General features: G+C 62.8%; 47 protein-coding genes and 3 pseudogenes (1 of these 50 running past the window's edge). 20 read left to right on the forward strand and 30 right to left on the reverse strand.

Annotation, left to right across the window (positions count from 1 at the left end):
- Positions 1 to 187: 187 nt before the first annotated feature.
- From DIE13_RS23160 to DIE13_RS23180, 5 genes and pseudogenes are all read right to left on the reverse strand, one after another.
- On the reverse strand, positions 188 to 1,357 hold the full coding sequence (locus DIE13_RS23160; RefSeq protein WP_124829459.1) for an FAD-dependent oxidoreductase: 1,170 nt from the start codon (positions 1,355 to 1,357) through the stop codon (positions 188 to 190).
- A 2-nt stretch (positions 1,358 to 1,359) separates the two neighbouring features.
- Positions 1,360 to 2,028: a cupin domain-containing protein gene (locus DIE13_RS23165; RefSeq protein ID WP_124829460.1), complete on the reverse strand. Its 669-nt coding sequence runs from the start codon at positions 2,026 to 2,028 to the stop codon at positions 1,360 to 1,362.
- A 68-nt stretch (positions 2,029 to 2,096) separates the two neighbouring features.
- Entirely contained in the window at positions 2,097 to 2,441 is a 345-nt protein-coding gene (locus DIE13_RS23170; protein WP_124829461.1) for a carboxymuconolactone decarboxylase family protein, read from the reverse strand.
- A gap of 76 nt (positions 2,442 to 2,517) precedes the next feature.
- Positions 2,518 to 2,787, reverse strand: a pseudogene (locus tag DIE13_RS23175) (hypothetical protein).
- Between the two features lie 126 nt (positions 2,788 to 2,913).
- Positions 2,914 to 3,687, reverse strand: a complete 774-nt coding sequence (locus DIE13_RS23180) for an SDR family NAD(P)-dependent oxidoreductase (protein WP_124829462.1) — start codon at positions 3,685 to 3,687, stop codon at positions 2,914 to 2,916.
- A 264-nt stretch (positions 3,688 to 3,951) separates the two neighbouring features.
- On the opposite strand from DIE13_RS23180, the gene gcvA reads away from it, so the two are divergent.
- Together gcvA and DIE13_RS23195 are read left to right on the forward strand one after the other, a co-directional pair.
- A complete protein-coding gene (gene gcvA / locus DIE13_RS23185) occupies positions 3,952 to 4,863 on the forward strand; it encodes a transcriptional regulator GcvA (protein ID WP_062911297.1) in 912 nt (303 codons plus the stop codon).
- A gap of 397 nt (positions 4,864 to 5,260) precedes the next feature.
- Complete coding sequence (locus tag DIE13_RS23195) at positions 5,261 to 5,497, forward strand: hypothetical protein (protein WP_260435133.1); 237 nt, start codon at positions 5,261 to 5,263, stop codon at positions 5,495 to 5,497.
- 164 nt (positions 5,498 to 5,661) lie between these two features.
- Here DIE13_RS23195 and DIE13_RS23200 read toward each other — a convergent pair whose 3' ends face one another.
- The 9 genes from DIE13_RS23200 to DIE13_RS23240 all read right to left on the reverse strand — a co-directional run bounded on the left by DIE13_RS23200 (position 5,662) and on the right by DIE13_RS23240 (position 14,119).
- Positions 5,662 to 6,663 carry an NADP-dependent oxidoreductase gene (locus DIE13_RS23200; RefSeq protein WP_124829464.1) on the reverse strand — a complete coding sequence of 334 codons (1,002 nt, stop codon included), beginning with the start codon at positions 6,661 to 6,663 and terminating at the stop codon, positions 5,662 to 5,664.
- Between the two features lie 55 nt (positions 6,664 to 6,718).
- Positions 6,719 to 7,702, reverse strand: a complete 984-nt coding sequence (locus tag DIE13_RS23205) for a zinc-binding alcohol dehydrogenase family protein (protein ID WP_124829465.1) — start codon at positions 7,700 to 7,702, stop codon at positions 6,719 to 6,721.
- A gap of 123 nt (positions 7,703 to 7,825) precedes the next feature.
- Positions 7,826 to 8,689: an alpha/beta fold hydrolase gene (locus DIE13_RS23210; RefSeq protein ID WP_124829466.1), complete on the reverse strand. Its 864-nt coding sequence runs from the start codon at positions 8,687 to 8,689 to the stop codon at positions 7,826 to 7,828.
- A 71-nt stretch (positions 8,690 to 8,760) separates the two neighbouring features.
- On the reverse strand, positions 8,761 to 9,342 hold the full coding sequence (locus DIE13_RS23215; protein WP_124597588.1) for a TetR/AcrR family transcriptional regulator: 582 nt from the start codon (positions 9,340 to 9,342) through the stop codon (positions 8,761 to 8,763).
- A 45-nt stretch (positions 9,343 to 9,387) separates the two neighbouring features.
- Complete coding sequence (locus DIE13_RS23220; RefSeq protein ID WP_124829467.1) at positions 9,388 to 10,638, reverse strand: NADH:flavin oxidoreductase/NADH oxidase family protein; 1,251 nt, start codon at positions 10,636 to 10,638, stop codon at positions 9,388 to 9,390.
- Between the two features lie 6 nt (positions 10,639 to 10,644).
- Positions 10,645 to 11,043 (reverse strand): helicase, encoded by a 399-nt coding sequence (locus DIE13_RS23225; protein WP_124829468.1) that lies wholly within the window; start codon positions 11,041 to 11,043, stop codon positions 10,645 to 10,647.
- 56 nt (positions 11,044 to 11,099) lie between these two features.
- A complete protein-coding gene (locus tag DIE13_RS23230) occupies positions 11,100 to 11,945 on the reverse strand; it encodes an alpha/beta fold hydrolase (protein ID WP_124829469.1) in 846 nt (281 codons plus the stop codon).
- 246 nt (positions 11,946 to 12,191) lie between these two features.
- A complete protein-coding gene (locus tag DIE13_RS23235) occupies positions 12,192 to 12,980 on the reverse strand; it encodes an SDR family oxidoreductase (RefSeq protein WP_124829470.1) in 789 nt (262 codons plus the stop codon).
- A 56-nt stretch (positions 12,981 to 13,036) separates the two neighbouring features.
- Complete coding sequence (locus DIE13_RS23240; RefSeq protein WP_124829471.1) at positions 13,037 to 14,119, reverse strand: alkene reductase; 1,083 nt, start codon at positions 14,117 to 14,119, stop codon at positions 13,037 to 13,039.
- Between the two features lie 132 nt (positions 14,120 to 14,251).
- On the opposite strand from DIE13_RS23240, the gene DIE13_RS23245 reads away from it, so the two are divergent.
- The gene (locus tag DIE13_RS23245; RefSeq protein ID WP_124829472.1) at positions 14,252 to 14,881 is read left to right on the forward strand and encodes a TetR/AcrR family transcriptional regulator; all 630 of its coding nucleotides are present in this window, start codon (positions 14,252 to 14,254) and stop codon (positions 14,879 to 14,881) included.
- Positions 14,882 to 14,966: 85 nt separating this feature from the next.
- On the opposite strand, the gene DIE13_RS32985 is transcribed toward DIE13_RS23245, so the two are convergent.
- The 3 genes from DIE13_RS32985 to DIE13_RS23255 all read right to left on the reverse strand — a co-directional run bounded on the left by DIE13_RS32985 (position 14,967) and on the right by DIE13_RS23255 (position 18,165).
- Positions 14,967 to 15,143 carry a hypothetical protein gene (locus tag DIE13_RS32985; protein WP_154817433.1) on the reverse strand — a complete coding sequence of 59 codons (177 nt, stop codon included), beginning with the start codon at positions 15,141 to 15,143 and terminating at the stop codon, positions 14,967 to 14,969.
- A gap of 161 nt (positions 15,144 to 15,304) precedes the next feature.
- Entirely contained in the window at positions 15,305 to 16,294 is a 990-nt protein-coding gene (locus DIE13_RS23250; protein WP_260435134.1) for an alpha/beta fold hydrolase, read from the reverse strand.
- A gap of 218 nt (positions 16,295 to 16,512) precedes the next feature.
- A complete protein-coding gene (locus tag DIE13_RS23255) occupies positions 16,513 to 18,165 on the reverse strand; it encodes a GMC family oxidoreductase (RefSeq protein WP_124829473.1) in 1,653 nt (550 codons plus the stop codon).
- Positions 18,166 to 18,902: 737 nt separating this feature from the next.
- Between DIE13_RS23255 and DIE13_RS23260 the strand changes: the two genes are divergently transcribed.
- Both DIE13_RS23260 and DIE13_RS23265 read left to right on the forward strand, forming a co-directional pair.
- On the forward strand, positions 18,903 to 19,616 hold the full coding sequence (locus tag DIE13_RS23260) for a winged helix-turn-helix transcriptional regulator (RefSeq protein ID WP_260435135.1): 714 nt from the start codon (positions 18,903 to 18,905) through the stop codon (positions 19,614 to 19,616).
- Positions 19,617 to 20,943: 1,327 nt separating this feature from the next.
- Entirely contained in the window at positions 20,944 to 21,666 is a 723-nt protein-coding gene (locus DIE13_RS23265) for an OmpW/AlkL family protein (RefSeq protein WP_409333485.1), read from the forward strand.
- A gap of 208 nt (positions 21,667 to 21,874) precedes the next feature.
- On the opposite strand, the gene DIE13_RS33865 is transcribed toward DIE13_RS23265, so the two are convergent.
- A complete protein-coding gene (locus DIE13_RS33865; RefSeq protein ID WP_409333484.1) occupies positions 21,875 to 22,438 on the reverse strand; it encodes a transposase in 564 nt (187 codons plus the stop codon).
- 431 nt (positions 22,439 to 22,869) lie between these two features.
- Between DIE13_RS33865 and DIE13_RS23280 the strand changes: the two genes are divergently transcribed.
- The 9 genes and pseudogenes from DIE13_RS23280 to DIE13_RS23320 all read left to right on the forward strand — a co-directional run bounded on the left by DIE13_RS23280 (position 22,870) and on the right by DIE13_RS23320 (position 37,224).
- Positions 22,870 to 23,772 (forward strand): ferritin-like domain-containing protein, encoded by a 903-nt coding sequence (locus tag DIE13_RS23280; RefSeq protein WP_124829555.1) that lies wholly within the window; start codon positions 22,870 to 22,872, stop codon positions 23,770 to 23,772.
- Positions 23,773 to 24,898: 1,126 nt separating this feature from the next.
- Positions 24,899 to 24,976: pseudogene (locus DIE13_RS33870) on the forward strand (ESPR domain-containing protein); the annotation flags it as partial.
- Positions 24,977 to 25,054: 78 nt separating this feature from the next.
- Positions 25,055 to 30,070: pseudogene (locus DIE13_RS23285) on the forward strand (YadA-like family protein); the annotation flags it as partial.
- A gap of 124 nt (positions 30,071 to 30,194) precedes the next feature.
- Positions 30,195 to 30,866 (forward strand): OmpA family protein, encoded by a 672-nt coding sequence (locus DIE13_RS23290; protein ID WP_124829476.1) that lies wholly within the window; start codon positions 30,195 to 30,197, stop codon positions 30,864 to 30,866.
- Positions 30,867 to 31,251: 385 nt separating this feature from the next.
- Positions 31,252 to 32,397: a DUF2827 domain-containing protein gene (locus DIE13_RS23300; protein ID WP_124829477.1), complete on the forward strand. Its 1,146-nt coding sequence runs from the start codon at positions 31,252 to 31,254 to the stop codon at positions 32,395 to 32,397.
- Positions 32,398 to 32,411: 14 nt separating this feature from the next.
- Positions 32,412 to 33,566 (forward strand): DUF2827 domain-containing protein, encoded by a 1,155-nt coding sequence (locus tag DIE13_RS23305; protein WP_124829478.1) that lies wholly within the window; start codon positions 32,412 to 32,414, stop codon positions 33,564 to 33,566.
- 25 nt (positions 33,567 to 33,591) lie between these two features.
- Complete coding sequence (locus DIE13_RS23310; RefSeq protein WP_124829479.1) at positions 33,592 to 34,059, forward strand: DUF4019 domain-containing protein; 468 nt, start codon at positions 33,592 to 33,594, stop codon at positions 34,057 to 34,059.
- 28 nt (positions 34,060 to 34,087) lie between these two features.
- Positions 34,088 to 35,224 (forward strand): DUF2827 family protein, encoded by a 1,137-nt coding sequence (locus tag DIE13_RS23315; RefSeq protein ID WP_124829480.1) that lies wholly within the window; start codon positions 34,088 to 34,090, stop codon positions 35,222 to 35,224.
- A 26-nt stretch (positions 35,225 to 35,250) separates the two neighbouring features.
- On the forward strand, positions 35,251 to 37,224 hold the full coding sequence (locus DIE13_RS23320; RefSeq protein ID WP_124829481.1) for an FkbM family methyltransferase: 1,974 nt from the start codon (positions 35,251 to 35,253) through the stop codon (positions 37,222 to 37,224).
- Positions 37,225 to 37,292: 68 nt separating this feature from the next.
- Here DIE13_RS23320 and DIE13_RS23325 read toward each other — a convergent pair whose 3' ends face one another.
- The 11 genes from DIE13_RS23325 to DIE13_RS23375 all read right to left on the reverse strand — a co-directional run bounded on the left by DIE13_RS23325 (position 37,293) and on the right by DIE13_RS23375 (position 50,317).
- Positions 37,293 to 37,709, reverse strand: a complete 417-nt coding sequence (locus DIE13_RS23325; protein ID WP_124829482.1) for a hypothetical protein — start codon at positions 37,707 to 37,709, stop codon at positions 37,293 to 37,295.
- A gap of 49 nt (positions 37,710 to 37,758) precedes the next feature.
- Positions 37,759 to 38,562 (reverse strand): EAL domain-containing protein, encoded by an 804-nt coding sequence (locus tag DIE13_RS23330; RefSeq protein ID WP_124829483.1) that lies wholly within the window; start codon positions 38,560 to 38,562, stop codon positions 37,759 to 37,761.
- 788 nt (positions 38,563 to 39,350) lie between these two features.
- Positions 39,351 to 40,493: a DUF2827 domain-containing protein gene (locus DIE13_RS23335; RefSeq protein WP_124829484.1), complete on the reverse strand. Its 1,143-nt coding sequence runs from the start codon at positions 40,491 to 40,493 to the stop codon at positions 39,351 to 39,353.
- A 313-nt stretch (positions 40,494 to 40,806) separates the two neighbouring features.
- Entirely contained in the window at positions 40,807 to 42,921 is a 2,115-nt protein-coding gene (locus tag DIE13_RS23340) for a phosphocholine-specific phospholipase C (protein ID WP_124829485.1), read from the reverse strand.
- Positions 42,922 to 42,963: 42 nt separating this feature from the next.
- Complete coding sequence (locus tag DIE13_RS23345; protein WP_096507707.1) at positions 42,964 to 43,167, reverse strand: hypothetical protein; 204 nt, start codon at positions 43,165 to 43,167, stop codon at positions 42,964 to 42,966.
- Between the two features lie 179 nt (positions 43,168 to 43,346).
- Positions 43,347 to 43,685 carry a DUF1493 family protein gene (locus DIE13_RS23350; RefSeq protein ID WP_124829486.1) on the reverse strand — a complete coding sequence of 113 codons (339 nt, stop codon included), beginning with the start codon at positions 43,683 to 43,685 and terminating at the stop codon, positions 43,347 to 43,349.
- Positions 43,685 to 44,143, reverse strand: coding sequence for an STM2901 family protein (locus DIE13_RS23355; protein ID WP_124829556.1), 459 nt, complete (start codon positions 44,141 to 44,143; stop codon positions 43,685 to 43,687). Before DIE13_RS23355 ends, DIE13_RS23350 begins: the two co-directional genes overlap by 1 nt.
- A gap of 511 nt (positions 44,144 to 44,654) precedes the next feature.
- On the reverse strand, positions 44,655 to 46,655 hold the full coding sequence (locus DIE13_RS23360; RefSeq protein ID WP_124829487.1) for an acetyl/propionyl/methylcrotonyl-CoA carboxylase subunit alpha: 2,001 nt from the start codon (positions 46,653 to 46,655) through the stop codon (positions 44,655 to 44,657).
- A 36-nt stretch (positions 46,656 to 46,691) separates the two neighbouring features.
- Positions 46,692 to 47,477: an enoyl-CoA hydratase/isomerase family protein gene (locus DIE13_RS23365; RefSeq protein ID WP_124829488.1), complete on the reverse strand. Its 786-nt coding sequence runs from the start codon at positions 47,475 to 47,477 to the stop codon at positions 46,692 to 46,694.
- A 19-nt stretch (positions 47,478 to 47,496) separates the two neighbouring features.
- Entirely contained in the window at positions 47,497 to 49,104 is a 1,608-nt protein-coding gene (locus DIE13_RS23370) for a carboxyl transferase domain-containing protein (RefSeq protein WP_124829489.1), read from the reverse strand.
- Between the two features lie 31 nt (positions 49,105 to 49,135).
- Positions 49,136 to 50,317 (reverse strand): isovaleryl-CoA dehydrogenase, encoded by a 1,182-nt coding sequence (locus DIE13_RS23375; protein ID WP_124829490.1) that lies wholly within the window; start codon positions 50,315 to 50,317, stop codon positions 49,136 to 49,138.
- Positions 50,318 to 50,488: 171 nt separating this feature from the next.
- Between DIE13_RS23375 and DIE13_RS23380 the strand changes: the two genes are divergently transcribed.
- The gene (locus tag DIE13_RS23380) at positions 50,489 to 51,235 is read left to right on the forward strand and encodes a TetR/AcrR family transcriptional regulator (protein WP_124829491.1); all 747 of its coding nucleotides are present in this window, start codon (positions 50,489 to 50,491) and stop codon (positions 51,233 to 51,235) included.
- Positions 51,236 to 51,302: 67 nt separating this feature from the next.
- On the opposite strand, the gene DIE13_RS23385 is transcribed toward DIE13_RS23380, so the two are convergent.
- Positions 51,303 to 51,791, reverse strand: coding sequence for a MarR family winged helix-turn-helix transcriptional regulator (locus DIE13_RS23385; protein WP_124829492.1), 489 nt, complete (start codon positions 51,789 to 51,791; stop codon positions 51,303 to 51,305).
- A gap of 198 nt (positions 51,792 to 51,989) precedes the next feature.
- Between DIE13_RS23385 and DIE13_RS23390 the strand changes: the two genes are divergently transcribed.
- The 5 genes from DIE13_RS23390 to DIE13_RS23410 all read left to right on the forward strand — a co-directional run.
- Positions 51,990 to 53,069 (forward strand): aromatic ring-hydroxylating dioxygenase subunit alpha, encoded by a 1,080-nt coding sequence (locus DIE13_RS23390; protein ID WP_124829493.1) that lies wholly within the window; start codon positions 51,990 to 51,992, stop codon positions 53,067 to 53,069.
- Complete coding sequence (locus DIE13_RS23395; protein WP_124829494.1) at positions 53,066 to 54,031, forward strand: PDR/VanB family oxidoreductase; 966 nt, start codon at positions 53,066 to 53,068, stop codon at positions 54,029 to 54,031. Before DIE13_RS23390 ends, DIE13_RS23395 begins: the two co-directional genes overlap by 4 nt.
- 48 nt (positions 54,032 to 54,079) lie before the next feature.
- A complete protein-coding gene (locus DIE13_RS23400) occupies positions 54,080 to 55,141 on the forward strand; it encodes an aromatic ring-hydroxylating dioxygenase subunit alpha (protein ID WP_124829495.1) in 1,062 nt (353 codons plus the stop codon).
- Positions 55,142 to 55,298: 157 nt separating this feature from the next.
- Positions 55,299 to 56,642: an MFS transporter gene (locus DIE13_RS23405; RefSeq protein WP_124829496.1), complete on the forward strand. Its 1,344-nt coding sequence runs from the start codon at positions 55,299 to 55,301 to the stop codon at positions 56,640 to 56,642.
- 105 nt (positions 56,643 to 56,747) lie between these two features.
- Positions 56,748 to 57,671, forward strand: the 5' portion of a protein-coding gene (locus DIE13_RS23410) for a porin (protein ID WP_124829497.1). The gene runs 174 nt beyond the window's last position; the window shows 924 of its 1,098 coding nt (coding positions 1-924); the start codon lies at positions 56,748 to 56,750; the stop codon falls past the right edge of the window.

Genomic DNA, 57,671 nt, shown 5'->3' on the forward strand with positions numbered 1-57,671 from the left:
CTGCAGGCCCAACTGACGGACCAACAGAACGCCGAAGACTAACATTGCCTTTGGCACTGAAAACCGGGACCGTTCAGGAAGCCATTCTCTCAAGTTTCAGTTGGTCCGAAAATTCCAGGGCAGGTCAGCTTCACCTCATTGGTCAGTTTTGCGAGACGTTCTTAAGCGCGTTTTCGGGTCAACCTCCTCAATGCGCAGCATCACCCGTGAGATCCAGATTGCCTGACGCGCCAATTGCTCGAACGCCCGATCTCGCTGCGTCGACTGCACCTGCGACGTAGCCGCCAAACCGCGGGGACCATTCGCTTGCGATGCCGGCTAGCCTGTTTCGCCAAACACCCGACTGGGCCGAATTTGGTGGAGCGACACCGTGTTCGGCGACGCCGCGAAGGTCGGCCGCCGTGGCCGTGTAACGGTCAGGAGCCCAGTCCTTGAGGATCTCCGTTACCGGGTGAGCCGCGCCTTCCCCGAACATTCGCTCCAGCTGTGCGCGACAAAGCATGCGTAGCTGTTCCTCGGATACTTTCGCTCGCACGCTCACCGGAACGCCGAGAAATCCGAACAAAGCTGCGTTCCCGCCTGGCATGGATGCATCGTGAGTTTCCGCGAGGGGGCCAACCCCGCTGCTCCCCTCCCCAGACAGTCCTAGTTCCCGCCAGAACGGCCGCTCGTAGACGGCTACGTACTTGGCGTGAGACGCCATCCACGTCGCCGTGCCGCTCCATGCTCGCGAAAGCGATTCCGGCAGCGCCGGCACGAACTCGATCGTCTCGCTCGCCAAACGCGGAGGCACCGCAAGCAGCACATACGAAGCTCGGTACGTTGCAGACTGGTCTTGCGAGTCCATCGCATCGAGTTCGACATGGCCCTCGGCGCAACGGATTCGCGTTACCCGCTGCCTGACTTCGATTCGATCAGACAGGATGGCGCTGCTCAACGCATCAATGAGCGCACTCATTCCACCGATGAGCCGCATGGACTCAGGCGACCTCGTGTAACCCCGTACGCGTGCGGGAGGCTCACTGCGCGAGCGCTCGACGATTACGTCGCCAGTTTCATACTGCGCGAACCGCTCCAGTCCCAGGTGACGGACAAGGTCGTCCAGTTCCGGCTGCAGTGCCGGCTGCAGTGCCGGCCAGAACCACGTCGGGCAGAGATCGAAGCGGTTCGTCCCGCTCGATACCGCGTTGTGCCGTACGGCATCGATCTCGCCAACCGAGGCAGACGCATTGCGGCCGCCAAGCGCGGGCCGCGCTTCCAGCACCACGTAATCGTCAATACCTCGTTGCTCGAGCAGCGAGGCGGCATACAATCCGCTGAGCCCGCCGCCGACGATTGCAACGCTAACCGCCTTCATTGTCAGGCTCCGCTCGTGACACCGGTCAGATGACCGGTCTTCAAATACACGGTCGCGCCGCGCGAACCGGAAGTGATCGCGGAACGCCCGCCTGCCGGAAGACGGATCCAGCTGCCGCGCGGATACGTACGACCTTCCGCACCCACGTCGCCAACCAGCACCAGCATTTCCGCTCCGAACCCGGTCTCCGTCATGATGATTTCACCGGGCGCCACGCGATGCATGCAAACCTCCTCCGTGCCGTCCGAATACAACCGGCAAATATCTCGACCGCCGAAGTGCGCCCAGCGTGCGGGATCACGGGTGTCGATACGAGCCTCTTCATGCTCGGTCGACACCATCTGGCGCAGTTTGACGAAGATGGTCGCGCCTACGTTGCTGAACGGGCAGCGGCTCGATCCCGGCGGATTGCGCAGGTACCAGCCGGCCGGATAATCGGCGTCTGCGTCCGAGAACGTGCCGGACAGGACAAGGATTTCTTCCCCGCCCGGATGCCGATGGCAGGGAAAACGCGATTCAGGTGCATATCGCACGATGCTGGTTGCGCGCGCGTTTTCGCCGCCCCGGCGATCCAGCATCACACGCTCGACGCCGCTTTGAGGCGATGCGATCCATCGATACTGGTCAGGCGCAACGATTGCCGTTCGCGAAAAATCCGCGTTGACGAGCATGGGAAGCTCCGAGAGTAAGAGACGGGCCGTGCACCGATCCGGCGGTGTCGCCACGGCGCGATTCACGCTTACGAGGTGGGAAGTTGCGCGTGTGCATCTAGCACGCGCGCCGAGTAGGTCAGCGCGGCGCCCGCATTCAGCGCGATAGCGACGCCCAACGCTTCGGAAATCTCCTCGAGCGTCGCGCCATGCTCGACGGCCTTCTTCGTGTGCACGGAAATGCAACCGTCGCAACGCGTCGTCACTGCGACAGCCAGTGCGATCAATTCATGAATCTTCGGTTCCAGCTTGCCGCTTTTCACTGCTGCATTTTCGATGGTGACCAACCCGCGCAGTACATCGGGAGTCTGTTTTGCGAAGTCACCGACGCGAGCAAGCAACGCAGTGCGATAGTCGTTCCAGTCTTGCATCATCACAATATCTCCAACGGGAAAGAAGTTGACTGCACGTGCACGACGGCGCCAACGAATTTAGGGGTTACGCGGTCTGTTAGATGCGAATTTCGGGAGCCGAATCCAGCAGCGGCTGAAGACGACCCACCACGTCCGCAGTAAATAGTTCGCTCTGCAGAGAGGCGTGTGCGTGCCCCTCACTATCGAAGCCGTGCAAAACCTGCACGTCCTCGGGTCAAACGAGCAGCTCTTTCGCCTTGGCACCGGCGATCGTATTGAGGAACGGCGCCTTGAACTGCTGGTAGACCGCGACTGCAGCCGGTCGACTTGATTCGGTGATCTTGAGGGTGATCTGAAGATAGACCATTGCGTTCTCCTGTTTAATCAAGCACTGCGACGTTCGTCGCGCGACCTGGGGCGTACACCGAGCACCCACGACGTCGCAAGAGACGGCGAGCCAGCGTGCCGGCCATACCGTCATACACACCGCGTATCAGTTGCGGCCAGCCATCACGCCGCCGTCAACGTCCCAGATCGCGCCGGTCACCCAGCTCGCCTTGTCGGAAAGCAGGAACGCGACGACTTCGGCGACGTCCTGCGGAGTGCCGACGCGACCGATCGGATGGAAGTTGTTGAAACCCTGCAGTGCACCGTGTACTTCGTCCTTCGGGATGAAGCCTTCGTAGATCGGCGTCTGCACCACTGCCGGCGAAACGGCGTTGACGCGGATGTGCTTCGGGGCCAGTTCCATCGCCAGATGCTGCGTCAGCGAGTGCAGGCCTGCCTTGGCCATCGAATAGGCGGACGACGGCGTGGCCGCGATGGCCTGTTTCGCCCACATCGAGCCGATGTTGACGATGGCGCCCGGACGGTCCTTCGCGACGAGATTCGCGACGACCTTCTGCGTGATGAAGAAGAAGGCCTTGTTCAGCTTCATGTACTGGTCGTAGTCCGCGTCCCGGTGTTCCAGAAACGGCTTCGGGAAGAACACGCCCGCTGCGTTGACCAGCAGATCGATGTCCGAGTGCTGCTCATCGAGGGTCTTGAGCAGCGTCGCCACGCTCTCTTCGCTGGACAGGTCTGCCGTCAGCGCCCAGACCTCACCGAGCGAAGCCAGCTCCTTGCGCGCTTCCTCGGTCTTCGCAGGACGGTTGCCCACGATTACCGCGCTACCGCCTTCGGCGAGAATCGCCCCCGCCGTCTGCAGCCCCATTCCGCTGGTACCACCGACGACCAGCAGCTTCTTGCCCTTGAATTGATTGCTCATTGCGAAAACCTCTGAATTTGCCGGGTCCCGGGTCCGGATCGAAGGGCTCTCGAGTGCTCGCAATCGATCGCGGATCCGGTCCACCGAAGGTCGATCAAAATTAAAGAAAATCTTTCCATGAGTCAGACAGCGATCTCGCAGACCCGAACGGGAGAAGATCAAATAACTTGCCTCAATCTCCGACTCAAACGTAATTTTTGGCCGATTTACTTTGGCGGGCAAACGAGATATTGTGTCCTCTAGTGAAACATTATCTTTATCGTCATGAAGTTCATCGTACACCTGAATGCGTTGCGCGCATTCGAGGCCAGCGCCCGCCATCAAAGCTTTTCCGCGGCAGCGACCGAACTGCACGTCACGCCGGCCGCGGTGGGCCAACTTGTGCGGACCCTGGAGGATTGGCTCGGGGCACCGCTGTTTCACCGGAGCGCCAGCGGGCGGATCCGGCTCGTTCCGACAGACGCCGCCGAGCGAGCCCTCCCGGACATCCGGGCAGGCTTCGACAGGCTCGCATTGGGGCTGGAACGGCTGAAGGAAGGTTCGATCAACGGCGTGCTGACGGTGGCTGTGAGCCCGGCGTTTGCTGCGAAGTGGCTATTGCCACGCATAGAACGGTTTCAGACGGCGTGCCCCGACACCGACGTACGGCTGGACACCAATCTCAAGCCCATCGACTTTGTTGCGCAAGGGGTCGACATAGGCGTGCGGTACGGGAGAGGCAACTGGCCGGGCCTAGCTTCGGAAAAGCTGATGGACGAGGAGGTCTACCCGGTGTGCACGCCCAAATTCCTGCGCGAGCACCAGGGATTGCGAAACCCGCGGGACCTCGCGGGCCTCACGTTGATCCACGATTTGTCGATGGACGGTCACACCGGTTTTCCGACTTGGGATACCTGGCTGCGCAAGGTTGGCGTTGTAGATGTCGCGACGAAGCGGGGTATGAAAATTAACAACTCCGCTGCGGTATTGCAGGCAGCCATAGAAGGGCATGGTGTCGCGTTGGCACGCAGCGTCATGGCTCACGACGACCTCGCAGCCGGGCGGTTAGTCAGGCTCTTCCCGGAGGTCGCGCTCATCTCCCCACTTGCCTACTACGTTGTGTATCGGAGCGACTGCTCCGCGCTACCCAAACTCACCACATTCCGCGATTGGCTACTTGAAGAGGCTGCAGCCTAGCCAGTGCTGTGTCGCCAGGGCGTAACGCTCGCGGACAGATCAGCTTTGTGGTGCTGGCGTCGACCGCGCTCGCTGCAACCAGACCAACGCGATGGCGGCCAGCGCTACTGGAGGAATGATCAACGAGGTGACGACAACCAGATCGCACCAACACATCGAATGTCGCATTTCCAATGCGGATTCAACCCGTCGATGCAACGAATTGATGAAATCTCTCAGCCGGTGTATCGACGGGTTGAATCCGCAAATCAAACCAGCTACCCGCAGCGTACATGCTGGCCTGACTGCAGTGCCACCGATGTATCTAGGAATGCTTGGATGACGCCCGGTCCGCGGCGCGCCCCGAGCCACGGGAATGCGCTGCACCGGCTATCCGTTACCCGATCCGGAACAGCGAATGCAGATCATCCTTGAGAAGATCGAACACTTGCGACGCTCGACAGGGAAGGATATCGAACTCGAAGAAGGTAGCGCAACGGGCCTTGCGGAACGCACTGACCTGGATCTGCGCCAACTTCATCGCATCGTGATCGATGCGTTCGCGATTGCGCTCGCGACCAGAAAAGGCATTGCCACGCTGGCGCTACCACCCCCGGCTAAGCGACACGCGATCGGGTTCACGCGTCATCGATAGATGGCTCGCCGAATCCTCGTTCAACGGGGTACGCATCGGGAAAATCACGCTCGCTCCCGTGTGTGCGGTCGACGACTGGCGCCAGCTCGCCCAGGGTCAGGCGTATCGAGAGTCTCGCATCATTGCCGAGCTCGGCACGCCTCAACAATCAACCCTTAGGTACCTTACTTGATCTTGACCACGACTTTTCCCTTGGCGCGTCCTTGCGCCAGGTACTCAAGCGCTTCATTTGCCTGTTCAAACGGAAATACCTTGTCAATCACAGGATGGATGCGTTCTGACTTGAGCAATTTGCCAATCTCGGCGAGTTGAGCGCCGTCAGGGCGGACGAAGAGAAACGAGTAGGTGACGTCCCGCTTTTTCGCAAGACGCATGATCTTACGGCTCATTAGGCCGAATACGAACCTCAGGACAAAGTTCAGCCCGCGAGCACGGGCGAACGCTGCGTCCAGCGGCCCGATAAGAGAGACGACCTTACCTCCAGTGCTCAGGATTCCGATTGATTTCTCGATCGCATCACCCCTGATCGTGCCAATCACCACATCGTAGCCGCGCAACACTTTCTCGAACTCTTGCTTCTTGTAGTCGACTACCTCGTCCGCGCCCAAGTTTGTAACCAATGGGATATTACCCGTGCTGGTGTTGGTCCCCACTTTAGCACCAAAATACTTGGCCAATTGGATCGCGAAAGTGCCAATACCGCCCGAGCCCGCAGGAATGAACACCTTCTGACCCACCTGAAGATTGGCACGTTCCTTCAGCGCTTGCCAGGAAGTGAGTGCGACCATTGGAACTGAGGCGGCCTGCACGAAGTCGAGATTATCCGGTTTTGGGGCTGCTGAACTCTCCGGTACAACAGCGAATTCGGCGATAGATCCTCTTCCAAGGTCGAACAGACTTGCAAAGATAGCGTCGCCTTTCTTGAAGCGGGTTACGCGGCTGCCAACATCGATCACAATGCCAGCCAGATCGCTACCAATAGTTGCGGGCAGTTGGAACTTCAATACGGGTTTGAACATTCCCGTCGGAATCATGTTGTCGATCGGGTTTACCCCCGCAGCGTGAACTTCAACCAGCAGTTCGTCGGGCTTTAGCGTGGGGCGCGGAACTTCGGCGAACCCAATCTCGGGTGATTTGCCATAGCGTTTGAATGTGAGTGCTTTCATGTTGCTCTTACTCCGATGTTGCGTTGTATTGTGAAGGCGCTGGACTGAGCAGCGCTCACGCCCACGGTTGGAGAACTACCTTGCCGGTGGTATGACGTCCTTCGAGTAGACGATGTGCTTCGGCGGCTTGCGAGAGCGGTAACACCGTTTCTGTTTGCAGCGTCACTTTGCCGGATAAGACCAGTCCGATGAGTTCCGACAGCGTCGACTGAATCAGCTCGGAGAAAGCCAGGTACGCGCCGACATAAAAACTGGTGATGGTGAGGTTGGGGACCGTCAGAGTCCATGGATCAATCAGGCTGGATTTGCCACTCGACTGGCCGATGAAGATCAAGCGCCCGAACGGCGCCATAGACTTGAACGCCTCGGCAAGATTGTCGCCACCGGCTGTCTCCAGGACTATATCGACACCGTTGTCGTTGGTCAGCGCGCGTACTTGAGCGGCCCAATCGGGGGTTGTATAGTCTACGGTCGCATCCGCCCCCAAACTTTCGGCCAAGGCCCGTTTCGCAGGGGTGCTAGCGGCAGCGATGACCTTGCCCGCGCCATAAAGCTTGGCAAGTTGTACAGCGAGCGAACCTACACCACCCGCAGCAGCTTCTACCAATACAGTTTCGCCAGGTAGAAGTCGAGCTGCCTTGCGAAGTACCAAGGCAGCGGTCAAACCGTGGGCAACCAACGCCGACGCGCGTACAGCGTCGAGCCCGGGTGGCAGCGGTATCACAATGCCAGCTGGCACACGGGCGTATTGAGCATATCCCCCCGCTCCCGGGGCAGCCATCACCGGCGTACCTACAGGGAGCGAAGTCACCGCCTTGCCGACAGCAGCGATTGTGCCGGCCACCTCGGCGCCGAGCGTGAACGGCGTGGGGGACGGCTCGGGATAGTCGTCGCCGCGACGACGCATGACATCGGCGAAGTTCACTCCAGCCGCTTCGACGCGAATGAGAACCTCGTCGTCGGCGAGTGAGGGATCTGGCACATCCTCATAAACCAGCGTTTCAGGGCCTCCAGTCTTATGAAATCGAACTGCTTTCATTTCCTTCTCCAAATTTCGGTGATGTTTTCGGCAAAGCGCGTCGTCGACGAATTTTGATCGAGAATCGTGCGCGGTCTGCCGGGGTTCACTAGAATCTTCATACGCCGCTGTTCCACAAAGTATTCATTGCGATAGGAACTCCAGTGCCGAGGGTACGAAGCTGGTGTAATGCTGGAAGATTCCACCGTGGCCGGCGTCTTGATAAATGACGAGTTGTGCATCGGGGATGCGGCGGGCCATATCGTGGCTCAGAGCGGTGGGTACCATGATGTCGTTATCCCCATTGGCGATCAGGACTGGCATGGGCAGATTGGTGAGGTCCTGGGGCGCCTGCTGGCCCCAAGCCTTGATCGCCTTGAGTTGATGGAGGAAGGCGCGAGGTGTCGGCCCCTTGTCACGGCCGGTCTTACGTTCCTTCAACCGTTTCAAGAAGGCGCTTGCTGCCCGCCGGCCATTGGTTGTGGGGGTGAAAAACAGATAGGCCTTGGGATCGCGCAGCGTTAACAGACCTTTGAGCATCAGTGGCCAGGACACGGCACCCACCCGATCGATGCCGTGACCGCCGGCGGGACCCGTGCCCGTGAGGATGAGCTTGCGCACCAAGCCTGGCGCCTTGAGAGCCACGTCCTGCGCCACGAATCCGCCAAGCGAGAAGCCAAGCAGATCGACTCGATCAAAACCCAATGCATGAATCAGCGCAATGGTATCGCGCGCCATCTCCCCCACGGTCACCGGAGCGATACCGCCGGATAAGCCAATTCCGCGATAGTCGACGGCGATAACTCGATGCTTGTGAGCCAAGCCATCGACGATGCGCGGGTCGAAGTTGTCCAGCACGGCTCCCCAATGATTTAGCAAAACTAAAGGAATTCCGCCATGCGGACCCAGTTCGCGGTAGGCGAAGGTGGTTCCAGCCGCCTTGACGAAGTTGTTCGGTGCTCGAGCAAACGACGTCGTCGATTGGGTGTCTGGGTTGATGCTCTTCATCATTGACTCCTTGGGCTCTACTTTCATATGTCGAGCATCATGCTGACGGGTAAAAAAAAAGCGGTCGGAATTCAATCCGCGCCGCAAGCAAGATGCTCGAGAGCTGCTTCAAGCATCGAGTCGGACAACGGCTCTTCGTCGACAGCTCGCGCCAGGATCACGGCCCCAATCATCGTTGCCGCGATCGCCAAGGCACGCTTGTGCGCGTCGGGCTCCCCCCAATCGGCCGATTGGCGGGAGACAACTTCGATCATGTCTTTGATACGGCGCGTTATGGCGCGTCGTACAGCCGGCGCTTGACGCGGCATTTCCGTCCCCAGTGCGGCGATTGGGCAACCGGCCTCCGGGTTCTTTACATGCTCCTTGGACAGATAAGCTCGTAAGAGCGCCCGCAGGGAATGCTCGGCGGGCACGGCGGCCGTACAGTGCGAAAAGGTGGCGATGGCATCGGCGCCCGCGCGATCCGCCAACTCGACCAGCATTGCCTCTCTTGACGCGAAATGTCCGTAAAACCCGCCGTGGGTGAGGCCCGCTTGCTTCATGATGTCGGCAATGGCGACGCCGTCATACCCGCTGCGACGGATCACGCGCGCGCCAGCGTCGACGATGCGCTCGTGCGTGGCTTCCTTTGATCGGGTGATGGATCGTTTCATTGGACGTTCATCAACGATGAGTTTCTAATCGCAAGCGCTCGGCGCTCAACTGCGCGCCCGCAGACGACGCGTGCGAAACGTTCCCCAACCGCTGGTGAATGCAGACTTCAAGAATGCCGCAAGCCCGCTCTCGCCGGGGCGCGGTTCTCTACCCCTCGCAATGCGCTTGAGCTGGCGTGTGTACCACAGCACCTCCATGATTCCGATGCGATCGATAGCCTTGAGGCCGGTACTGATTGGGTGCACCTGCTGCAGGCTGTCGCGCCCTTGAAGCAACGCGACGGGGGCATCAGGATCGATCGCGAGCAGACGCGCCAAGCCCACCACATCCAGCGCGCTGGAGTGCAGCGCCGCATTCATGCCGGCAGCCGTGCGGAAACCACCGGTCACCATCAGTGGCACTTTGACTGCTGCGCGCACCTTCTGTGCAAATTCAAGGAAGTAGGCTTCTCGGACCGCGGTGGATTCCTTCTTCGGTTCTCGCATCGCCCCGCTCATGGCCGGTGCCTCATAGGTACCGCCAGAAATCTCGATCAGGTCGATGCCCGCATCGGTCAACGCGCGGATTGTCTCGATCGATTCCTCTTCCGTAAAACCACCACGCTGGAAGTCGGCCGAATTGAGCTTGATGCCAATCGGGAAGTCTGGACCGACTTGCTGGCGGATTTCCTCATATACGGCCAGTACGAAGCGGCGCCGCTTCTCGGGACTGCCACCCCATTCGTCGCTGCGGCGGTTGTGGTGCGGAGAAAGAAATTGGCTAATCAGATAACCATGTGCTCCATGGATCTCTACGCCACTGAACCCGGCCTTCTTGCAAATTGCCGCACTGCGCCCGAAGCGTTCGATGATTTCTTGAATCTCGGACGTGGTCGCTTCGCGCGGTGTCTCGAAGAATGCTGCCATGTCCTCGCGGAAAGGAACCGCAGAGGGCGCCAGGTTGAAGGCGTTCAAACCCTTGGTCGACTGCTTTCCGGGATGGTTAAGTTGGACCCAGATCGACGCCCCCTGCGCGGTTGCAGATTCCGCCCATTGCCGCAGCACGGGCAAGTCTGCCTCGTCTTCGATTACGACATTCCCAGGCTCGCCCAAGGCGCGGCGGTCGATCATTACGTTGCCTGTCATGATCAGTCCGAGCCCCGAGGCAGCCCAGCGTCGGTACAACTGCACCAGGTCCAGTGTTGGGCGATTATCGTAGGTGCCCAGGGTTTCACTCATGGCGGCCTTGGCGAGCCGGTTACGCAGAGTGCTGCCATTGGGCAGGCGCAGTGGCTGGTTAAGCAGATCTGGTTTCATGGCAACTCAGAAAACGGTGCGGTCGTAAGGCAAGACGACTTTCGGAGGCTGCAGGAATGCCGTAAGGCCCTGGAACCACAACACTTCCCGGAAGTCACCACTGATGGTCAGGTCTTTACTGCCCACCCCCCGGAGGAAAGCCGCTTGGGCGTCCTTGGCCGACAGAATCTCGAAGCCTTTGGCCGCACTAGTAAAGGTGAGCGTAAATCGAGGAGTCGCTGCCAGCCCCGAAGATGATCGGACGGTGCCATCTTTGATAACAAAGTAGCGCCCGGCACCCGAAACCGTACGAATCTGAAATACCAGGCTCTTGGACGCGACGTAACGCGCGGCGCTGGCGTCGCTCCTGATCTTGCGTCTCAGCATCTGGGCAAACGCCCACAACAGGAACTTGAACTTCAGCATTTCTGACCATCCTTTTGACATGCAGAAAGTGCGTTCGGACTATGACGACCGTCGCGTCACTCGCTCAGGAACTGAATTGCGTGACCCAAGAAGCGTTGCGGGTACTGAAACTGCGCGGCGTGGCCGGCGTCCGGGTAAATGAACAACTGAGCGTTTGGCAAGTTGCGAGCCATGTAAAACGAATTAACCGTCGGGACCATCACGTCGTTCACGCCGTTGAGGATGAACGTCGGCTGCCGGATGCTGCGCAGATACGCAAAAGGATCGTCTTCCGAGAGCCTCGGCATGTACAGCATGTTGGCCTCGATCTGCGCGATCGAGACCTCCGGCGAGGATGGTGGATCTTGGTCGGCTCGCATATGACGCCGCTCCCAGAACTCCCTTGCTGCCCGCTCAGCCTCTGCTGATCGGCCGAAGAATAGGTAAAGGAAGTCTTCGAACGCCGGGACCGGATTAACTGCTGTCGTCAACACGCGCGGCTCCATTTCGGGATTTCCCCCGCGCGGCCCGGTACCCAGCAGCATCAGCTTGCGCACGAGCTCGGGATGGCGCCAGGTCAAGTCCAGCGCCTGAAACCCTCCCAACGAAAAACCCAGAACGTCGATTTGCTGCAAGCCGAGTGCGCGAACGAAGGCCGCCGCGTCATCGGCCATGTCCTCAATGCGAGTTCGTGGTTGCCCGCCGGAGGACGCGACGCCGCGACCGTTGTAGAGAATGACTTCACGGCTTTGGGCAAGCCCATCCGTCATTAGTGGATCCCAGTTGTCCATGCCTCCGCGAAAGTGCTGCAGAAACAGTAGCGGCGGCTGCGAAGAGTCAGCCTTACCCCAGCGGCGGTAGGCGAATCGAGTACCGTCGACATCCACGAAGCGCGTGGGCGTAGTGATATGGTTGTCAGTCATGTATTCACCTATTGAGGACGTGTGTCGAGATGTCGGTCTCGTTGCCGCAGCTTCAATGCGCCAGAACTTCCAACGCTTGGAGGCGCAAAGTCCTCGTGGTATTAGTCCTTCCGCCGTTTTGTGCAATCACCGCATTGACCTCGGAGAAACGTGAAACAAACCCGGGGTGTAATATCAGCATGCAGCAAACGGCTCTTCACAGATCAGGCACGACCTGGCTCGCACCAAAAGCGGAAGCGGCAATAGTCAGGCATCGAGCTGATACCGCTCAGCCGCGTGTGCTTGTCGAATGTCCGACATCAGTCCCTGACGAGCGCCATCCAGTGCCTCCCACCGCCCGGCCACGTGCAGCGGTGGGATCGTGACCAATTCGCGGCGGTCGAACCCAATCAGTGCCGCGTCAACTAACTCTCCGACCTCCATAACCTCAGGAAGCGTGTTCACGTCAACTCCGGCGCGCTCCCAGATCTCCGTGCGCGTCGCCGCCGGCAGTACCGCTTGCACGTAGACGCCTTTGGGTGACAACTCGAGGCTCAGGCCTTGCGACAGGAACAGCACGAATGCCTTGGTGGCACCATAGATCGACATGCCGAATTCGGGTGCGAAACCTACAACCGAGCCAATATTGACGATCGAGCCGTTACCGGAATGCACAAAGCGTGGAGCGACCGCGGCAGCCAACCTCGTCAGTGCCGTCGTGTTGAGCGTGATCAGACGCTCGATGCTCTCGGAGGTTTGCTGCAAAAAGTCGCCCGATTGAGCCATGCCGGCGTTGTTTATCAGAACTCCGATTTGATTGTCATCGCGCAGACGAGTCTCGAGCGCGGACAGATCGGCGGCCTGGGTCAGGTCGGCCCGCAGCACTTCTACGGCCACACCGCTTTCCTCACGCAGGCGCTCTGCCAAGGCATCCAGTCGCGCCTTGTCACGGGCGACAAGGACGAGGTCATGGCCACGCCGAGCGAAGCGCTCGGCGTAGGTGGCGCCGATGCCGCTCGAGGCGCCGGTGATGAGGACTGTCGGAAGCGTGGTCATGGGTACTTTCCTTTTCAAGGGTTCTTCTGGCGGTGGCTCAATCAAGGGGGCGGGCCTTAGCCGGAGATCGTCGGGTAATCGATATAGCCCACAGCGCCGCCGCCATAGAGCGTCGCCGGGTTGAGTTGCGTCAGGGGTGCGCCGTGCTTCAGGCGCTCGACCAGATCCGGGTTGCTGATAAACGGACGGCCAAACGCGAACAAGTCGGCTCTGCCCTCATTGAGTTGAGTGGTGGCGAATTCCAGGTCGTATCCGTTGTTCGCCAGATAGGTCTGCTTGAAACGGCGGCGCAGCGCGTCATAGTCGAATGCCGCCACATCGCGTGGGCCGCCAGTCGCACCTTCGACTACGTGCAGATAGACGACGCCCTGGGCGCTGAGCTGGTCGGCGATGTAGTCGTACTGCGCTTGCGGATCGCTGCAGGAAATACCGTTAGCCGGCGAAACGGGTGAGATGCGCACGCCAGTGCGTTCGGCGCCGATTTCCTTGACCACCGCGCCGACCACCTCGAGCAGCAGGCGCGCACGGTTTTCGATCGAGCCGCCGTAATCGTCGGTGCGATGGTTGGCCCCGTCCTTGATGAACTGCTCCAGCAGATATCCGTTGGCGCCGTGAATTTCCACTCCGTCGAAACCAGCGGTAATAGCGTTGGCAGCAGCCTGTCGAAAATCGTTCACGATGCCCGGCAGCTCGGCGAGTTCCAGGGCGCGTGGTTCAGACACGTCGGCAAATCCGTTGTTGACGAAAGTCTTCGTCTCGGCGCGGATAGCGGAAGGTGCGACCGGCGCCGTACCGCCAGGTTGCAAGTCAGTGTGCGAGACGCGGCCCACATGCCAAAGCTGCACGAAGATGCGTCCACCCTTGGCATGTACGGCATCCGTGACCTTACGCCAGCCGGAGATCTGCTCGGGCGTATACAGGCCGGGAGTGTCCTGATAGCCCTGGGCCTGAGCCGAAACCTGGGTGGCCTCGGTGATGATCAGCCCGGCCGAGGCGCGCTGGGCGTAGTAGGTCGCGGCATGCTCGCTGGGCACCAACCCGGCTCCTGCACGATTGCGGGTCAGCGGTGCCATGACGATGCGATTGGTGAGCGTCAGGCTACCGAGGGCGTACGGCTCGAAAAGCGATTTCTCTGACATGTTGTTCCAGCGTTCGGTGTTGGGAATGACTCAATGATGATGGTCATAATCCAACATGTCAAGACTTTGATGACGACCGACATCAATGTATAGTCGGACTTCATACAGAAACTCGTCCACGGAAGAGGAAAAGTGAAGGTCACTAAGGCACAGGCCCAGGCCAATCGGGCCCACGTTGTTGAAACTGCGTCCACTCTATTCAGGGAGCGCGGCTATGATGGGGTCGGAGTAGCCGATCTGATGGGTGCAGCTGGTTTTACCCACGGCGGCTTCTACAAGCAATTCCGCTCGAAGGCCGATCTGATCGCGGAGTCGGCAGCCTGCGGCATGGCGCAGACCGTTGCGCTGTCGGCTGGGGTCGACACATCGGAGTTTGTGCGACTGTATCTCGCGCGCGAGCACCGGGACTCGCGCGGAACCGGCTGCACGATGGCTGCGCTGGGTGGAGATGCCGCGCGTCAATCCGAAGCCGTCCGCGCCACATTCGCGGACGGCATCGAAAGACTGCTGGCGGCGCTGTGCCAAGAACGTGGTTCGTCGGACGGTGCAGACTCGGCGGAGGCGCGAGCCAACTGCCTCGACATCATGGCGCATGCGGTCGGCGCCATTGTGTTGTCGCGCGCGTGCCCGGATGATTCCCTACTGGCCGAAGAAATCCTGACGGTATGCCGCGACAAGATCCTCGCGACCCTGGGGCCGTCGGCGGCAGCATGCGAACCAGCGCACGATCATGGTAACGACAGCTCCGCTAAGCAAAAGTGACATGGGGCACCGATGGCCCCTTACTGGACGGTGTTGCATTTCAAGGAACGGGGACTTCCAACCACCGATACACGCGCGGGGCCGACTACCGTTCTTGTCTTTGATCATTCGGCTCCAAACCGTCCATGACCCACGCATGGATAGCCGTTAACGTTCCGAGGTCGAGATCCTTGGGATCGGTCGCACCGAAATATTGAACCCATTTTTTGAATATATCGGCCTGCCCCACGGCAGACGTGCTACTACGGAAAGTATCGGTCATGATGGAATCCTTATGATTCTTGATGTTCGAAAATGACAGACTGACACCATGCTCGGCGCGAATCGGGAAACTAGTCGTCTGCTGCCTCAAACTTGCAGTTCTTCCCACTACGCAAGCCTGCCTGGGAGGATCGAGCGCCCTGGCGGGCGCCATCTTCAAACTTATTCGCCAAGGAACTCGAGCGCTTTTGGCACGAAGTCCGCGTAGAACTGAAACACACCACCATGGCCCGAATCAGGGTAGATGATGAGCGTGCTGTTCGGCAGGCGCCGCGCCAAATCCTCGGAGTTCTTGCTTGGAACCATCCGATCGCTATCGCCGTTGACAACTAACACCGGGTTCTGCACAACCGAAAGGTTCTGTGGCTCTTTCTGCCCCCATGCACGAATCGCCTTCAATTGAGCCCCAAAAGCGGTCAGGGAGATTTTTTTGTCTCGGTTTTCCGAACGCTCCTTCAAACGTGCCAGAAACGCCTTTCCTGCTTCGATACCATTTGGTGTCCGGGTGAAGAATAAGTACTGCTTCGGATCCTGGCCAGTGAGGAACCCTCGAAGCATGTCGTAGAGGGTAACGCTGGTCACTGCACTGATGCCCTCTCCGCCGGCAGGCCCCGTTCCCGCGAGAATAATTTTTCGGACGAGTTCCGGCTGCTTCAACACGAGTTCCTGTGCAACCATGCCGCCCATCGAAAAGCCAAAAAGATCTACCTTCTTGTACCCCATGGCCTTGATAAAGCTAATGGCATCATCAGCCATCTGATCAATCGAATCGGATGGCGAGCCACTGGAGGCTCCGACACCACGATTGTCGAACGTGACCACATGATGCTCCGCAGCGAGGCCGTCCACCACTCGAGGGTCCCAATTGTCTAGCACGGCAGCCAAGTGAGTAAGGAAGATCACCGGTGTACCACCATGTTCCTTCCCGAGCTCCCGATACGCGAAGTCCACTCCTCCTGCAGTGATGGTCTGCGTCGGCACGTCCTTCCAATTGACATCGAGTTCCTGTTTTTGTATCGGTATGCTGATCTTCTCGCTATCTGACGATACCTCACCTGCCCGAACTGGCGAGGAAATGAGAGTTGCGGCCAGGGCTAGTCCGATGACACCTGACTTCAGTAGATGGCGCATTGCATTGATCTCCAAGATCATTCTTCGACGACGCTAATAGTGGAAAAATCGTGTCAGCGGTCAAGCCCGCTTGTACTTAGTGCGACACCTGAAGCTGCCCAGCGCCGGTACAGTTCGGCGAGTCTGGGCGTCACATGGTTGTCGTACCTACCCAGTGCCTCACTTAGGGCAACTTGGTGAGCCGGTTGCTGTACACGCTGCCATTGGGCAGGCTCAAGGGCCGGTTCAACGGGATGCCGTTAGTTGTAAGCGGACTGGCCATAGGAGACACTTGAAAGATGGGGAACGTGCGACGACTTCGCAGGAATGTGGGACATCGCGTGCTCAGTCAGCGCCGTGATAGTGAGACTCGGATTCACACCAAGGTTGGCACTGAGCATCGAGCCGTCACAGATCAGCAAATTTTGATAACCGAAGACGCGGTTCTGAGCGTCCATCACCCCGCGCTCGGGCGAGTCCGCCATTGCGCATCCGCCCATGCAATGCGCCGTCGTTGGAATGTTGAATAGAATTTCCGTCAGCAACGTCGTTGGGATGCCGCCCAGGGCCCTCGCCCCCTTTTCAACAAAGTTGTTGGCTTCAGGGATGAAGGTAGGGATCGGGCCACCTTCAGTGCACAACTGCTTGCCAAACGGCCAATACCAGCGACGCTTGAACTGCATGTTGATAAAGGCGTCCACCGTCTGCATTACAACGAACAGTATTGTCTGGCGTGCAAATCCGAAGGGGTTGTGCACACGTATTGCTTTCACCGGATGTGTTGCCAGCGTCCATAGCCAGGTAAAAATCCGCGTCCACCCGGCACGCCCGCCAGATAGTAAGGTCATCATCAGACCTGTAGCGTCCGAACCTTCCGGATAACGCACCGCGCCGATGTGCGTCCGTTCGTCGATATAGACGCCGGCACCACCGGCTACGCCGGGCGACATGCTCTTGTCTTTGGCCGGAAAGCGCACACCGACGAGAGACTCGGCATTTGTGCGCACGCGCTTGCCGAGGTCATCACTGATGCGCGGCAGGGAGCCGCTCTGCTTGAGGCGGAACAACAATTCCATCGTGCCCAATGAGGACGCGGCAAATATCACCCCGCGGCAGCGGAAACTGCGTCGTTGCTTATTGAACCATGTGGTCGAGCGCTCAGTGAAGACTTCGTAGCCGTTGCTCCCGTCTTCCTTACCGTCGAGTGGGCGCACGTCCACCACCCTGGTTTCGGCAAAAACCCGCGCCCCACGCTTTTCAGCAAAATAGAGATAATTTTTGTCGAGTGTATTCTTGGCGTTGTGCTTACAACCCACCATACAGCCACCGCAACCGACACATGTCCCGCGCTCCGGACCTTCGCCGCCGAAGTAGGGATCGGCATAGGTTTTGCCGCCAGCCTCACCGTTTGGTGCAAAGAAAGTCGCCACACGGCCGTTGTGAAACGTATCGCCTACGCCCTGCAAGTCCGCCATCTTCTTGAGCCGAAAATCGGCCTCGCCCAGAATTCGGTTCTCGGTCACCCCGAGCATTCGTTCAGCCATGGCGTAGTACTGGGGCATGACACGCTTCCAGTCCTTCAGGCCCGCCCACGAACCCTCGTCCCACACCCTTTCGGGCGGTACCAGTAAGGCGTTCGCGTATGTGATGGAACCGCCACCGACTGCGTTTCCGCTCAAGACCATGACGTGGCGGAACAGCCGCATGTTGTAGAAGCCGAACATCTTCAGACCAGGTCGCCACATCCAGCGTCTCGCGTCCCAGTTGGTCTTAGGAAAATCTTCAGCTGTCCAACGCCGCCCCATTTCCATCACACCAACCGAATAGCCCTTTTCAGTAAGACGGCAGGCGGACACACTACCGCCGAACCCTGAACCGATGACGACATAGTCAAAATCATATGAAGTACTCATCTGGAGCACCTCGAGCCTTCTCCGGTCCGGCTCTCTACACCCACATTGGCGAATAGGACGTTCATGGTTTGTCTCCGTTTCCTGGTTCTAGTAGTCTGCAGCAGCGTAGTCGACGAAGTACCGCGATCGACAACGATCTCGTAGGGATAGATCCACACGAATGTAATCAGCTTCTCCTATCATTCAGGTATCCGTACTTATAAGAGAAGACGCCGTTCAGTCCGCCAACCGTCACACCGCGTTAGCTTGGGCGCAGTATCGCTCCACCCGACCGGGGCGAAAGGCACAAATGCGGGACCGACGTTACGACCACCGACAACACTATACGCTTGGTATAGCAGTATGACTATACAAACAATATAGTAGAATGTGTAGTACGCCATCAGAACCCCGAGACTGGAGAAGACGTATGGGTCCGGCTACGACGTTGACATCGCGAGACATCAAGGTCGCACTACCGTTCGATCAGACCGCCGCGCGTGCCATGGCGTCTCTGCGCGAGAAGGTGCGACAACAAATACCCCTTTCGCTGCGGCGACGATCGCGCGGCCGGTCATCGCCCTCTGGGACGACCTGCCGTGTGCGCTGGGTGTATTGCCCCGAGGAGATTCAGGACGTGACTCAACGGATACCCAACGCGGCGGCAGGTTCTCGATGGCAAGACACGCCTTGTCTGGAAAATCTTCCCTACGGATGCTGGTGTCCGCAAGGCAGTCCGTCAATTTTTCGTCTGAGCCGTGACCATCACCTTCCAACCGGCTTTGCTTAAGCAGGGCCTTGTACAATGTGACATGCCAAACAAAACCTACGGTCAACTTTGCCCAATGGCCCGAGCATTGGACGTCCTCGGCGATCGTTGGACGCTCCTCGTGATCCGCGAACTCTTGCTGGGCCCGAAGCGGTTCAAGGATTTGCTAACGATCTTGCCGGCCATGGGAGCAAACCGGCTGTCCGAGCGCTTGGCCATGCTGGTAGAGAACGATGTCATCCAACCGACCACGTTGCCAACATCCGCCGCTACGCCAGCTTATGAACTGACGGAAATGGGCGAACAACTGCGCAAGCCTGTGATTGCACTCGGGCTCTGGGGTCTGCGCCTGCCGCTCGATGAGCGCATCGATCCGTCCACGGCCCGTGCGGAACTCATCGCACTGTGCTTGACGGGGTCGAGCGATCCCGCCGTGAGCGCCGGCTTACAAACATTGTATGAGTTCCATGTGGGCGCGGAGATTTTCCATGTCCCGGTGAACCACGGAAAGGTGCTGATCCGTTCCGGCCCCAGCACAGAGCCTCCCGACGTCAAGATACAGTGCGACATGGGGACATTCATGGCTCTGGCTTTGCGCGAAATCACTCCTACGCACGCACTCCGCGAAGGGCGCGTATCCCTCCTGCAAGGAAGCAGGCAGGCGTTCACACAGGTATTCAAGATTCTCGAATACAAGCCCTGATGTCTTGCCGGAGTTCGGCTGAACTCACAAATATCCAAAGCTTCAGATACCCACGAATCCCGGCCGAACCATTTGCGCTGCCTGCAGCATCGCGCAGCGAATCCAGGTGCCATGTAAGCAAGCTTGGTTGGCAACCGATGCGAGAAGACGCGCCATGAGGGCAACGGCGCGGTAATCTTTGGATTCAAACGAGCTGCCTGGCCGACCAGTATCGGCTTACAGTCGATGCTCTCGCGAAAGTCGACCGAACTGCAATGCATCCAGACGGGTACCGTCGCTTCTCGGCGAGCGCACGGCCTCATTAATATCCTCTGGCCTCGATAATCGGGGCACGAGTCCCGCCCTCAGTCTCAGTCATGATCCGAATTGGTGAGAACCTCCCCGGTCGCACCCCGGATCGGCACGGTCAGAGTCGCCACGGATGGCGTTACGCGATCGCAAGAAATTCACGTTCGCGAAGCTGAGTCAGCCTCGCTCAGGACATCAACAACCCTGGGTATCTGGCGGTGGCACGCGGTGCGTTCGACATCCGTCTTGATCCTCAGAATCAGGAGACTTGGTGGCAGTCTATCGGGCCGGATCGACTGCTTCACCCTGTAGAGGGTTCCGCCTCGCGCTGGACCAGTTGTGGTTTTCACCAACTATACATTTCGTATAGCAACGATACTATACGAGTCATATACTTCAAAGCGGTTGCCAGTGACATCAGACGAACACCGATGCACGACATGCACGGGGGCATCAGATGGATCCGACACTGCCAAGGAGGTGTGCCTCCCATTTATCCAGCTTCCGAGTATGCACCATGCGCAAACTGGCCTTGCTCGAGAAAGTCTCATTGATTCAGCGTCTGCGCCGGACGAACGGCAGCGCACTCGGAATCTGGGTCCGTAAAGCGCTAATGAACAAGGCGCTGAGCACCCACGACTACTACAGAGCACTAATACGCCTCGAACAGTTTCGGCGTTGGTCGAGATCGGGCGTGGGATTACCTGTCGCGCGGAGTGAAATATTCAGCGAACTGAGAATAATTATATAAACTCAATCAACAACCAAACAAAAAAACCAACAAACCAACACAACAATCAATTGTAATTCCAATTCAATTTCATATTCATATCGACACCGCGCCGCTATAAAATTCAATCAATTCGGATTCCTATCATATAAATTTACAAAGTTCCGCCAACCCTACCTTGTGTCGATCTATCACTGAATATCTCAACGCAACGGAATTAGTCCAGTAGCGCAATCACGGCCGGTATCCAGTTGCTTTGCCGCTTCAATTTATCACCTTGAACGTACAATCGGGGGAGACAGGATGTTGATGAAACAAGTTTTGGTGGTTGCTACCGCGTTGCTAACGTGCTCGGCAGCCCAGGCACAAAAAGCCGGAGATCTCGTCGCTAACTTAGGTTGGTTCCATCTCGCACCACTGGACTCCAGTGACCCACTGAAAGTCCGCGCTCTCGGAACCAGTGTTACTGCAGCGGGCACTGGTACGTCGGTTGATAACGCAGATACGCTCGGATTCGCCACTACGTACTTCATTACCGACCACATCGCGGCTGCGGCCGTGGGCGGTATTCCGCCAAAATTCCGGCTGAGCGGCACCGGATCGCTCAGCGCTCTCGGGCGTGCAGGATCGGCATATGAATGGAGCCCGACAATATTGTTGAAGTACTACTTCAACGATGCCACAAGCAACCTTCGACCGTACCTCGCGGGAGGAGCCGCCTATGTTTGGTTTAGTGACGTGAAACTTGAGCCCGTGGCATCTAGTGGCGCACTTTTATACTCCCCAGGGCTCGGGGCCGCGCTTGAGGGACCGACTACGGTCAAGTTGAACCGCTCGCTCGCGCCCGTAGTCAATGCAGGCTTGACCTATAACATCAACCAACACTGGTCGATTGATGCCTCGCTTTCGTATATGTGGTTGTCCGTCCGGGCAACGCTGACAACACAGTCGAAAGTAGGTATCGTGACCAGCAGCGCAAAGCTAAAAGTCAATCCCATCATTTCGTTCGTATCGATTGGATACAGATTCTAACGCTCGCACTATCAATCTGAAGCATATGTTCAGGCCGTCGGTACGGCCGCCGACCACAATGTCGCGGCGTTCAATCTGGGCACCTCCGGCGGTTTCCTCCTTGGCGGACTGACTTTGGCAGGCAAGAGCGCCCCGACGGAGGTCTAAGTCGACGAGGCTTTAGCGATCATAGATCTGTCGTTGTCGCAACGTATCGATGGCCTTAGCGCTATTCGGCTGCGCGACCCCGCAACGCGTCTGGAGAATACTGAGCATGCGCTGACCATCCGATCCCCGCCCACGCGGGGATCAGTACTTCTAGTCCTGCTGGTACTTGAATTCTTCGAGATCGATACAGGAAATGCCGATGTGGACGCAGACGTTCGGGATTTTCGCGGCATTCGGCTTGAGCATGAGCGACGCACTTGGCCGCATCCAGTCCTCCTCGGTCATGCTTGGGAATCAGGATCGGTTCGAAGCTGCCGTCGCGATCGCGGGGAACTTCGACCCGAACCGGGACACGATCGGTGATGACCGTCTTGCCGCTGGCGCCGTTGCGCTCGTCGACCTGACCGAGCGGCTTGGGCTGGCCCGGCGGGTAGCCCAGATGCAGATTTATTTCGGCTCCCATCGCGCGTTCGATGACTGCCTTGTTGAACGCCAGCACAAAGTCCTGCACCTCGGCCGGCGTCATCGGCCGCTTGACCAACTGGTCCAGCAGTTCCTTAGGCTGTTCAGGCAGCGGCCCGCGGGCCGCTGCCTGGGATGCTACCGTTCTTCGTTTCTTCTTCATCGGCATATCCATGACTTTTATCTCTCATGATATGCCCCGCCCACAAAATGACGGATAGGCCCATGGTCGCAGAGCAGTGTTGTGGCGCCTCCGGGGCCGACTGCATCAGTCGACTCTCGGCCGAGGCTGTGTAAAAACAGCAGCGTCGGGCGCTGGAGCACCGGTAGGCGTCAGGAGATTCGCGCGGCGCCACCGTGCTCAGCATCAGTTGAACGTAGCCGGTTAACCGAATCCGGCACAAAACCCTTCGGTTGCCTACCCAAGCCCGGCCTGACGTTGGCAGCCGTGCCGGAGCACCCGTCCCGCTCGCCTTGAGTGTCAATCCGCTCGGCTTTAACGACAAACGACAGCAGCACAGCCGCGCGCTCGAAAATACGCGTTTACGGAAGCTATGCAAAAATCTTTCACTCCGTAATCGCATAACAACAGCCATGTCCGACACGCTGCAGGAAGAGCATGCAGCGGCAGATCACGCCATGCGCAACTGGACCTTCGAGAGGCACGGTCCGGTCAGGATCGGTTCCGATGCGCACAGGCAGATGTTCTGCCGCATGCTGCTCGACACACACAACCCGTACAAACCGGCAGTCATCGACTGGCCAGCACTCCAACCCGACGCACTCAAGCGACTCACGTCGCTGCCCATCTGGGACATCGCCGTGCAGACCGAAGGCCGCGCATCGATTCGCGTCGCCACCTTCGCCGCGACCGTCGACGATCCGCTGCTGCGCCGCGCACTCGAGATGGACGGCGGCGAGGAAGCACGCCACAAGGTCGTACTGTCGAAGCTGGTGCACGCATACGGCATCAAGCTCGCCCTCGAGCCTGCCTATCCGGCGCCGACGGATCCCGAATGGTCGTGGATGATGACCGGCTTCAGCGAGTGCATCGACAGCTTCTTCGCGTTCGGCCTGTTTCGCTCCGCGCAACGCTCCGGTTATTTCCCGTCCGAACTCGTCGAAACCTTCGAACCCGTGATCCAGGAGGAAGGCCGGCACATCCTGTTCTTCGTTAACTGGTACGCGTGGTACTGGCGCAATCTGCCGTGGTGGCGCCGGCCCTGGTTCTTCGCACGCGCGGCGGCCGTGTGGGTGTTCCTGATCCGGGAGCGCATCGGCATCGCGCGCGGCATCGATGCCGATGGCGTCGCACGCGACGCTAACTTCCCGGCAACGGGCACCGCCGATATCGGCGAGACGCTGAACCCGCGCGAGCTGATCGAGCTGTGCCTCAGCGAGAACGACCGCCGGATGGCCGGGTACGACAAGCGGCTGCTGCGCCCGATGCTCGTCCCGCGCATGGCGCGGCTCGCGCTGCGTTTTTTGCGGAAATAGCGCCGAGGCGCGTCCGTTTCCGGTTTCCGATCCGGAAGCCGACGCGCAGCGTCGCCGGCGCACTCCAGCCGCTGCCCATGCGGCGCCTCCTTTCACAAGCCCGTGGGCTCGAGCGGCGCACGCGACGATTCGGCCGCGCCACGGCCCGAATCCGACGCCTCGTGCACGACGACGCGGGACTCGATGCGCGTCCGTCGGACCCATGTTGCTCACCCGATACATTCGAGTGCGTCGTTTCCGTCGTTCGGCACGCATGTCCGACCTCCGTGTGGCAGGGCAAATTGTCACACCAGGAATTTGACATTTCGGCCCCTTCCACCGCGTCTCCGACCTTGCCATGGACGTCTATCGGCAGCGCCGGGCGCAACCCCTCGCCACCAGATCGTAAGCGTTAAAAGCCCGATCGTCGGGGACAGGCGGGCATGTTATTTCAGTCCCCACTCACCACGTCCTCCGGGACACATCAATTGGAACAAATTTCCGATCGGAATACCGAGCTGAGCAGCACTGCTCTGTAGCAATTTTTTACAACTTCGCTTGACCGACCGGTCGCCGAACGCCCGTCAGACGGTCAGCAGCAGCTCCCGCCATGAGCAAACGTGCACAATTATGCATCACCTTCTTCAGGTGTTTTCCATTCACGCCGAATGGCATTTAATATAAATAAAAATACAAATTGCTATCGAATTAATAGATTAACAAAGCAGCAAATTTTCTCGACTCCGGCCATCCAACAATCATTACAAATCCGAAAGGCGACGCTCAAGCGCAAACGTTTGCCATTTCATTTGTCTTACGTTTTGTGGTGAGTCATATGTAACCTGTCGCACATAACAAACTTAACCATTTGAATCTTATGACTTTTCTTCCCGCCACATGGCGTGCACGAAGCCCTACACACTGCATTCTCGTTATTTTCCAAATCGTTACGCGTTAATACATCAAAACACGACCCATTAACCTTCTTTTAACTTTCGAAGCCTTCCATTTTTCACTATTTGTCAATCTCAAAAAACCATCTCAAATAAACTCGGCCCTACATTTTTTAGATTCGCGCGGGCGCACGGCAGATTCATCTGACGATATAGACCGGTTTGTTGCGTTGCGCACTTGGAGATAGCAGGACATGAACCGCACATACCGCTCTATCTGGAACGAATCCCTTGGCGCCTGGGTTGCCGCATCGGAAATTTCTACCGCACGCGGCAAGCCGAACAAGTCGGCCGTGGCAAAAGCCGTCGTGGCAGCCATGCTCGTGACTGGCGCGTGTGCAACCAATGTGGCGTACGCGCAATACACGGTGGGCACCCGATCGTCCGCGAGCACCGGCGCGGTCGCGATCGGCGGCGGCACCGGGTCGTCGTACTCGTCGACCGCGTCGGGCCTTTACGCGGTCGCGGTCGGCAATGGTGCAACCGCGACCGGCAACTCGACGGTTTCCGGCGCGATCGCAATCGGCAACGCGACGGCCGGCACTTCGAATACGGCGCTGCAAAACGGCGCGATCGCAATCGGCCAGGGCGCGCAGGCCATCGGTACCAACACGGGCCAGGGAACCTCGCCTGTCGCCATCGGCGCCACCGCCACGGCCAACGGCCTCGGCTCGCAGGTTGCGATCGGCGACCAGGCACTCGCGACCGGCACGGATGCGGTCGCCATCGGCGGTCACGCCGGGGCGTCGGGCTCGCAGGCCACCGGTAACCAGTCCATCGCAATCGGTCAGTCAGTCACCGCGACGAGCCAGTCGTCCGTCGCGATCGGCAACGGCGCGACGTCGTCTGCCAGCGGTGCATTCGCGCTGGGCGCGAGCGCGGCCGGCGGGGGCGCCAACTCGATGGCGCTCGGCAATTCGGCGCAGACGCTGTCTAACGGCGACGTCGCGATCGGCCAGAGCGCCTATGCACAGGGCACGACCGGGACAGCAACGGGCCTGTCCGCCACGGCGCTCGGCAACTCCGCAACGGCGTCGGGGAACAACGCCGCCGCGTTCGGCAACACCTCCAATGCGTCGGCGACCAACACGACGGCATTCGGCGCGGGCGCATCCGCGACCACCGCGAACGCATCGGCGTTCGGCACGGGCGCCACGGCGAACGTGACGGGCTCCGTCGCGATCGGCCAGGGCGCAGTGACGACCGGCACGGCATCGACCGCGACCGGCGGCACCAGCTCGGTGCTCAGCACGACGATCGGCGGGCAGACATTCGGCAACTACGCCGGCAGCGCCGCAAGCGGCGGCGTCGTGAGTGTCGGCAAGGCCGGCGCGGAGCGACGCATCCAGAACGTCGCAGCAGGCCTGGTCTCGGCAAACAGCACCGACGCGATCAACGGCAGCCAGTTGTACTCGGTCGCCAGCACGACGACTTCGAGCATCTCGAGTCTTTCGTCGTCGACTTCGACGGGGCTTTCGTCGGCTACCAGTTCTATCGGCTCGCTTTCGACGGGGCTGAGCTCGACCAATAGCAACGTCACCTCGCTGTCTTCGTCCACGTCGACGGGTCTTTCGTCGGCGACTAGCTCCATCGGCTCGCTGTCCACCGGCCTCAGCTCGACCAATAGCAACGTCACTTCGCTGTCGTCGTCCACGTCGACGGGTCTGTCGTCGGCGACTAGCTCCATCGGCTCGCTTTCGACGGGGCTGAGCTCGACCAACAGCAACGTTACCTCGCTGTCGTCGTCCACGTCGACGGGGCTGTCGTCGGCGACTAGCTCCATCGGCTCGCTGTCCACCGGCCTCAGCTCGACCAATAGCAACGTCACTTCGCTGTCGTCGTCCACGTCGACGGGCCTCTCGTCAGCTACCAGCTCCATCGGCTCGCTTTCGACGGGACTGAGTTCGACCAACAGTTCAGTTCTGTCGCTGTCCACGTCCACGTCGACCGGTCTTTCGTCTGCCACCAGCTCGATCGGCTCTCTGTCCACCGGCCTCAGCACGGTCACGACCAAGACCGACAACCTCGGCAACAGCACGGCTACGGCGCTCGGCGGCGGTGCGAAATATGATTCGACGACCGGAACGGTTTCCGCGCCGGCATACACGACCTACAACGCGAACGGCACAACGTCGACCGCCAATAACGTCGGCTCGGCGATCGACAGCATCAACAGCCAGGGCATCAAATACTTCCACGCGAACTCGACGGCTGCCGACAGCCAGGCACTCGGTACCAATTCCGTTGCGATCGGCCCGAATGCCGTCGCCAACAACACCGGTGATGTCGCGCTCGGCAGCGGCTCCGTCACCGAAGCACCCAACCCGACGCCGACTGGTACCGTCGGCGGCGTGACGACCACGTTTGCGGGTGGCAACCCGAGTAGCGTCGTCAGCGTCGGCGACGCAAGCACGAACACCACGCGTCAGATCACCAATGTCGCGGCCGGTCAAATCACCTCGACCAGTACCGATGCGATCAACGGCTCCCAGCTCTTCGCGACCAATTCGGCCGTCGACTCGCTGTCGACGACGGTGTCATCGTCCAGCAACGCAATCTCGTCGCTGTCGACGGGAATCAATTCGCTGTCGACAGGACTGAGTTCGACCGATAGCTCGGTCGCCTCGCTGTCGACCTCCACGTCGACGGGCCTCTCGTCGGCTGACAGCTCGATCAGCTCGTTGTCCACATCGACCTCGACCGGTATCAACTCGTTGTCGACGGGTCTGAGCTCGACCGACAGCACCGTCGCTTCGCTTTCGACTTCCACGTCGACCGGCCTCTCGTCGGCAACCAGCTCGATCAGCTCGTTGTCCACGTCGACCTCGACGGGTATCAACTCGCTGTCGACTGGCCTGAGCTCGACCGACAGCACGGTGGCTTCGCTCTCGACTTCCACGTCGACCGGCCTCTCGTCGGCAACCAGCTCGATCAGCTCGTTGTCCACCTCGACCTCGACCGGTATCAACTCGCTGTCGACTGGCCTCAGCTCGACCGACAGCACGGTCGCTTCGCTCTCGACTTCCACGTCGACCGGCCTCTCGTCGGCTAACAGCTCGATCAGCTCGTTGTCCACATCGACCTCAACCGGCATCAACTCACTGTCCACCGGCCTGAGCTCGACCGACAGCACCGTCGCGTCGCTTTCGACCTCGACGTCGACGGGCCTCTCGTCCGCCACCAGCTCGATCAGCTCGCTGTCCACGTCGACCTCGACCGGTATCAACTCGCTGTCGACTGGCCTGAGCTCGACCGACAGCACGGTCGCTTCGCTCTCGACCTCCACGTCGACGGGCCTCTCGTCGGCAACCAGCTCGATCAGCTCGCTGTCCACGTCGACCTCGACCGGCATCAACTCGTTGTCCACCGGCCTGAGCTCGACGAACAGCACGATCACGTCGCTGTCCACCTCGACCTCGACCGGCATCAACTCGCTGTCCACCGGCCTCAGCTCGACGAACAGCACGATCACGTCGCTGTCCACCTCGACCTCGACCAGCGTCAACTCGCTGTCCACCGGCCTGAGCTCGACGAACAGCACGATCACGTCGTTGTCCACCTCGACCTCGACGGGCATCAACTCCCTGTCGACCAGCCTGAGCTCGACCGACAGCACGATCGTCTCGCTGTCCACGTCGACGTCGACCGGCCTCGGCTCGCTGTCCACCGGCCTGAGCAGCACGAACAGCTCGGTATCGTCGCTGTCCACGTCGACCTCGACCGCGATCAACGACGCGAAGACGCACTATTACAGCGTCAACGACAACGGTACGCAGCAAGGCAACTACGACAACAACGGCGCGACGGGCGTCAACGCGCTCGCAGCCGGCGTGAACGCCAGCGCGGCAGGCGCCAGCAGCGTCGCAGTCGGCGACGGCTCGAACGCGGCGTCGAACGGCGCAGTCGCGATCGGCCAGAACGCATCGGCCACCGGCGGCAAGGCGGTGTCGATCGGCTCCGGAAATACGGCGAGCGGCGACGGCGCCGTCGCGATCGGCGACCCGAGCGTGGCAACGGGCACGGGTGCAGTGGCGATGGGCGCGAACGATACGGCCAGCGGCGACGGCGCAGTGGCGCTGGGCAACGCGAACACGGCGAACGGCGCCAATGCCGTGGCCCTCGGCGGCTCGAGCCAGGCGACCGCGGACAACACGATCGCCGTCGGCAACCAGGCGATCGCAAGCGCCACGGGCGCGCAAGCCTACGGTTCGAACGCGTCGGCAACGGCGGCCGACGCCCTCGCGTTCGGCTCGAACGCCACGGCGAACGTCGCGAACTCGGTCGCACTCGGCGCGAACTCGGTCACGGGTACGGCAGTGGGCACGTCGAGCGCAACGATCGGCGGCGTCACATACTTCTTCGCGGGCAGCTCCCCGGTGGGTGTGGTGAGCGTCGGCGCGCCCGGCCAGGAACGCCAGATCACGAACGTCGCGGCAGGCCAGGTATCGGCCACCAGCACGGACGCGATCAACGGCAGCCAGCTCAACGCGACGAACCAGGCGCTCAACAGCCTGTCCACGTCGACCGCGTCGAACATCTCGTCGCTGTCGACCGGCATCGGCTCGCTGTCCACCGGCCTGAGCTCGACGAACAGCAACGTGGCCTCGCTGTCCACATCGACCTCGACCGCGATCAACTCGCTGTCCACGGGCCTGAGCTCGACGAACAGCAACGTGTCGTCGCTGTCCACGTCGACGTCGACCGGCATCGGCTCGCTGTCGACTGGCCTGAGCACGACGAACAGCAACGTGGCCTCGCTGTCGACGGGCGTGACGAACATCAGCAACACGGTGAACCAGCTGTCGACGACGATCAACAACAACCAGACGCGTGCGGCGAACAACTCCGGCATCGCGGCCGACATGAACGGCACCGGCAACGACAAGCCGACCGTCACCGCCGGCTCGAACTCGGTGGCGATCGGCGCAAATTCGACCGACGGCGGCCGTTCGAACGTGGTGTCGGTCGGTAGCGACACGCAGCAGCGCCAGATCACGAACGTCGCGCCGGGTACGGAAGGCACCGACGCGGTGAACGTGAACCAGCTGACGCAGGTGCAGACGACGCTGTCGACGGCACTGTCGGGCCAGCAGGCGCAGATCAACTCGCTGGGTTCGCAACTGCAGCAGACCGACCAGATGGCGAAGCAGGGTATCGCAGCCGTCGGCGCGATGGCCTCGATCCCGCAGCTCGATCGCGACGCCAACTTCGGGATGGGTGTCGGCACGTCGACCTTCCTCGGCCAGAAGGCGATGGCGGTCAACATGCAGGCCCGCATCACGGAAAACCTGAAGGCGTCGATCAACGGCGGCTTCAGCGGCGGTCAGAAGGTGATCGGCGCCGGCATGCTGTACCAGTGGAAGTAACCCGTCGCGCCGCCACGCCGCCCGGCTCGCCAGCCGGGCCGGACACGGCGGCGCCGGCAGCAGGACGAACCCGCCGTGCCCCGTACGGCGGGCTTCGGTCAACCCAAGCCTTGAGGACGTAACCGTGAACAAACTCGCTCTTGCGCTCGCGCTTTCCGCAATGGGCCTCGCCGCATGCTCGACCGCATCCGGCCCGACCTACAGCGCATCCGAACTGCAGCCGCGCGACGGCGTGCGCACGTTCCAGGTGGACTGCCACGGCCTGCTGTCGGGCCCGCAGACCTGCATGAAGGCCGCCCGCAAGATCTGCGGCGACCAGCCGGTGCGCACCGTCGATTCGGCCCGCGCGCTGCGCGACGGCTCGGATCCGGCGACGCTGGTGTTCCAGTGCGGCGCCGCGCCGGCGGAAACGGCGTCGGCCGCCGAACCGGCACCGGCTCCCGCGCCCGTGGTCGAACACGTCAACCTGGCCGGCGACGCACTGTTCGCGACGGGCCTGGCCACGCTGACGCCCGCCGCACGCGCATCGCTCGACAAACTGCTGAGCGAACGCGAAGACCGCACGTACTCGCAGGTGACGGTGACCGGCTATACGGACTCGACGGGCAGCGCCACATCCAATCTCGCGCTGTCGAAGCGCCGCGCGGAGACCGTCGCGGGCTACCTGAAGACGCACGGGCTGAACGCGCAATCCGTGTCTGTGACCGGCCGCGGCAGCGCCGATCCGGTCGCGTCCAACGCGACGGCCGAAGGCCGCGCCAGCAACCGCCGCGTCGAAATCTCGCTGCAGCGCTGAACGGCAGCCGTCGCGCCCGCCCGCGACGGCCACGAACCAGGCGGGCGCCCCCGCCCCGCCGGACCGTTCCGGCACTGCTTCGCCGGCGCGCCGCGACGGCGCCGGCCGCTATGTCAAAGTTCGTCATACCCCTCCACAAACCGGCGACTTCCGTGCCACAATCGGCGCAGACAGTTGCCGGGGCGTTCCGCCCGCATCGCGCGCCGTGCCAGTCACGCGCGACGGCATTCCGGAACCCGGCGGCCGCCCCGCGCTCCGCGTCGCTCGGCTCGTTTTGCAGCGCACGCCGGCGCACACGCAACCATGACAATCCACGGCGCGCCGTTTTCGGGCCGCTCGCTCGACGCCACGGCCGCACGCACGACGCCGCAGAGGAAACCAACCGGTGACGGACATCAATCAAGCCGCCTCGGGTCGCACCCGCAAGCAACGGCCGGCCGTCGGCATCTCGCTGTTTGCGCGGGACGGCCAGGCGATCTGGGAAAACGGCATCCATCAGAACATCGCGTTCCTCGCGATGATGCTCAAGCGCTCGGACCGTGTCGGCCCCGTCTATTTCCTGAACGGCGGTGACGCCAACGCGCTGCCGGCCGGGCTCGACCTCGACGGCCTCGACATTCCGCTCGTGAAGCCTTCCGACGTGACGCATGAACTCGACGTCGTGCTCGAGATGGGCGCACAACTGCCGGTGGAATGGCTCCGGCATATGAAGGCGCTCGGCAAGAAAATCGCCGCGTTCTTCTGCGGGCACGTGTATGCGGGCGTATCCGAAACGCCGATCTTCGACAAACCATCGGGCCACGTCTTCAACGGCGCGCCGTTCGACGAAGTGTGGCTGCTGCCGCAGTACGAGAAGACGGGCGCCCCGATGCTGCAAACCCTGCTACGCGCGCCGGTGCATCTGATGCCGCACATCTGGTCGCCGTACTTCCTTGAACGCCGCATCGCCGCGCTCGCGGCCGAGGGCGTGACCTTCGGCTACCGGCCCGGCCAGCGGCCGTGGCATCTCGCGACGCTCGAGCCGAACATCTCGGTCGTGAAGTCGTGCCATTACCCGATGCTCGCGTGCGACGAGTTCTACCGCGCGCGCCCGGACGCCGTGCAGCACATGTTCGTCGTCAACTCGATGCACATGAAGGAACACCCGACCTTCGTGCACTTCGCGAACAGCCTCGATCTGGTGCGCCAGCACAAGGCGACCTTCGAGCCGCGCATGGACCTGCCCGGCTTCATGGCGCGCCATGCGGACGCCGTCGTGTCACATCACTGGGAAAACGCGCAGAACTATCTGTACTACGACGTGCTGTATGGCGGCTATCCGCTGATCCACAACTCGACGATGCTCGGCGACGCCGGTTACCACTACCCGGACTTCGATGCCGCCGCGGGCGGCCGCGCACTGCTCGATGCGTGGCTACATCACGACGAACGGCTCGACGACTATCGCGCGAAAGCCGGCCGGCTGCTGCAGTCGGTCTCGATCGACAACCCCGCGAACCTGGACGCGTTCGTCGCGCGCCTGGTCGCCTGAACCGGAGCATACGCATGTCGGACTCCAATGCCCGTCAAGCGCCCGGCGAGGGCAAACGTCTCGTCGTCGGCGTGTCGCTGTTCGTGCGCGGCGCCGGCCAGTCGCTATGGGAAAACGGCATTTTCCAGAACTGCCTGCTGCTGATCCTGCTGCTGCGCCAGTCGCCGCTCGTAGCCGAAGCCGTGATGGTGAACGGCGGCGAGCAGCTCGCCGATCCGCAGATGATGCTGGGCGAGTGGGACGTGCCGCTGCTGTCGATGGACGAAGCGCTGCAGCGCTGCGACGTGTTGATCGAAATGAGCGCGCAGTTCGGCGCGGACTACCTGCGCACGTTCCGCGATCGCGGCGGCAAGGTGGTCACGATGCGGGTCGGCAACGACTACGTGATCGACATCGAGCGCGCGATGTTCAACAAGCCGTCGGGCTTCCTGTTCTCCGGCGCGCCGTACGACGCGGTGTGGACGATTCCGGAATTCGAGCGCTCGTGCCTGCACTATTACCAGACGGGCCTGCGCGCGCCGGTCACGATCGTTCCGCACATCTGGCATCCGATGCTGTTCGACAAGGCGCGCGCGACGCTCGGCGCGGGCTTGTCGTTCGGCTACCAGCCCGGCAAGCCACGCTGGCGCGTGACGATGTTCGAGCCGAACATCTGCATGGTGAAGACGAGCATCGTCCCGATGCTGGTGACCGAGGAAGCGTATCGCGCGAAGCCCGATTTCGTGGAGTTCGTGCGCGTGTGCAACACCGTGCACATGAAGGAGCATCCGACGTTCGTCCACTTCGCGAAGAGCCTCGACATCGTGAACCACGGGATCACGACGTTCGAAAGCCGCTACGCGGTGTACGAATTCATGGCGGCCTACGGCGATGCGGTGGTGTCGCATACGTGGGAGAACGCGCAGAACTACCTGTACTACGAACTGCTGTACGGCGACTATCCGTTGATCCACAACTCGCCGTTTCTCGGCAAGGCCGGGTATTTCTATCCGGACTTCGATTGCCAGGCCGGCGGCCGCGCGCTGCTGCAGGCGTTCGCCGAACACGACGCGAACCTGGACGCGTATCGCGAGCAGTCGAAGCACGTGCTCGACTCGGTCAGCATCTACAACCCCGACAACGTCGCCGCGTATTCCGACGCGATCGCGTCGCTCTATCGCGACGCGTAACGCGTCGCGCTCCCCGGACTCCGACATGAATGCACCCCTGCCCCTCTCCCGCGCGAAATGGCTGATCGGCTGCGCGCTCGCGTCGATCGCGATCGGCGCGCACGCGCAATCCGACGGCGAATCGGCCGACGCACTGCTGCACGACGCGGACATCGTCTTCAAGCTGCTCGACGCCGGCCAGTACCGTGCGGTGTGGGCCGATTCCGCCGCATTCGTGAAGGCGCGCATCCAGCCGGACCAGTTCGTGGCCGACATCCAGCACGCACGCCAGTCAGTCGGCACGGTCACCCATCGCGGCTGGGCGCAGATCACGCGCATCCGCTACGCCAACGTCGCGACGGTGCCCGACGGCCTTTACGCGAACCTCGACTACGCGACGACGCTCGCGAGCGGCGCGACCGTATTCGAGAAACTGAGCTTTCGCCTCGACGACGACGGCCGCTGGCACCTGACCGGCTACGTGCCGCGCCAATCGCAGAACTACACGCCGTAACCCGCGCATCGCCCGCCCGGAGCCGCCGATGAAAATCAATGTCGCGATTACGATGAACGTGCAGCGCGACGCGACGCAGTCGATCTGGTACAACGGCGCGAACCAGCACTGCGTGTACCTGTACATGCTGCTGAAAAGCTCGCCGCTGATCGGCGAAGTCTGGCTCGCGCACGACGACGGCATCGCCGAATACCCGCAGGCGCTGATGATGGACGCGTTCGGCAATGCGCTGCGCCCGCTGTCCGCGATCATCCACCAGACCGACCTGCTGATCGAGATGAACGCGTTCATCGACCCGTCGCACGCGGATGCCGTGCGTGCGCGCGGCGGCAAGTGCGTGTCGTACCGCTTCGGCAACGACTACGTGATCGCGGTCGAAACGATCAACTTCGAGAAGAACAACTGGCGGCCGAACCCGCACCGCGTGCAGTTCGACGAAATCTGGACCAACCCGCAGCACATGCACACGTGCGCGGCCTATTTCCAGGCCGTCTATCGCGCGCCGGTGATCGAGCTGCCGCACATCTGGTCGCCGTACTTCATCGAACGCAGCCTCGACGCCGATCCCGACCTGAAGGCGCGCTTCGGCTACCGCAACCACGGCCCGGCCAAGCGCATCGCGTTCTTCGAACCGAACCTGAACGTCGTGAAGAGCGCGATCGTGCCGATGCTCGCCGCGAACGCGTGCTACGTCGAACACCCGGAACTCGTCGAGCACGTGTACATGACCAACACGTTCGACAAGAAGGAAAACGTCGCCTTCAAGCATCTCGCGCTGGGGCTCGAGATGGTGCGCGACGGCAAGGCAACAGCCGACGTGCGCGCGCCGTTCATCGCCTGGGCCGCGCACCACACCGACATCGTCGTGTCGCACCACTGGGAAAACGGGCTGAACTACCTGCTGTACGACGCGCTGTACGGCAACTATCCGCTCGTGCACAACTCGCCGTTCCTGCGCGACGTCGGCTATTACTACCCGGACTTCGAGATCTTCGATGCGGCGCGCGCGATCGCGACCGCCGCGCAAACGCACGACGCGCGGCTCGACGAATACGCGGCAGCGGCCCGCCGCTGCCTGCACCAGGTCGACACGCTCGCCGAACACAACGTGCGCGCGTATTCCGAACAGATCCAGCGCCTCTTCGCCGGGCGCGCGCCCGGCTGACCGTTCTCGCACGCGTTCCCACGCCCATGAATCAGACCGTCCGCAATTTCGTCGTGATCGATTCGATCCACGGCCCGTTCGTCATCAACCGGCACTGCGCGCTTCAGGCCGAAGCGCTGATCAAGACCGGCCGACCGCATATCCAGGGCGAACTCGACACGATCCTGCTGGTGATCGACCAGTTGCCCGACGACGCGATCGTGGTAGACGGCGGCGCTAACGCGGGGCTCGTATGCGTGCCGATCGCCCAGCGGCTGCGCGCACGCGGCGGCCGCGTGTATGCGTTCGAGCCGCAGCGCACACTGTTCCATGCGCTCGGAGGCACCGTCGCGCTCAACGAGCTCGACAACCTCCATCTGCTGAACATGGGGCTCGCGAGCGCCAACGGCACGATGAAGGTGCCCGACATCGATTACGGGGCGGATGCCGACTTCGGTTCGGTGTCGCTCGTCGATAACCAGGCGACGGGCGGCACGCCGACGCCCGTCGTCAGGCTCGACTCGCTCGGCCTGCCGAGGCTCGACTTCCTGAAACTCGACATCGAAGGGATGGAAATCGACGCGCTGCGCGGCGCGCGCCAGTTGATCGAAACGCATCTGCCGTGGTGCTGGGTCGAGTACTGGAAAGTCGGCGAAGCGCGCATCATCGATACATTCGCCGGCCTCGACTACACATTCTATCGGATCGACGCGCTGAACCTGCTGTGCGTGCCGAACCCGCGCTGGGACCGGCAGCGGCTGTTCATCTCGGGCGAGCCGCTCGCCGTCGCGCCGACTCGCGAGCGCGATGCGACGCACGCGGCAGCGACCGACGTCGACACCGACGCGCCCGAAACGAACTGGAATCGCGCACTCGACCACGAGTCCCGCTGCGAATGGGGGCACGCGATCGCGCGCTGGCAACGCGCGCGCGGCCGCGGACTCGACGACGACGCGATCGCACTCCAGCTCGCGTCGTGCTACGGCTTCTCCGGCGAGCCGGATGCCGGGCTCGCGGCGCTCGAACGCTTCGGCGATCCGGCCGCGCTGCCCGACGCGCAGCGCGGGCACGTCGAGCTTGCGCGCTCGGCACTGCTGCTGCGCGCCGGCCGGCGCGCCGAGGCCGGGCGCGCGACCATCGCCAGCGAGAACGTGCTGACAGCCGCGCAATTCGGACTGCCCACGGAGCGCCTCTACGAGGGCCAGTCGCTGCACGGCAAACGGCTGCTCGTGATCAGCTACGGCGGCGCCGGCGACCAGTTCCAGTACGCGCGCTACCTGCATGCGCTGGAAGCGCTCGGCTGCGCGGCGGTGACCGTCGTCGTGCCCGATGCGCTGACGAGCCTGATGCGTCACACGTTCCCGCGCATCGAATTCGTCGGCGCCCACGGCGCGTGGGTCGACACCTCGCAGATCGCTTACGATTACTGGTGCTCGTTCCTGGTGCTGGCCGCGCAGTTCGGCTACGCGCCGACGCCGGACGGCGCACCGGCCGTGTATCTGTCGTGTCCGCCCGCGCAGGCGGCTGCGTGGCGCGAACGCGTCGCGCGCGACGGCAGCGCGCCCGGCACGCGCCGCATCGGCCTGAACTGGCGCGGTCAAAACGAAAGCGACACGCGCTTCCGGCGCGCGGCCAGCCTGCGCGACCTCGCGCCGTTGGCGCGGCTGCACGGCCATGCCGCGTACTGCCTCAACCGTGACGTGTCCGCGCAATCCGAGTCGCCGGATCTGCCGGTCACGTTCCCGCATCATACGATCGGCGACTTCAGCGATCTGGCGGCGCTGATGCTCGCGATGGACGTCGTGGTCACCACCTGCACCGCGCACATCCACCTGGCCGGTGCGCTGGGCGTGCCGGCCGTGCTGCTGCTCAGCCCGAAAGCCGATGCGCGCTGGGAAACCGGCTCGCGCACGGCGCTCTACCCGGGCATCCGGATCGTGCGCGCCGCGCACGCGGGGCGATGGGACGATGCGGTCGACCGCACGTTGGCGCTCGTGCTCGGCGGTTTCGGAAAAGATTGATAACCGGCCTGCCGGACGTGGCAAGCCGGTTGTCGACGTGAGTCGAGCGTCAAGCGAGCAGCAGCGCGCTAGGCCGGCACCTTGTCGCCGCGCTGCGCGGCGAACGCAAGGCCATGCCGGCGGCCGACTCGCGCAAGCGCCGCGAAACAGCGGTTCGCCTGGCGGCTGACGCGGCCGGCGTGGCGCGCCATGCTGCCGGACACGCCGCGCGCGATCGCCGAGTCGTCGCCGCACGCGCCCGCGATCACGCCGCCGTAATAGTGCCGCGCCGCGAGTTCGCGGCTCTCGGCGTCGAGCGGCTTCATCCGCTGAATACGGTGGGCAACGACGTTCAGGCCATCGATAAACGGCGCGACGTCGAGCGGCGCATCGGCCGCGTCCGCACCGAGTTGCCGCAGCATGCCGGCAAGCTCGGCGATCGCGACGAGCGCGCGCCCGTCGGCCGCCTGCGTGCCCGTCCCAAGCCCGGCCTTCATGTGCGACATGTTCGCCCCTTCGCGATCCAGGATTGCCCGATACCTACGCGCCGCGACGTCATGCGGCAGCCGGCGAGCGCCACGAAAACCGGATGCCCTGCGCCCACGCGACGCCGGAATCCAGGATGATCTGCCGGTCGACCTCGTTCTCCACGCCTTCGACGACGACGTGCCGTGCGCTTTCGTGCGCAAACGCGATCAGCCGGCGAAACTGATAGCGCCCGATCGCGTTGCGCTTGATCAGCGAGAGCACCGACCGGTCGAGCTTCACGATATCGGGATTGCCGATCACCAGACTGTTGAGCGCGCTGAAACCGACGCCGAAGTCGTCGATGGCAACGCGGCATCCGGCCTGCCGGAACCGATTCACGAACGCGCGGCCCGCGACGGGGTTCAGCGGCCCCGTCTCGGTGATTTCGACGACCAGCCGTGCCGCGGCCGACGGCTCGCGCTCGAGCCGCCTGATGATGGCCATCCACGCGTCGTCGACAACCGCGCTCGGCGCCGCAATATTGCAGCCGTACACGGCTTTCGGATCGGCGCGCAACTCGTCGATCGTCCGGTTGACCACGAGCCGGTCGAACCAGCGCATCAATCCAAGCGATTCGAGACGTGGCAGAAATGCGAGCGGCGGCAGCGTGTCGCGCCCTCCCCACCGCAATCGCGCGAGGCATTCGTGATACAGCACGCCGCCCGACAGATCGGCCCGGCATACCGGCTCGCGCGCGAATCCGAGCCGGCTTTCGACGAAACTGCGTACCGACGCGAGGTCGGGGTGATCGTCAGCGGCACCGAATACGAGATCGATCTCGTCCCGATACGCTTCCCTGTTCGCCTCAAGGCGAGGTTCGACCGTACTCATCCGGCGCTCCGGCAAATGTCGGGCCGCCGATGACGGCCCGCGCTCAAGATACATGTGGAGCAAGCCGACAACGACATGCTCCACCGCCTACCCGGCCCATCCTCTTATTTCGATCTTTTCCGGGAGCGTACTTTTCATTTCGGCGCGCCGTCAAATCCGATATTGTCAACGATATTCAAACAGGGAAAATACACCACAGCGACACCCTGCCGACAGTGCGACAGGTTACACAAAACTGTCGGGGAAATTTCAGTCGATTCAGTTTATTAACCGGCGCCAGACGCCTTCAGCGGATTATTTATTCTCGACACGAGTTTCAAAGATCGGATGTTTGTCATTTGATGTGACGAATAGCCGTCGATGAAGCCGCCCCGTCAATCAGCGTCGATCCCGCCCGGCATGGCCTTCCGGCCGCATCGCCGATCGCGATTCGGTCACCGCGGAATTCAATTTCGCCGTTTCAAACGATATTACGAAGATCCAAAGCGGAATCGATCTTAATTCCGTCGACAATAGCGATCCGAATTATATGACAGCTCGCCTCTGTAAGATATTTAACAATCTTTTCGACTTGTTAACCTATAAAATTATTTTCGACGGACTTCCCTCGGAGCCGTCAAATTCGTGCCTTCAAAAACCGTCGAATCTCCCCGGTTCGACGGTTTCTTTTTTAACGGCATCGTTTCTTCAGACTTTAACCCCGGAACACTCCGAATGACGGCACGCGCAGCCGCGGCAAGTCGCGCAGATCGCGAACGAATGCGGACCCCGGCTCGCCTCCGGCGAGGCTATGCGGCCGTCGCGCCGGTCAGGTTGGCGAGCAGCGCATCGTATTCGGCGACCAGCGCCGGGTTCGCCGACGTATAGCGGGCGAGGATGTCGCGCTGGCGCCGCGTATAGCCTTCCCAGTCATCGTCGTGCGTGTGCAGCGCATGCAGCAGCGCATCGGCGCCCTTCTGCACGTCGTTGTCGGGATAGTAGTAGCCGAGCTCGGGCGCGAGACTCGCGTTGTGCACGAGCGGATAGCCCTGCCAGCACACGTCGAAATAGAAGTAGTTCAGCGGGTTCGACCATTGATGCGACACGACGATGTCGGTCAGGTCGGCCAGGAACAGCGGCGTGTCGAAGCGCCCGACGAAACTCGCCTTGCCCGCGCGCACGATGTCCAGGTAGTTCATCAGCATCACGAACTCGGGGCTGTCGTGCGCGAGGCGATCGGCGTTGGTCACGTGCGTGAAGCAGATCGAATCGGGGTCGCGGCGATACGCTTCGTCGATGATCAGCATCGGATACACGCAGAACTTCACGACGTTGTGGTTCGGCTCCATCACCGTGAGCCGCTTGCCCGGCTCGCTGCGCGGCCGGTATTCGCCGTGCTCGGGAAGCGACTGCGCCCGCGCGCTCAGGAACATCGGATCCCACACGAACGGCACGACGCGCCCGGGGCAGCGGCGCAGCGACTGCAGGAACGGCAGCGACGATGGCGCGATCTGCGGAATCGCCCACACCTCGTCGTAGCCGCGGTTGATGAACAGCGAATCCCACAGCCGGCGGCCGAACAGCATCGACTCCATCGCGTTGATGTACTCGACACCGCAGCAATAGCTGACGATCTTCGCGCCGCGCGCCTTCAGGTAAGCCGTCTGCTCGCCGTCGATCTGCCCGCCGAGTTCGATCACGACGTCGAGCGCGTCCTTCATGTCGGCGAACGCGCGCGTGTCGTACACGCTGCGATCCCAAGGCAGTGCATCGGTGAGCGGCACGTCGGTCGTGTTGACCAGCGTCACGCGGTAGCGGTGCGGCGACGCCATCAGCAGCTTCGCGAGAAACAGCGCGTTCTGCTTGATGCCGTTGATCCACAGGCTTTCGTCGGGGGTGCGCAGTCCGATGGTGATGCCGATGCGCAGGCCGTTCAGGGCAGGAGACGTCATCGTTGGCGGGATGGGAGGTTGGATGAGGCTGGAATCCACGCAGTGTAGCGTGCGAAGCGCCGCCCGCGTCAAGCGGCGGCACATGCCGGCGGCAGCCCGGCATTCTAGCGGAGCGCCAGTCGCACAGTGTCAGGAATGGTCAGCACCTGGCCGGTTCGCCGCGCGAGCGGCTAATGGGCATGACGAAGGGATGGCGTGCCGATGAGGGCGCACGGTAACGAGTGACGGGTGCCAGCCCGACGCACCGCCGCCCCTCGACATCGCCCGCGCGTGCGCCAGCCGCCATCGGCCGGCCGGCGCACGCCGGTTGCCGTCAGATCGCGGTGATCGTCGGCGCGACGGCGGCTGGGTCGGTGATGCTGGCCTTGCCGGTTTCGACGTGCCCCGCGATGCGGCGTACCCAGCCCGCATTGCCCGCCACCGCGAACTGCAAGTCGTACCAGCGGCTGCTGCACGACAGGTCCCAGTGCGCCTCGACGCGCTGTCCCGCCGGAATCGTCAGCGTGCGCGGCGCCCCGCCGTACGCGACATCGGTCGCCGTGACCGTGAGCGCGCTGGCGCCGGCATTCGCGATCGTCACGTACACGTCGCCGTTGGCGACGTCATAGCACGGCGTGATTTCCGGCTTCGCGCCGGCGTCCGCCGCGGCCGAGCCCGCGAAGCGCCGGAAATAGCCGTTCGGGCCCCACACGCTCACGAGATAGTTGCCGCTTGCGTCGAGTGCCCACGTATCGGTCAGTTGCTTGCCCGCTTCGACCGTATAGCGGCGCGGCATCGCGGCCGGATCGCCCGTATAGACCCAGAAGTGCGCGCCTTGAGTGCCGGTATTCGCAAACGTCAGCGCATAGCCTTGCGCCTGGAGTTGCCCGGTGACGTGCAACTCGTACGGCAGCGCGCGAGCCGGCCGCGTGCCCGACTCCTGCGCCGTCACGACCTGCTGCGCGGTACTGGCCGGCGCCGTCTGCGACGACGCACGCGAACATTGCAGGTCGGCCTGCGCGACATACGACTGCGTGCTCGGCAAGCTCGGCAACGTGGCATCCGGTTTCGAGAAGTCCAGCGCCGACGTCAGGTCGCCGCAGATCGCGCGGCGCCACGGCGAGATGTTCGTCTCCATCACGCCGAAGCGCTGCTCGATGAATTGCAGCACCGACGTGTGATCGAAGACCTGCGAGCAGACGAAGCCGCCCTTCGACCACGGCGACACGACGAACATCGGCACGCGCGGGCCGAGGCCGTACGGCAGGTTGTCGGCCGTATACGTGCCGGTTTGCGTCGACGTCACGTGGTCGTGCCGCTCGAGCGACACGTCCACGGTGCTCATGCCGGAGCCGGGCAACGTCGGCGCCGACGGCGGCACGACGTGATCGAAGAAGCCGTCGTTCTCGTCGTACATGACGAGCAGGACGGTCTTGCTCCACACCTCGGGATTGGACGTCAGCGCATCGAGGATCGTCGACAAATAGTAGGCGCCGTACAACGGCGTGAACTTCGGATGCTCGGAATACGCGGCGGGCGGCAGCAGCCACGACACCTGCGGCAGCGCGTTCGCCTGCACGTCGGCCTTCAGTTGCGTGATCGGTCGCGTGCTCATCCCGCGCGTCTGCAGCGACGAACCGGCCGGCGCGTTCACGAAGTTGTTGAAGCACGCCAGCATGTTCGTGCCGTAGTTGCCGGTGAAATTGTCGAACCCGGTACCCTGCTGGTAGATCTGCCACGAGATACCGGCCTTCTCCAGCCGCTCCGGGTAGGTCGTCCAGCTGAAGGGCGCCAACTGGATCTTGTCGAACTGGTTGTCGATGTAGTCGGTGTTGTCGAGCAGCGGGCCGCCGCCCGTGCCGAGCGGGTCGACCATGCCCGTCATCAGGTACATCCGGTTCGGATGCGTGTTGCCGGGAATCGAGCAGAAATAGTTGTCGCACACGGTGAACGCATCCGCGAGCGCGTAATGGAACGGGATATCGTCGCGGATGTGGTACCCCATCGTCATGTTCGACTTCTGCACCGCCCATTGATCCGCCCGGCCGTTGTCGATCGCGCCGTGCGTCGTCGCCCACGTATGCGGCAGGCCGCCGATGCACTGTGCGTTGACGCCCGGGTCGGTCGTGTCGTAGCGGAACGGCGCGATCACGCTCGCCTGGTCTTCCTGTCGCGGCTGGAACCAGACCGGCTTGCCGTTCGGCAGCGTGACCGGGAAGCGGTCGTTATAGCCGCGCACGCCGCTCAGGTGACCGAGGTAATGGTCGAACGAGCGGTTTTCCTGCATGAACACGACGATGTGCTCGACATCCTGGATCGTGCCCGTCACGGTATTCGGCTCGATCGCAAGCGCCTTGCGGATCGACTCGGGAAGCAGCGCGGTGGCGGCGGTCGCACCGGCGAGGCCAGCGGAGAACTTCAGAAAATCGCGTCGCGAATGGATAGCCATGCTGATTGCTCGTGATTGGATTTCTGGTGGAATTGGCCGGTATCAGGATGCGGGCGAGGAAGCCGGGGCGGTGAAACCCGGCGGGCAGCGCATCTGCGCGGTGGCGACCGTGCCACCGCCGCACGCGGCCTTCTGCTGCGCGACGGGCGCAGGGGTTGCAGTCAGGTCGTCGTTGCAGGCGCTAAGGAGTGCGATCAGCGTGAGCAGGCCGGCGACCGCGAAGGGCCGCAGGGCCGACTTTCGCATAACGGTTCTCCGTGGATGTGATGACGTGACGCGGACGCGAAGCCGCGCCGGTCATATCGACGCCGACATGCTAAGTTTGACGTGTTACACGACAGTGTCGCGCGACAGGGATCGACGTGCATGCGGATGCACGCGCTGGCCAGCAATGAACCGGGCGATGCCTGGCCCTTTTTGAGCGGTTACATCGTCCACCGCCCGGTTTCAATCGCCGCCTCCATCATTTTGACGGTAAGCGGGTGCTCCAGTATTTTGTCCCGGGCGTCAGCACTAAATGGCGACCTGAATACCGTCATCAAGAATCGACCCAATCCCAGTTTCCGGGACGGGTAATAATAGTCAATGTCGAAATCGGCAATATCAACACCAAACGTTTCCGAAAATCTCCGCATCAACCTCAACATGGCTCTGTCGGAAATTTCAAGATCGATGCAGAGATCCGTGTCCGGGGTAATCTCGAGCTCGCCCTGCAATGGCGAATCAGCCTCATCCCGCACCATCTCTATCAGACGACCGTCCATTAAAAGCGATCCTCCTGCTTGACCAAGTCATTGTACGTGACTGTAGAGCGATACATGATGATTGATATATCGATAGCGGTAATGACCCAGCCGACCACCGGTACGGCCCGCCCGACAAAGGCGCCGAGCTCCCTGGTAAATTTGATCTTGAGCAGCAGGAGACTCTTGAATGACGTTACCGTTGGCAGAATTTTGTACTTGAGTTCATAGGGCAGCACCTTTCTCGATACCCTGGATGCGATCGAGGTTCCCTTGACCGCTCCGCCGAACTTCCCTCTGGTCGGCACGAACCTTTGACCCAACAAAATCATCGCGATCCCGACAGCATCATCGATACCCAATTCATCACAGGCCACGTCGATAACAATCAGGCAGAGAAGTTCTGGCGGGGTATGGTCGATGTGAATTCCGTATTTATATTTGTTCGCGAACTCGGTCTTTCTCTCAGCTACGTTCATTCGATCATTGCGCAGGACACTGAGCCGCACATCCCGGCGGTTACGGTAACGCAGCCATGTCGAGCATGGGCAAGAACGCGCAGTTGTAGCTTTGGTCGAGCCTGATTTTCCAGACGTCCCGGAAAGTAGCCGCCATCGCGCTTCCCCTTTCTGCACAAGAGGAAGCGGCCAGTTCATTTCAGCGAAGAAGTCCGGACGGGTCCGGTTTCGATCTTTGAACAACTGTTGCAACGGGCAAACCGGTGCAAGGCGGCGCAACAGCACATGTCGCGCTGCCGCTCACCGGCGAGGATCACTGGACGATTCAAAGATCTTGAAGACGCCACACGCAGATTATTTATTATTGTCTACGCGCAACGAGAACGACAACCACGACACCAGAATGCGGTGTCGTCCCGATGCATGCGCATCAGGCATTCGCATCCGGATGTCGTCGGGCCTTTCCTGCCTTGAAGCACGGCCCTAGTCCCGCGCGTGAGAGCCGGCAACGGCCCTCACGCGTCCGCACCGCTCAGTTCTCCGCCATCACCAGCAACTGTGCACCGTCCGCGACCTGGTCGCCGACGCCGTACAGCACTTCCGCGACGACACCCGCGCCCGGCGCGCCGATCGTGTGCTCCATCTTCATCGCTTCCATCACGATCAGCGGCGTGCCGGTCTCGACCTTCTGCCCCGGCTCGACCAGCACCGCGATGACCTTGCCGGGCATCGGCGCGGTCAGGCGCCCGCCGCCATGCTCGACATCGCCCGCGTGCGCCAGCACGTTGCGCCATTCGAGCGTCTCGGCCACGCCCTGCGTGAACACGTGGAAACTGTCGCCGTCCGCATACACGCGGCCGCTGCTGCGCACACCGTCGAGCGTCACGTCGAAGTCGAGCGGCGTCGCGCCACGCATCCACGCGAACGGCTGCGCGGCCGCGTCGCCGGCGGCAATCCGCGCGCCGCTGCCGTTGTCCTCGTAAGTCACCGTCAGGTCCGCTTCGCGATCGGGCGCATGCCAGTCGAGCGTGCGGCGATAGCCGCCGTTCAGCCGCCAGTCCGGCAGCGAACGCCACGGCGACGCACCTTCCTGCGCGGCCGCGCTCCGTTCGCGTGCGAACAATGCCGCGCAGGCCAGCGCGAGCGTCGCGCGCGGTAGCTGTTGCGGCGCGAACAGCGCATCGTGATTGCGCTCGATCAGGCCCGTGTCGAGATCGGCGATCGCGAACGGCTCGCAAGCAACGATCCGCTGCAGGAACGCGGCATTGGTGTGCAGCCCGACCACTTCGCATGCGCGCAGCGCACGCAGCATCCGGCCGAGCGCCTCCGCACGGTCCGCGCCGTGCACGATCAGCTTCGCGATCATCGGATCGTAGAACGGCGTAATCGCATCGCCTTCGCGCACGCCGCTGTCGACGCGCACCGGCGCGCCGATCGCGAACTCGACGCCGTGCGGCAGCCGCAGGTGCTTCAGCGTACCCGTCGACGGCAGGAAGCCGCGCGCCGGGTTCTCCGCATACAGACGCGCCTCGAGCGCATGACCCTGCACGCGCAGCTCTTCCTGCTTCAGCGGCAGCGGCTCGCCGGACGCGACGCGCAGTTGCCACTCGACGAGATCGAGCCCCGTGACCATCTCGGTGACCGGGTGCTCGACCTGCAGCCGCGTGTTCATCTCCATGAAGTAGAACGCTTCGCCCGTCATGATGAATTCGACGGTGCCCGCACCGACGTAATTCACCGCGCGCGCCGCCGCGACAGCCGCTTCGCCCATCGCCTGGCGCACGTCGTCGTGCAGGCCCGGCGCCGGCGCTTCCTCGAGTACCTTCTGGTGACGGCGCTGCACCGAACAGTCGCGATCGAACAGGTAGACGGTGTTGCCGTGCGTGTCGCCGAACACCTGCACTTCGACGTGACGCGGGCGCGTCAGGTATTTCTCGATCAGCACGCGGTCGTTGCCGAAGCTGCTCGCGGCCTCGCGCTGGCACGACGCGAGCGCCGCCGGAAAGTCCTCGGAGCGCTCGACCACGCGCATCCCCTTGCCGCCGCCGCCCGCGCTTGCTTTCAGCAGCACCGGGTAGCCGATCCCGTCGGCCTCGCGATGCAGGTTGCCCGCATCCTGGTCGTCGCCGTGATAGCCGGGCACGAGCGGCACCGCGGCCGCGTGCATCAGCGCCTTCGCGGCTGCCTTCGAGCCCATCGCCGCGATCGCGTCGACCGGCGGCCCGATGAACACGATGCCGGCCGCTTCGCACGCATGCGCGAAATCCTCGTTCTCCGACAGGAAGCCGTAGCCGGGGTGAATGGCCTGTGCGCCCGTGGCGCGCGCGGCCTCGATGATGCGCTCGATGCGCAGGTAGCTGTCCGCGGCCGCCGAGCCGCCGATGTGCACGGCTTCGTCGCACGCGGCGACATGCTTCGCGTTCGCGTCCGCGTCGGAATAGACGGCGACGCTCGCGATCCCGAGACGTTTGCACGTCGCGGCGACGCGGCAGGCGATTTCGCCGCGGTTGGCGATCAGAATCTTGTCGAACATGGCTTCGGTGTCGTCCGGAAAGTTATTGGCACGCCATCATTCACGCCACGAAGGCGTGCGCTTTTCGAGGAACGATGCGATCCCTTCGCGCGCTTCCGCGCCTGCGCGGGTCCGCGCGATCCAGTCGGCGGTCTGCTCGATCAGCGTCGCGTCGAGCGGGCGGCCGGCCACGTCCGCCACGAGCCGCTTGCACGCCCGCACCGCGTCGGGGCCGTTCGCGACGAGCGCCGCGGCCAGCTTCGCGACCGTTTCGTCGAGCGCCTCGGCCGGAACCGCTTCGTGAATGAAGCCGAGCGACGCGGCGCGCGTGCTGTCGAACACTTCGGCCGTCGTGAAGTAGCGGCGCGCGGCGCGCTCGCCCATCGCGCGCACGACGTACGGCGCGATCGTCGCGGGAATCAGGCCGAGCCGCGCTTCGGACAGGCAGAACTTCGCGCCGTCGACGGCGATCGCGATGTCGGCCGCAGCGACGAGGCCCACGCCGCCCGCATACGCGTCGCCATGCACGCGCGCGATCACCGGCTTGCCGCAGCGGTGGATCGCCTCGAGCATCCGCGCGAGCTTGCGCGCATCGGCACGGTTCTCGTCGTCCGAGTAACCGGCCATCTTCTTCATCCAGTTCAGGTCCGCGCCCGCGCAGAACGCCGGGCCTTCGGCCGCGAGCACGATCGCGCGCACGCCTTCGTGCGCATCGAGCCACTCGAACGCGGTGGTCAGCTCGGCGATCGCCGTCTCGTTGAACGCGTTGCGCACGTCGGGGCGTGCGAGCGTGACGGTCGCCACACGGCCGGCTTCGCTTACCTTGATCGTTTCGTATCGCATCGGTGAGTTCTCCTGGCCGTTACATGCGGAACACGCCGAAGCGCGTATCGTCGATCGGCGCGTTCATCGACGCGGCCAGGCCGAGCCCGAGCACGTCGCGGGTCTGCGCGGGGTCGATCACGCCGTCGTCCCACAGCCGCGCGCTCGCGTAGTACGGATGCCCCTGGCGCTCGTACTGGTCGCGGATCGGCTGCTTGAACGCATCCTCTTCCTCGGCCGACCACGAACCGCCCTTCGCCTCGATGCCGTCGCGACGCACCGTCGCGAGCACCGACGCGGCCTGCTCGCCGCCCATCACCGAGATCCGTGCATTCGGCCACATCCACAGGAAGCGCGGGCCGAACGCGCGGCCGCACATCCCGTAATTGCCGGCGCCGAACGAGCCGCCGATGATCACCGTGAACTTCGGCACCTTCGCGTTCGACACGGCCGTCACCATCTTCGCGCCATGACGCGCGATGCCTTCGTTCTCGTACTTGCGCCCGACCATGAAGCCCGTGATGTTCTGCAGGAAAACGAGCGGAATCTTGCGCTGGCAGCACAACTCGATGAAATGCGCGCCCTTCACGGCCGATTCGGAGAACAGGATGCCGTTGTTCGCGATGATCCCGACCGGGTGGCCCCAGATGTGCGCGAAGCCCGTGACGAGCGTCGTGCCGAAACGCGCCTTGAATTCGTCGAATTCGGAATCGTCGACGATGCGCGCGATCACCTCGCGCACGTCGAACGGCTTGCGCGTATCGACGGGAATCACGCCGTACAGGCTCTTCGCGTCATAGCGCGGCGGCTTCGGTTCGCGCAGCGCCACCGGCGACGCGATCTTCGGCGCCAGGTGATCGACGATGTTGCGGGCGATCGACAACGCATGCGGGTCGTTCTGCGCGAGATGGTCGGCCACGCCCGACAGGCGCGTGTGCACGTCGCCGCCGCCGAGATCCTCGGCGCTCACTTCCTCGCCGGTCGCGGCCTTCACGAGCGGCGGGCCGCCGAGGAAAATCGTGCCCTGGTTCTTCACGATGATCGACTCGTCGCTCATCGCCGGCACATACGCGCCGCCCGCCGTGCACGAACCCATCACGACCGCGATCTGCGCGATGCCGGCCGCCGACATCGTCGCCTGGTTGAAGAAGATGCGGCCGAAGTGGTCGCGGTCGGGGAACACGTCGTCCTGGTTCGGCAGGTTCGCGCCGCCCGAATCGACGAGGTACACGCACGGCAGCCGGTTTTCCGCGGCGATTTCCTGCGCGCGCACGTGCTTCTTCACGGTCATCGGGTAGTACGTGCCGCCTTTGACCGTCGCGTCGTTGCACACGATCATGCATTCGCGGCCCGAGATCCGGCCGATGCCGGTGATCACGCCCGCGCCCGGCGCGTCGTCGTTGTACATGCCGTTCGCCGCGAGCTGCGACAGCTCGAGGAACGGCGAGCCCGGATCGAGCAGTTGCGCGATCCGGTCGCGCGGCAGCAGCTTGCCGCGCGACAGGTGCTTGTCGCGCGCGGCCTGGCCGCCGCCTTGCGCGAGCTGTTCGATCTTCGCGCGCAGGTCGGCGACGACCGCCTCCAGCGCCGCGGCGTTCGCGCGGAATTCTTCCGAGCGCGGATTCAGTTTCGATTCGATGATCGGCATCGACGGGGCTCCGTTCGCGTGACGTGGGGCGTTACATCGTTTCCGCGAACAGCTCGCGGCCGATCAGCATCCGGCGGATCTCGCTCGTGCCGGCGCCGATCTCGTACAGCTTCGCATCGCGCCACAGGCGGCCGACCGGGTATTCGTTGATGTAGCCGTTGCCGCCGAGGATCTGGATCGCCTCACCGGCCATCCACGTCGCCTTCTCTGCCGTGTAGAGGATCACGCCCGCGCAGTCCTTGCGCACCTGGCGAATATGATCGCTGCCCGCGGAGTCGAGATGGCGGCCGACCGCGTACAGGTACGCGCGGCATGCCTGGAACGTGGTGTACATGTCGGCGACCTTGCCCTGGATCAACTGGAATTCGCCGATTGCCTGGCCGAACTGCTTGCGGTCGTGGATATACGGAACCACCGCGTCGAGACACGCGGCCATGATGCCCGTCGGGCCGCCCGACAGCACCGCGCGCTCGTAGTCGAGGCCGCTCATCAACACCTTCACGCCGCCGTTGAGCTGGCCGAGGATGTTCTCTTCCGGCACCTCGACGTCCTGGAACACGAGCTCGCCCGTGTGCGACCCGCGCATGCCGAGCTTGTCGAGCTTCTGCGCGACCGAGAAGCCCTTCATCCCCTTCTCGACGATGAACGCGGTGATGCCGCGCGCGTTCGCTTCGACGTCCGTCTTCGCATAGACGACGAGCGTGTCGCAGTCGGGGCCGTTGGTGATCCACATCTTCGTGCCGTTCAGCACGTAGCGATCGCCGCGCTTGTCCGCGCGCAGCTTCATGCTGACGACGTCGGAGCCGGCGTTCGGCTCGCTCATCGCGAGCGCGCCGATGTGTTCGCCCGACACGAGCTTCGGCAGGTATTTCTGTTTTTGCGCCTCGGTGCCGTTGCGGTGAATCTGGTTCACGCACAGGTTCGAATGCGCGCCGTACGACAGGCCGATCGACGCCGACGCGCGCGAGATCTCCTCCATCGCGACCATGTGGGCGGTGTAGCCCATGTTCGCGCCGCCGTATTCCTCGGACACCGTCATCCCGAGCACGCCCAGATCGCCGAACTTCTTCCACAGATCCATCGGAAACTGGTCGGTGCGGTCGACCTCCGCCGCGCGCGGCGTGATTTCCTTCGCCGCAAACGTCGCGACAGCGTCGCGCAGCATCTCGATGTCTTCACCGAGCATGAATTGCACGCCGGGCAGGTTGATCATGTCTCCTCCGTCTCCAGAAAGTGGGTCGCATGCGCCGATTTCTGAGTTTCGCTCAAATCGGATCAATGCGTCGATTCATTAAGCTAATGCAGCGGAAATTTTGCACAGTTTCGCGCTTCGTCCGGCCTGTAGTCAATAGTTTTCTGAGTGATACTCAGATATCATGGAGACATGACAGCCGCTACCGCCGACACCATGACCGCCACCGCCAAAGCCGACCGCGCCGACTCGTCGCGCGCACCCGCCGGGCGCAAATCCCAGCAGCGCGTGCAGGACATCCTGCGCGCCGGTCGGGAAGTGTTCGCAGAAAAGGGTTACGAGCATGCGACGGCCGCAGAGATCGCGCAGCGCGTCGGTGTATCGGAGGCCACGGTGTTCAGCTACTTCCGCGGCAAGCGCGAGCTGTGCGCACGCGTGATCGCAGACTGGTATGACGAAATCATTGCCGCGTTCGAACACGGCATGCCGCTGGAGGCGTCGGTGCAGCAGCAGTTCGCGTTCGTCGTGCGCACGCACTTGCGGCTGATGCTGGTGAACGGCACGGGGCTGTGCGCGCTGGTGCTGTCGGAAGGCCGTGCGAAGCAGCATGCGCTGAGCGACGAGCTCACCGCGCTGCAGCGCCGCTACACGGCGCCGCTGATGGACGTGCTCGCGCGCGGCCAGGCGGCCGGGCAGGTGCGCCGCGACATGCCGCTGAGTCTGCTGCGCTCGATGGTGTTCGGACCGATCGAGCACGTGCTGTGGGATGCGATCCTCGGGCACCGCAAGCTCGACACGGAAACGACGGCCGCGCAGCTGATCGACATGCTGTGGGCGGCCGTGCAGCCGCCCGCGCCGGAGCAGGCGGCGCTGGTGCGCTTCAGGAATGAAGTCGCGGAAGCGGTGCGGCGTCTGGAAGGGGAAGCGTCACGCCCGTGACGCGGGCGCGCCGCGCGCCCGCCGCCCCGCTTTTCGCCCCTGCGCCGTCGCGCGGAAAGCGGAAACGCTACGAGTCCTCGCCGACCCGCAGCGGCGCGCGGCTCTGCTCGTTGTTCAGATGCACGAACTTGCGCAACAGGCGCATCAGTTCCTCCGAATCGTCCTCGCCCATCCCGTCGAACAGGCCGGCACGCAACTCCTTCACCGACGGAATCAGGTGCGTGAGCAATTCCACGCCTGCCGGCGTCAACAGCAGCCGCCGCTGACGCCGCGGCAGCACCTCGCGCACGATCAGCCCTTTCGCTTCGAGCCGGACCGCCAGATCCGCCGTCGTCGACGTGTCGAGCGCCACCCGCTGCGCGAGCGTCACCTGGTCGAGCCCCGGACACTCGTAGAGCATCCGCAGGACCGCGTACTGCACCGGCGTCACGTCCCGGCCCAGCTTCTCGTAAAACATCGCGACAGCGATCTGGTGCGCGCGCCGGATCAGGTGCCCGGGCTCGTCGTACAGATCGAGCGGGAAGGTCGGCACGTCGGCGGGATTCGTTTTTTCCATGAATGAGCGATGACATAGGCGGCGCACGCCGGTTGCGTGCGCCAACGGCATGGCGCTGCCTCGCGCCATTTCCCGGGAAAACCAGTATACCGCCCGGCTTGCCCGCGCCAATCTCAATGAGTACACTGAATCTCATTCAGTACACGGAATGAACGGGCGCCGCGTATCGGCGGCACCGACCTGAAGGAGACGACGAACGTGTTTCTCAAGAACGCTTGGTATGTGGCGTGCACGCCCGACGAAATCGACGGCAAGCCGCTGGGCCGCAAGATCTGCAACGAATCGATGGTGTTTTACCGCGCGGCCGACGGCCAGGTGGCCGCGCTCGAGGACTTCTGTCCGCACCGCGGCGCCCCGCTGTCGCTCGGGTTCGTGCGCGACGGCGTGCTCGTATGCGGCTATCACGGGCTCGAAATGGGCTGCAACGGCAAGACGGCGGGCATGCCGGGCCAGCGCGTCGGCGGGTTTCCGCCGATTCGCAGCTTCCCGGTGGTGGAGCGCTACGGATTCATCTGGGTATGGCCCGGCGACGCGTCCGAAGCCGATCCCGCCAAACTGCCCACGCTGGCGTGGGCCGAGGATCCGGCCTGGGCGCACGGCGGCGGCCTGTATCACATCCGCTGCGACTACCGGCTGATGATCGACAACCTGATGGACCTCACGCACGAGACTTACGTGCACGCGACGAGCATCGGCCAGAAGGAAATCGACGAAGCACCGCCGAAGACAACCAGCCACGGCGACGAAGTCGTCACGAGCCGTTTCATGGAGAACGTGATGCCGCCGCCGTTCTGGCAGATGGCGCTGCGCGGCAACGGCCTCGCCGACGACGTGCCGGTCGACCGCTGGCAGATCTGCCGCTTCACGCCGCCGAGCCACGTGATGATCGAAGTCGGCGTCGCGCATGCCGGCCATGGCGGCTACGACGCGCCGGCCGAGTTGAAGGCGTCGTCGATCGTCGTCGACTTCATCACGCCCGAGACGGACACGTCGATCTGGTACTTCTGGGGGATGGCGCGCAACTTCCGGCCCGACGATCCCGCGCTGACCGCCGAGATCCGCGAAGGCCAGGGCAAGATCTTCGCGGAGGATCTCGAGATGCTCGAGCGCCAGCAACTCAACCTCGAGAAATGGCCGGATCGCGCGCTGCTGAAGCTCAACATCGACGCCGGCGGCGTGCTGTCGCGCAAGGTGATCGACCGGCTGCTCGCCGGCGAACGCGCAGCGAGCCCGCAGCGGCCGGTGATTCCGGTCACGCCGATGAAGGAGGCGTCATGAGCGCCGCGACGTTGACGGTCAGGGTCGCCCGCAAGTGGCAGGAAGCGCGCGACATCTGCGGGTTCGAATTCGTCAGCGACGACGGTTCGCCGCTGCCGCGCTTCGACGCGGGCGCCCATATCGACGTCCATTTGCCGGGCGGCCTCGTGCGCCAGTACTCGCTGTGCAATCACCCCGAACACGCCGACCGCTATCAGATCGCGGTGCTGCGCGATGCCGACGGCCGCGGCGGCTCGCGCGCCATTCACGATGAGGTCCGGCAAGGCGATACCGTGAAGATCGGGATGCCGCGCAACCATTTCCCGCTCGCGCCGAACGCGCCGCATCACCTGCTGCTCGCCGGCGGAATCGGCATCACGCCGATTCTGTGCATGGCGGAACGGCTGTTCTCGTCCGGCATCGCGTTCGACATGCATTACTGCGCACGCTCGACCGATCGCATGGCGTTCGTCGAACGGATCAACGCCGCCGGGTTCCACGATCGCGCCCGCTTCCACGTCGACGACGGCGATCCCGCGCAACGCTTCGACCTCGCCACCGTGCTCGCCGCGGCGCCGGACGGCACGCATCTGTACGTATGCGGCCCGCGCGGCTTCATGGATGCGGTACTGGCCGAAGCCCGCGCACGCGACTGGGCCGGCGAGCGGCTGCACTACGAATTCTTCGGCGGCGCAGTCGAGTCGTCCGACACCGATCGCGCGTTCCAGGTTCGCATCGCGAGCAGCGGCCAGGTGATCGACGTGCCGGCCGCATGCACCGTCGTCGCGGCACTGGCCGCAAACGGCGTCGACGTGTTGACGTCGTGCGAGCAAGGCGTATGCGGCACGTGCATGACGCGCGTGCTGCAAGGCGAGCCCGATCATCGCGACTCGTATCTGACCGACGACGAGAAGGCAGCCGGCGACCAGTTCATGCCGTGCTGCTCGCGATCCAGAACCGACATGCTGGTACTCGACCTGTAGACGGGCCGCGCGACGCGCGGCGGCACAACACGATATTGGAGACGATCGATGGAACAACACGCCGGATCACCGATCAACAGTACTCAATTCCCGGTCGACCGATGGTGGGTCGCGGCCCTTTCATCCGAACTGACGGACGCCCCCGTCGCACGCACGTTGCTCGGCCGCCCGGTGGTGCTGTTCCGGCTGCCGTCCGGCGAAATCGGCGCACTGGAGGATCGCTGCTGCCACAAGTCGCTGCCGCTGTCGTGCGGCTCGCTCGAACCGCGCGGCCTGCGCTGCGGCTATCACGGCCTGCTGTTCAACCGTGACGGCGCCTGTGTCGAGATTCCCGGCCAGGACCGGATTCCGGCAAAGGCATGCGTGTCGTCGTACCCGATGCGGGAGCAGGACGCCATTGTCTGGATCTGGATCGGCGCCGACCCGCACGCGCAACCCGCCTGCGCGCCGCCGCACTACGCGTTCCACGCGGATCCGCACTATCGCTTCGGCGGCGGCCGCTACCACTACGACGCGCCGTATCAGCTCATTCACGACAACCTGATGGACCTGAGCCATCTCGGCTATGTGCACCTGAAAACGATCGGCGGCAACGCGCCGCTGCACATGGGCGCGGACACCCGCGTCAGCAGCGACGGCGACACGGTGTCGCTGATCCGCCGGATGCCGGATTCCGAGCCGCCGCCAACCTACACGGCCGCATGGCCGTTCGCGGGCCGTGTCGATCGCTGGCAGGAAATCGAATTTCACGTGTCGCATATCCGGATCTGGACCGGCGCGATGGACGCCGGCACCGGCGACCTGCTCGATCCGTCGCGCGGCGGCTTCCACATGCGCGGCTTTCACGGCATCACACCCGAGACCGACGCGACGACGCACTACTTCTGGACCGTTGCGACCAATCCGAAACACGACGTCGAGCGTGTCGCGCAAACGGTCATCGAGCAGTCCGCCGCGACGTTCGACGAGGACAAGACCGTGATCGAAGCGCAATACCGGAACCAGTTGCGGTTTCCGGGAAGCCGGCAGATCGACATCCATGTGGACGCGGGCCCCAATCGCGCACGCCGCGTGATCGAGCGGCTGCTGCGTCAAACCGAACCCGCGTAAGCGTCGCACCGGCGCGCGCATCAGCGGGCAACGGCCGCGGGCGGCCTCAGGGACCGCGTCCGCCCACCCAACCCAACCACTTTCACCCGTTCAATACCGCCGGCTTCGATTCGATTCCATTTAATTAGTCATACTATTTTAATAAAGGGTCTTTGACATGAGTGCAAATATCCGCAATACGATTGACGTATCCCCGATGAGTGCGTTCCAGACGATGGCCGTGACGGCCTGTGTCGTACTGAACATGCTCGACGGCTTCGACGTGCTGGCCATCGCGTTTGCCGCGCCGCATCTGGCGGCCGAGTGGAAACTGAGCGGCAAGGAAATCGGCCTGCTGCTCAGTGCCGGCCTCGCCGGCATGGGCATCGGCTCGGTGCTGATCGCACCGCTCGCAGACCGCGTCGGCCGCCGCCGGATCATCCTGCTCTGCCTCGTCGTGATCTCGACCGGAATGCTCGCGTGCGCCGCCACGCACGACACGCTTCAGCTCGCCGTCGCACGTGCCTACACGGGGCTCGGCATCGGCGGGATGCTCGCGAGCCTGACCGTCATCAGCGGCGAATACGCATCGAACAAATGGCGCAGCGCCGCGATCGGCATGCAGTCGACCGGCTATGCGATCGGCGCCACCGCGGGCGGCGTCGTGGCCGGCTACCTGCTGTCGACGTGGGGATGGCGCAGCGTGTTTGCGTTCGGCGGCGTCCTGACCTTGCTGTCGATCCCGATGGTGCTCGCACTGCTGCCGGAATCGCTCGACTTCCTGCTCGCGAAACGCCCGGACGACGCGCTGCGGAAAATCAACCGCATCCTCGCCAGAATGAAGCGCGCACCGATCGACGTGCTGCCGGCCGCTGCCTTGTCCACCGACACCGGAGCGCCCGCGTCGAGCTGGACGGCGGTCCTGCGGCCGCCGCTCACGCGCCGCACGATCGCGCTGTGGATCGCGTTCTTTCTCGTGATGGGCAGCTTCTATTTCGTCGTGAGCTGGACGCCCAAGCTGCTGGTCCAGGCCGGGTTGTCGGCGTCGCAGGGCGTGACCGGCGGCGTGCTGCTCAATCTCGGCGGCATCGCGGGCGCGTCGCTGTTCAGCCTGCTGTCGACCCGCGTCGGCCTGCGCAACCTGCTCGGCGCCACGCTGCTGCTGGGCGGCGCACTGATGGTCGTGTTCGGCGCGAACACCGGCTCGCTCGGCATCGGGTTGACGGTCGGGGTATTTCTCGGCGCCGTCATCAACGCATGCGTGGCCGGCATGTATGCGCTGTCGCCAACGCCCTATCCCGCCGAAATCCGCACGACCGGCATCGGCCTCGCGGTCGGCATCGGCCGCCTCGGCGCGATTCTGTCGCCGATGACGGTCGGCGCGCTGCTGGACGACGGCTGGTCCGTGTCGCATCTCTATCTCGCATTCCTCGTGCCGATGGCCGGCGCGGCGATCGCCGTCGCCGTGGCCTGCGGGCCCGCCCGGGCGCTGCGCGGGCAGCGCGATCCGGCGATGTCGTAACGCACGACTGCTGCAGTTTCGCCGACACCCGTCGGCACCCTGGGTCGTCACCGGGCGACCCGATAAAAATAGATAAGTACATCTACACACTGTTTGGAGACAGCAATGAAAATGAAACTGGGCGTCGCATGCTCCACGGCGCTGACGCTGGCCCTGGCCGGCCCGGCTTGCGCGCAAAGCAGCGTCACGCTGTACGGGATCGTCGACACCGGCGTGTCCTACTACAACAATGCCGCACACGGCGGGTCGTTCACCGGGATGCCGACGCTGACCGGCGAAGTACCGTCGCGCTGGGGGCTGAGAGGCACGGAGGATCTCGGCGGCGGCTACCAGGCCTTCTTCGTGCTCGAGAACGGCTTCCAGCCCGGCACCGGCGCGCTGAACTACGGCGGACGCCTGTTCGGGCGGCAGGCAAACGTCGGCGTGAACAGTCCGTTCGGGACGCTGACCCTCGGCCGCCAGATGAACATGTCGATGATCGTGCTGACCAATGCCGACGTGATCGGCCCGTCGATTCACTCGATGGCGGATTTCGACTCGTACCTGCCGAATGCGCGCAGCGACAATGCGATCGGCTACAAGGGCACGTTCCACGGCGTAACGCTCGGCGCGACGTACAGCTTCGGGCGCGACGCGGCCGGGCCGGCAGGACCGTCGGCGACGGGCTGCGCGGGCCAGGTGGCGGGCGACATCGTCGCATGCCGCCAATACACGGCGATGATCGCGTATGACGCGAGCAATTTCGGACTTGCCGCGTCGCACGACGTGATGCGCGGCGGCGGCGGTGCACTCGCGCCGCTGAACAATCCGGCCTACACCGACACGCGCGACATCGTCGCCGGCTACGTGAAGATCGGCCCCGCGAAACTGGGCGCCGGCTGGATCCGCCGCAACCTCGCGGCGGCCGAACATCTGCAGGCCGACATCGTGTTTGCCGGCGGCACGTATTACGCGACGCCGTACCTCGCGCTCGACCTCCAGGGCGTGCGCTACCTGCAGCGCCGAGAAAGCGCCGACGGCGCCAACGCC

The organism is Burkholderia sp. Bp9016, assembly GCF_003857765.1.
Taxonomy (GTDB): Bacteria; Pseudomonadota; Gammaproteobacteria; order Burkholderiales; family Burkholderiaceae; genus Burkholderia.

What these genes read in the sequence shown, in the direction of transcription:
- DIE13_RS23160 (WP_124829459.1), bottom strand. Translation starts at nt 1,357, where the DNA reads ATGAAGGCGGTTAGCGTTGCAATCGTCGGCGGCGGGCTCAGCGGATTG.
- DIE13_RS23165 (WP_124829460.1), bottom strand. Translation starts at nt 2,028, where the DNA reads ATGCTCGTCAACGCGGATTTTTCGCGAACGGCAATCGTTGCGCCTGAC.
- DIE13_RS23170 (WP_124829461.1), bottom strand. Translation starts at nt 2,441, where the DNA reads ATGATGCAAGACTGGAACGACTATCGCACTGCGTTGCTTGCTCGCGTC.
- DIE13_RS23180 (WP_124829462.1), bottom strand. Translation starts at nt 3,687, where the DNA reads ATGAGCAATCAATTCAAGGGCAAGAAGCTGCTGGTCGTCGGTGGTACC.
- gcvA (WP_062911297.1), top strand. Translation starts at nt 3,952, where the DNA reads ATGAAGTTCATCGTACACCTGAATGCGTTGCGCGCATTCGAGGCCAGC.
- DIE13_RS23195 (WP_260435133.1), top strand. Translation starts at nt 5,261, where the DNA reads ATGCAGATCATCCTTGAGAAGATCGAACACTTGCGACGCTCGACAGGG.
- DIE13_RS23200 (WP_124829464.1), bottom strand. Translation starts at nt 6,663, where the DNA reads ATGAAAGCACTCACATTCAAACGCTATGGCAAATCACCCGAGATTGGG.
- DIE13_RS23205 (WP_124829465.1), bottom strand. Translation starts at nt 7,702, where the DNA reads ATGAAAGCAGTTCGATTTCATAAGACTGGAGGCCCTGAAACGCTGGTT.
- DIE13_RS23210 (WP_124829466.1), bottom strand. Translation starts at nt 8,689, where the DNA reads ATGAAGAGCATCAACCCAGACACCCAATCGACGACGTCGTTTGCTCGA.
- DIE13_RS23215 (WP_124597588.1), bottom strand. Translation starts at nt 9,342, where the DNA reads ATGAAACGATCCATCACCCGATCAAAGGAAGCCACGCACGAGCGCATC.
- DIE13_RS23220 (WP_124829467.1), bottom strand. Translation starts at nt 10,638, where the DNA reads ATGAAACCAGATCTGCTTAACCAGCCACTGCGCCTGCCCAATGGCAGC.
- DIE13_RS23225 (WP_124829468.1), bottom strand. Translation starts at nt 11,043, where the DNA reads ATGCTGAAGTTCAAGTTCCTGTTGTGGGCGTTTGCCCAGATGCTGAGA.
- DIE13_RS23230 (WP_124829469.1), bottom strand. Translation starts at nt 11,945, where the DNA reads ATGACTGACAACCATATCACTACGCCCACGCGCTTCGTGGATGTCGAC.
- DIE13_RS23235 (WP_124829470.1), bottom strand. Translation starts at nt 12,980, where the DNA reads ATGACCACGCTTCCGACAGTCCTCATCACCGGCGCCTCGAGCGGCATC.
- DIE13_RS23240 (WP_124829471.1), bottom strand. Translation starts at nt 14,119, where the DNA reads ATGTCAGAGAAATCGCTTTTCGAGCCGTACGCCCTCGGTAGCCTGACG.
- DIE13_RS32985 (WP_154817433.1), bottom strand. Translation starts at nt 15,143, where the DNA reads ATGACCGATACTTTCCGTAGTAGCACGTCTGCCGTGGGGCAGGCCGAT.
- DIE13_RS23250 (WP_260435134.1), bottom strand. Translation starts at nt 16,294, where the DNA reads ATGATCTTGGAGATCAATGCAATGCGCCATCTACTGAAGTCAGGTGTC.
- DIE13_RS23255 (WP_124829473.1), bottom strand. Translation starts at nt 18,165, where the DNA reads ATGAGTACTTCATATGATTTTGACTATGTCGTCATCGGTTCAGGGTTC.
- DIE13_RS23265 (WP_409333485.1), top strand. Translation starts at nt 20,944, where the DNA reads ATGAAACAAGTTTTGGTGGTTGCTACCGCGTTGCTAACGTGCTCGGCA.
- DIE13_RS33865 (WP_409333484.1), bottom strand. Translation starts at nt 22,438, where the DNA reads ATGAAGAAGAAACGAAGAACGGTAGCATCCCAGGCAGCGGCCCGCGGG.
- DIE13_RS23280 (WP_124829555.1), top strand. Translation starts at nt 22,870, where the DNA reads ATGTCCGACACGCTGCAGGAAGAGCATGCAGCGGCAGATCACGCCATG.
- DIE13_RS23305 (WP_124829478.1), top strand. Translation starts at nt 32,412, where the DNA reads ATGTCGGACTCCAATGCCCGTCAAGCGCCCGGCGAGGGCAAACGTCTC.
- DIE13_RS23310 (WP_124829479.1), top strand. Translation starts at nt 33,592, where the DNA reads ATGAATGCACCCCTGCCCCTCTCCCGCGCGAAATGGCTGATCGGCTGC.
- DIE13_RS23315 (WP_124829480.1), top strand. Translation starts at nt 34,088, where the DNA reads ATGAAAATCAATGTCGCGATTACGATGAACGTGCAGCGCGACGCGACG.
- DIE13_RS23320 (WP_124829481.1), top strand. Translation starts at nt 35,251, where the DNA reads ATGAATCAGACCGTCCGCAATTTCGTCGTGATCGATTCGATCCACGGC.
- DIE13_RS23325 (WP_124829482.1), bottom strand. Translation starts at nt 37,709, where the DNA reads ATGTCGCACATGAAGGCCGGGCTTGGGACGGGCACGCAGGCGGCCGAC.
- DIE13_RS23330 (WP_124829483.1), bottom strand. Translation starts at nt 38,562, where the DNA reads ATGAGTACGGTCGAACCTCGCCTTGAGGCGAACAGGGAAGCGTATCGG.
- DIE13_RS23335 (WP_124829484.1), bottom strand. Translation starts at nt 40,493, where the DNA reads ATGACGTCTCCTGCCCTGAACGGCCTGCGCATCGGCATCACCATCGGA.
- DIE13_RS23340 (WP_124829485.1), bottom strand. Translation starts at nt 42,921, where the DNA reads ATGGCTATCCATTCGCGACGCGATTTTCTGAAGTTCTCCGCTGGCCTC.
- DIE13_RS23345 (WP_096507707.1), bottom strand. Translation starts at nt 43,167, where the DNA reads ATGCGAAAGTCGGCCCTGCGGCCCTTCGCGGTCGCCGGCCTGCTCACG.
- DIE13_RS23350 (WP_124829486.1), bottom strand. Translation starts at nt 43,685, where the DNA reads ATGGACGGTCGTCTGATAGAGATGGTGCGGGATGAGGCTGATTCGCCA.
- DIE13_RS23355 (WP_124829556.1), bottom strand. Translation starts at nt 44,143, where the DNA reads ATGAACGTAGCTGAGAGAAAGACCGAGTTCGCGAACAAATATAAATAC.
- DIE13_RS23360 (WP_124829487.1), bottom strand. Translation starts at nt 46,655, where the DNA reads ATGTTCGACAAGATTCTGATCGCCAACCGCGGCGAAATCGCCTGCCGC.
- DIE13_RS23365 (WP_124829488.1), bottom strand. Translation starts at nt 47,477, where the DNA reads ATGCGATACGAAACGATCAAGGTAAGCGAAGCCGGCCGTGTGGCGACC.
- DIE13_RS23370 (WP_124829489.1), bottom strand. Translation starts at nt 49,104, where the DNA reads ATGCCGATCATCGAATCGAAACTGAATCCGCGCTCGGAAGAATTCCGC.
- DIE13_RS23375 (WP_124829490.1), bottom strand. Translation starts at nt 50,317, where the DNA reads ATGATCAACCTGCCCGGCGTGCAATTCATGCTCGGTGAAGACATCGAG.
- DIE13_RS23380 (WP_124829491.1), top strand. Translation starts at nt 50,489, where the DNA reads ATGACAGCCGCTACCGCCGACACCATGACCGCCACCGCCAAAGCCGAC.
- DIE13_RS23385 (WP_124829492.1), bottom strand. Translation starts at nt 51,791, where the DNA reads ATGGAAAAAACGAATCCCGCCGACGTGCCGACCTTCCCGCTCGATCTG.
- DIE13_RS23395 (WP_124829494.1), top strand. Translation starts at nt 53,066, where the DNA reads ATGAGCGCCGCGACGTTGACGGTCAGGGTCGCCCGCAAGTGGCAGGAA.
- DIE13_RS23400 (WP_124829495.1), top strand. Translation starts at nt 54,080, where the DNA reads ATGGAACAACACGCCGGATCACCGATCAACAGTACTCAATTCCCGGTC.
- DIE13_RS23405 (WP_124829496.1), top strand. Translation starts at nt 55,299, where the DNA reads ATGAGTGCAAATATCCGCAATACGATTGACGTATCCCCGATGAGTGCG.